General features: G+C 74.4%; 51 protein-coding genes and 1 tRNA gene (2 of these 52 running past the window's edge). 27 read left to right on the top strand and 25 right to left on the bottom strand.

The annotated features are described in order from the left end of the window. Positions 1-86, bottom strand: the 5' end (the start) of a protein-coding gene (locus ACUW6W_RS05935) for a zinc-dependent metalloprotease (protein ID WP_454179938.1). 1,147 nt of this gene lie to the left of the window's left edge; only the first 86 of its 1,233 coding nucleotides appear in the window; its start codon is at positions 84-86; its stop codon lies beyond the left edge, outside the window. A gap of 34 nt (positions 87-120) precedes the next feature. Continuing rightward, entirely contained in the window at positions 121-1,431 is a 1,311-nt protein-coding gene (locus ACUW6W_RS05930) for a D-alanyl-D-alanine carboxypeptidase/D-alanyl-D-alanine-endopeptidase (RefSeq protein ID WP_233490709.1), read from the bottom strand. 220 nt (positions 1,432-1,651) lie between these two features. Between ACUW6W_RS05930 and ACUW6W_RS05925 the strand changes: the two genes are divergently transcribed. After that, positions 1,652-2,239: an inorganic diphosphatase gene (locus ACUW6W_RS05925; protein WP_063189151.1), complete on the top strand. Its 588-nt coding sequence runs from the start codon at positions 1,652-1,654 to the stop codon at positions 2,237-2,239. A gap of 89 nt (positions 2,240-2,328) precedes the next feature. Then, complete coding sequence (locus ACUW6W_RS05920; RefSeq protein WP_036316227.1) at positions 2,329-2,958, top strand: hypothetical protein; 630 nt, start codon at positions 2,329-2,331, stop codon at positions 2,956-2,958. Positions 2,959-2,985: 27 nt separating this feature from the next. Here the strand turns inward: ACUW6W_RS05920 and ACUW6W_RS05915 are convergent, their stop codons facing one another. Together ACUW6W_RS05915 and serS are read right to left on the bottom strand one after the other, a co-directional pair. Next, the gene (locus ACUW6W_RS05915) at positions 2,986-3,795 is read right to left on the bottom strand and encodes an HAD family hydrolase (RefSeq protein WP_044659867.1); all 810 of its coding nucleotides are present in this window, start codon (positions 3,793-3,795) and stop codon (positions 2,986-2,988) included. A gap of 116 nt (positions 3,796-3,911) precedes the next feature. Next, positions 3,912-5,195 (bottom strand): serine--tRNA ligase, encoded by a 1,284-nt coding sequence (gene serS / locus ACUW6W_RS05910; protein WP_044659866.1) that lies wholly within the window; start codon positions 5,193-5,195, stop codon positions 3,912-3,914. A 43-nt stretch (positions 5,196-5,238) separates the two neighbouring features. Between serS and ACUW6W_RS05905 the strand changes: the two genes are divergently transcribed. Then, positions 5,239-6,417: a diacylglycerol/lipid kinase family protein gene (locus ACUW6W_RS05905; protein WP_454179935.1), complete on the top strand. Its 1,179-nt coding sequence runs from the start codon at positions 5,239-5,241 to the stop codon at positions 6,415-6,417. Positions 6,418-6,652: 235 nt separating this feature from the next. Here ACUW6W_RS05905 and pheA read toward each other — a convergent pair whose 3' ends face one another. Beyond that, entirely contained in the window at positions 6,653-7,603 is a 951-nt protein-coding gene (gene pheA, locus ACUW6W_RS05900) for a prephenate dehydratase (RefSeq protein ID WP_036316234.1), read from the bottom strand. Beyond that, entirely contained in the window at positions 7,600-7,926 is a 327-nt protein-coding gene (locus ACUW6W_RS05895) for a rhodanese-like domain-containing protein (RefSeq protein WP_002858251.1), read from the bottom strand. The genes pheA and ACUW6W_RS05895 overlap by 4 nt, the downstream gene beginning before the upstream one ends. 83 nt (positions 7,927-8,009) lie before the next feature. On the opposite strand from ACUW6W_RS05895, the gene ACUW6W_RS05890 reads away from it, so the two are divergent. Beyond that, positions 8,010-9,518 carry an amidase gene (locus tag ACUW6W_RS05890; RefSeq protein WP_144859615.1) on the top strand — a complete coding sequence of 503 codons (1,509 nt, stop codon included), beginning with the start codon at positions 8,010-8,012 and terminating at the stop codon, positions 9,516-9,518. 9 nt (positions 9,519-9,527) lie between these two features. Here ACUW6W_RS05890 and ACUW6W_RS05885 read toward each other — a convergent pair whose 3' ends face one another. The 3 genes from ACUW6W_RS05885 to ACUW6W_RS05875 all read right to left on the bottom strand — a co-directional run bounded on the left by ACUW6W_RS05885 (position 9,528) and on the right by ACUW6W_RS05875 (position 13,433). Next, entirely contained in the window at positions 9,528-10,097 is a 570-nt protein-coding gene (locus tag ACUW6W_RS05885; RefSeq protein ID WP_010079686.1) for a DUF4190 domain-containing protein, read from the bottom strand. Positions 10,098-10,194: 97 nt separating this feature from the next. Next, positions 10,195-12,318 carry a PIG-L family deacetylase gene (locus ACUW6W_RS05880; protein WP_454179932.1) on the bottom strand — a complete coding sequence of 708 codons (2,124 nt, stop codon included), beginning with the start codon at positions 12,316-12,318 and terminating at the stop codon, positions 10,195-10,197. Beyond that, complete coding sequence (locus ACUW6W_RS05875; protein ID WP_078026151.1) at positions 12,315-13,433, bottom strand: acyl-CoA dehydrogenase family protein; 1,119 nt, start codon at positions 13,431-13,433, stop codon at positions 12,315-12,317. Before ACUW6W_RS05875 ends, ACUW6W_RS05880 begins: the two co-directional genes overlap by 4 nt. Positions 13,434-13,594: 161 nt before the next feature. Here ACUW6W_RS05875 and ACUW6W_RS05870 point away from each other — a divergent pair, with 161 nt between their 5' ends. The 3 genes from ACUW6W_RS05870 to ACUW6W_RS05860 all read left to right on the top strand — a co-directional run bounded on the left by ACUW6W_RS05870 (position 13,595) and on the right by ACUW6W_RS05860 (position 17,522). Next, positions 13,595-14,023, top strand: coding sequence for a Fur family transcriptional regulator (locus tag ACUW6W_RS05870; protein WP_119217636.1), 429 nt, complete (start codon positions 13,595-13,597; stop codon positions 14,021-14,023). 67 nt (positions 14,024-14,090) lie between these two features. Beyond that, entirely contained in the window at positions 14,091-15,809 is a 1,719-nt protein-coding gene (gene pgm / locus ACUW6W_RS05865) for a phosphoglucomutase (alpha-D-glucose-1,6-bisphosphate-dependent) (protein WP_454179930.1), read from the top strand. 207 nt (positions 15,810-16,016) lie between these two features. Next, a complete protein-coding gene (locus ACUW6W_RS05860; RefSeq protein WP_454179929.1) occupies positions 16,017-17,522 on the top strand; it encodes an aldehyde dehydrogenase family protein in 1,506 nt (501 codons plus the stop codon). 11 nt (positions 17,523-17,533) lie between these two features. Here ACUW6W_RS05860 and ACUW6W_RS05855 read toward each other — a convergent pair whose 3' ends face one another. Further along, positions 17,534-18,373, bottom strand: coding sequence for a glycerophosphodiester phosphodiesterase (locus ACUW6W_RS05855; RefSeq protein ID WP_454179928.1), 840 nt, complete (start codon positions 18,371-18,373; stop codon positions 17,534-17,536). Positions 18,374-18,504: 131 nt separating this feature from the next. Beyond that, complete coding sequence (locus ACUW6W_RS05850) at positions 18,505-18,963, bottom strand: Lrp/AsnC family transcriptional regulator (protein WP_036316550.1); 459 nt, start codon at positions 18,961-18,963, stop codon at positions 18,505-18,507. Positions 18,964-19,086: 123 nt separating this feature from the next. On the opposite strand from ACUW6W_RS05850, the gene ACUW6W_RS05845 reads away from it, so the two are divergent. The 6 genes from ACUW6W_RS05845 to ACUW6W_RS05820 all read left to right on the top strand — a co-directional run bounded on the left by ACUW6W_RS05845 (position 19,087) and on the right by ACUW6W_RS05820 (position 25,602). After that, complete coding sequence (locus tag ACUW6W_RS05845; RefSeq protein ID WP_454179927.1) at positions 19,087-20,517, top strand: DUF6421 family protein; 1,431 nt, start codon at positions 19,087-19,089, stop codon at positions 20,515-20,517. Positions 20,518-20,520: 3 nt separating this feature from the next. Beyond that, positions 20,521-21,198: an SDR family NAD(P)-dependent oxidoreductase gene (locus tag ACUW6W_RS05840; protein WP_036316546.1), complete on the top strand. Its 678-nt coding sequence runs from the start codon at positions 20,521-20,523 to the stop codon at positions 21,196-21,198. Position 21,199: 1 nt separating this feature from the next. Beyond that, positions 21,200-22,273 carry a threonine aldolase family protein gene (locus ACUW6W_RS05835; RefSeq protein WP_454179924.1) on the top strand — a complete coding sequence of 358 codons (1,074 nt, stop codon included), beginning with the start codon at positions 21,200-21,202 and terminating at the stop codon, positions 22,271-22,273. A gap of 130 nt (positions 22,274-22,403) precedes the next feature. Next, a complete protein-coding gene (locus ACUW6W_RS05830) occupies positions 22,404-23,906 on the top strand; it encodes an amino acid permease (RefSeq protein WP_454179923.1) in 1,503 nt (500 codons plus the stop codon). A gap of 22 nt (positions 23,907-23,928) precedes the next feature. Beyond that, entirely contained in the window at positions 23,929-25,020 is a 1,092-nt protein-coding gene (locus ACUW6W_RS05825; RefSeq protein WP_158184766.1) for a hypothetical protein, read from the top strand. A gap of 33 nt (positions 25,021-25,053) precedes the next feature. Beyond that, complete coding sequence (locus ACUW6W_RS05820; protein WP_069941155.1) at positions 25,054-25,602, top strand: NYN domain-containing protein; 549 nt, start codon at positions 25,054-25,056, stop codon at positions 25,600-25,602. A gap of 21 nt (positions 25,603-25,623) precedes the next feature. Here the strand turns inward: ACUW6W_RS05820 and ACUW6W_RS05815 are convergent, their stop codons facing one another. Beyond that, entirely contained in the window at positions 25,624-26,472 is an 849-nt protein-coding gene (locus ACUW6W_RS05815; protein ID WP_135040620.1) for an HAD family hydrolase, read from the bottom strand. Positions 26,473-26,545: 73 nt separating this feature from the next. Here ACUW6W_RS05815 and ACUW6W_RS05810 point away from each other — a divergent pair, with 73 nt between their 5' ends. Then, positions 26,546-27,622 carry a malate dehydrogenase gene (locus tag ACUW6W_RS05810; protein ID WP_336574632.1) on the top strand — a complete coding sequence of 359 codons (1,077 nt, stop codon included), beginning with the start codon at positions 26,546-26,548 and terminating at the stop codon, positions 27,620-27,622. 103 nt (positions 27,623-27,725) lie between these two features. Here the strand turns inward: ACUW6W_RS05810 and ACUW6W_RS05805 are convergent, their stop codons facing one another. Further along, the gene (locus ACUW6W_RS05805; RefSeq protein WP_010079702.1) at positions 27,726-28,646 is read right to left on the bottom strand and encodes a carbohydrate kinase family protein; all 921 of its coding nucleotides are present in this window, start codon (positions 28,644-28,646) and stop codon (positions 27,726-27,728) included. Between the two features lie 126 nt (positions 28,647-28,772). Between ACUW6W_RS05805 and ACUW6W_RS05800 the strand changes: the two genes are divergently transcribed. Next, a complete protein-coding gene (locus tag ACUW6W_RS05800) occupies positions 28,773-30,110 on the top strand; it encodes a uracil-xanthine permease family protein (RefSeq protein ID WP_230278095.1) in 1,338 nt (445 codons plus the stop codon). Positions 30,111-30,249: 139 nt separating this feature from the next. Here the strand turns inward: ACUW6W_RS05800 and ACUW6W_RS05795 are convergent, their stop codons facing one another. From ACUW6W_RS05795 to ACUW6W_RS05775, 5 genes are all read right to left on the bottom strand, one after another. Then, positions 30,250-31,641, bottom strand: a complete 1,392-nt coding sequence (locus ACUW6W_RS05795) for an aspartate aminotransferase family protein (RefSeq protein ID WP_044659848.1) — start codon at positions 31,639-31,641, stop codon at positions 30,250-30,252. Positions 31,642-31,693: 52 nt separating this feature from the next. Next, on the bottom strand, positions 31,694-32,599 hold the full coding sequence (locus ACUW6W_RS05790; RefSeq protein WP_230278094.1) for a hypothetical protein: 906 nt from the start codon (positions 32,597-32,599) through the stop codon (positions 31,694-31,696). A gap of 83 nt (positions 32,600-32,682) precedes the next feature. Continuing rightward, on the bottom strand, positions 32,683-33,408 hold the full coding sequence (locus tag ACUW6W_RS05785) for a dienelactone hydrolase family protein (RefSeq protein WP_036316518.1): 726 nt from the start codon (positions 33,406-33,408) through the stop codon (positions 32,683-32,685). A gap of 72 nt (positions 33,409-33,480) precedes the next feature. Further along, on the bottom strand, positions 33,481-34,032 hold the full coding sequence (locus ACUW6W_RS05780) for a YceI family protein (protein WP_044659846.1): 552 nt from the start codon (positions 34,030-34,032) through the stop codon (positions 33,481-33,483). A gap of 296 nt (positions 34,033-34,328) precedes the next feature. Then, entirely contained in the window at positions 34,329-35,609 is a 1,281-nt protein-coding gene (locus tag ACUW6W_RS05775) for a Glu/Leu/Phe/Val family dehydrogenase (protein WP_044659845.1), read from the bottom strand. A 344-nt stretch (positions 35,610-35,953) separates the two neighbouring features. Here ACUW6W_RS05775 and ACUW6W_RS05770 point away from each other — a divergent pair, with 344 nt between their 5' ends. Continuing rightward, entirely contained in the window at positions 35,954-36,919 is a 966-nt protein-coding gene (locus ACUW6W_RS05770) for an HpcH/HpaI aldolase/citrate lyase family protein (protein WP_052007077.1), read from the top strand. 111 nt (positions 36,920-37,030) lie between these two features. On the opposite strand, the gene tctA is transcribed toward ACUW6W_RS05770, so the two are convergent. The 3 genes from tctA to ACUW6W_RS05755 are packed head-to-tail and all read right to left on the bottom strand — an operon-like array spanning position 37,031 to position 40,102. Further along, entirely contained in the window at positions 37,031-38,536 is a 1,506-nt protein-coding gene (gene tctA / locus ACUW6W_RS05765) for a tripartite tricarboxylate transporter permease TctA (RefSeq protein ID WP_036316522.1), read from the bottom strand. Position 38,537: 1 nt separating this feature from the next. Next, positions 38,538-39,098, bottom strand: coding sequence for a tripartite tricarboxylate transporter TctB family protein (locus tag ACUW6W_RS05760; RefSeq protein ID WP_036316524.1), 561 nt, complete (start codon positions 39,096-39,098; stop codon positions 38,538-38,540). Further along, entirely contained in the window at positions 39,095-40,102 is a 1,008-nt protein-coding gene (locus ACUW6W_RS05755) for a tripartite tricarboxylate transporter substrate binding protein (protein WP_036316525.1), read from the bottom strand. The genes ACUW6W_RS05760 and ACUW6W_RS05755 overlap by 4 nt, the downstream gene beginning before the upstream one ends. A 176-nt stretch (positions 40,103-40,278) precedes the next feature. Here ACUW6W_RS05755 and ACUW6W_RS05750 point away from each other — a divergent pair, with 176 nt between their 5' ends. Continuing rightward, positions 40,279-40,629 carry a universal stress protein gene (locus tag ACUW6W_RS05750; protein ID WP_002858206.1) on the top strand — a complete coding sequence of 117 codons (351 nt, stop codon included), beginning with the start codon at positions 40,279-40,281 and terminating at the stop codon, positions 40,627-40,629. A gap of 92 nt (positions 40,630-40,721) precedes the next feature. On the opposite strand, the gene ACUW6W_RS05745 is transcribed toward ACUW6W_RS05750, so the two are convergent. Continuing rightward, positions 40,722-40,805: transfer RNA gene (locus tag ACUW6W_RS05745), tRNA-Leu, on the bottom strand. Between the two features lie 250 nt (positions 40,806-41,055). Between ACUW6W_RS05745 and ACUW6W_RS05740 the strand changes: the two genes are divergently transcribed. From ACUW6W_RS05740 to pknB, 7 genes are read left to right on the top strand one after another with little or no spacing between them, the layout of a single operon-like run. After that, positions 41,056-41,973, top strand: coding sequence for an FhaA domain-containing protein (locus ACUW6W_RS05740; RefSeq protein ID WP_144859597.1), 918 nt, complete (start codon positions 41,056-41,058; stop codon positions 41,971-41,973). Then, positions 41,970-42,530 carry an FHA domain-containing protein FhaB/FipA gene (locus ACUW6W_RS05735; RefSeq protein WP_036313377.1) on the top strand — a complete coding sequence of 187 codons (561 nt, stop codon included), beginning with the start codon at positions 41,970-41,972 and terminating at the stop codon, positions 42,528-42,530. The genes ACUW6W_RS05740 and ACUW6W_RS05735 overlap by 4 nt, the downstream gene beginning before the upstream one ends. Positions 42,531-42,533: 3 nt before the next feature. Then, complete coding sequence (locus tag ACUW6W_RS05730; protein ID WP_136939875.1) at positions 42,534-44,249, top strand: PP2C family protein-serine/threonine phosphatase; 1,716 nt, start codon at positions 42,534-42,536, stop codon at positions 44,247-44,249. Then, complete coding sequence (locus ACUW6W_RS05725; protein WP_036314455.1) at positions 44,246-45,670, top strand: FtsW/RodA/SpoVE family cell cycle protein; 1,425 nt, start codon at positions 44,246-44,248, stop codon at positions 45,668-45,670. Before ACUW6W_RS05730 ends, ACUW6W_RS05725 begins: the two co-directional genes overlap by 4 nt. Next, positions 45,667-47,112 (top strand): peptidoglycan D,D-transpeptidase FtsI family protein, encoded by a 1,446-nt coding sequence (locus ACUW6W_RS05720; RefSeq protein WP_036314452.1) that lies wholly within the window; start codon positions 45,667-45,669, stop codon positions 47,110-47,112. Before ACUW6W_RS05725 ends, ACUW6W_RS05720 begins: the two co-directional genes overlap by 4 nt. Then, positions 47,109-49,175 (top strand): protein kinase domain-containing protein, encoded by a 2,067-nt coding sequence (locus ACUW6W_RS05715; protein ID WP_036314450.1) that lies wholly within the window; start codon positions 47,109-47,111, stop codon positions 49,173-49,175. Before ACUW6W_RS05720 ends, ACUW6W_RS05715 begins: the two co-directional genes overlap by 4 nt. Positions 49,176-49,207: 32 nt before the next feature. Continuing rightward, on the top strand, positions 49,208-51,484 hold the full coding sequence (pknB, locus tag ACUW6W_RS05710) for a Stk1 family PASTA domain-containing Ser/Thr kinase (protein WP_036314448.1): 2,277 nt from the start codon (positions 49,208-49,210) through the stop codon (positions 51,482-51,484). A gap of 45 nt (positions 51,485-51,529) precedes the next feature. Here pknB and ACUW6W_RS05705 read toward each other — a convergent pair whose 3' ends face one another. Continuing rightward, positions 51,530-52,183: an anthranilate synthase component II gene (locus ACUW6W_RS05705; protein WP_002858195.1), complete on the bottom strand. Its 654-nt coding sequence runs from the start codon at positions 52,181-52,183 to the stop codon at positions 51,530-51,532. Between the two features lie 159 nt (positions 52,184-52,342). Here ACUW6W_RS05705 and ACUW6W_RS05700 point away from each other — a divergent pair, with 159 nt between their 5' ends. Then, positions 52,343-52,648: a cell division protein CrgA gene (locus tag ACUW6W_RS05700; RefSeq protein WP_036314444.1), complete on the top strand. Its 306-nt coding sequence runs from the start codon at positions 52,343-52,345 to the stop codon at positions 52,646-52,648. A gap of 167 nt (positions 52,649-52,815) precedes the next feature. Here ACUW6W_RS05700 and ACUW6W_RS05695 read toward each other — a convergent pair whose 3' ends face one another. Further along, positions 52,816-53,760 (bottom strand): rhomboid family intramembrane serine protease, encoded by a 945-nt coding sequence (locus ACUW6W_RS05695; RefSeq protein WP_230297379.1) that lies wholly within the window; start codon positions 53,758-53,760, stop codon positions 52,816-52,818. A gap of 11 nt (positions 53,761-53,771) precedes the next feature. Next, positions 53,772-54,302, bottom strand: coding sequence for a peptidylprolyl isomerase (locus ACUW6W_RS05690; protein WP_454179918.1), 531 nt, complete (start codon positions 54,300-54,302; stop codon positions 53,772-53,774). Positions 54,303-54,487: 185 nt separating this feature from the next. On the opposite strand from ACUW6W_RS05690, the gene ACUW6W_RS05685 reads away from it, so the two are divergent. Together ACUW6W_RS05685 and ACUW6W_RS05680 are read left to right on the top strand one after the other, a co-directional pair. Beyond that, positions 54,488-55,723 (top strand): hypothetical protein, encoded by a 1,236-nt coding sequence (locus ACUW6W_RS05685; protein WP_060973758.1) that lies wholly within the window; start codon positions 54,488-54,490, stop codon positions 55,721-55,723. A 209-nt stretch (positions 55,724-55,932) separates the two neighbouring features. Then, a protein-coding gene (locus ACUW6W_RS05680) for an MBL fold metallo-hydrolase (RefSeq protein WP_069941254.1) crosses the window boundary here: on the top strand, positions 55,933-56,061 show its start. 519 nt of this gene lie beyond the right edge of the window; the window shows 129 of its 648 coding nt (coding positions 1-129); its start codon is at positions 55,933-55,935; its stop codon lies off the right edge, out of view.

Raw genomic sequence — 56,061 nt, 5'->3', positions numbered from 1 at the left:
GCGACGGCGGGGCCCGGCTCGGCGGGGGCGCCCGGCTCGGCGTCCGCGGCGGCGCGGGGGCGGTCGGTCGCGTGGTCGTCGCTCATGGGCTCCATCAGATCACAGGCCCCGGACCTCGGATCAGAGCCCGGCGACGGCGCTGACGGCCTCATCGACCGCCGCGCGCGCGGGCTCCAACTTCCACTGCAGATCCGAGCAGATGATGCTGAACGCGAGGACCCGCCCGGACGTCGTGGTGACGGTGCCGGTGAGGGAGACCGTCTGGTCGAGCGTGCCGGTCTTCGCGGCCACGGCCTGCCGCGCGGGGGCATCCGGGAACCGGTCGCCCAGGGTGGAGTCCTCGCCGGGCCGCGGCAGGCCCTCCAGCACGGTGCCCAGGGCGGGTGTGCGGGCCACCCCGGCCACGACGCCGGCCAGCTGGCCCGCGCTGACGCGGTTGTCCGGGGACAGGCCCGAGGAGTCCACGAGCGCCATCCCGGCGGTGTCCACGCCGAGGTCCTCGGCGGTGGCCGTCAGCAGCTGCGTGGCGCCCTCGTGGGTGGCGGGCAGGTCGGCGGCGGGCGCGGCCGTGTGGGCCAGGGCCTCGACCACCTGGTTCTCCGAGTGGGCCAGCAGGTACGCGACCTGCTCCCCCACGGACGCGGACTCCACCGCCGCGACGGGGGCGGCGGCGAGGACCGTGGAGCGCGGCACCTCGGTGGCCGGGATCGTGTCCCGCAGACCCACCTCGAGGTCGGCGCCGGAGGCGGCCACCGCGTCGTCGAGCGCGGCCTGGAAGGTGAGGGCGGCGAACTGCGCCGGGGCCTCGATGCGGTCCTCCCCGGTGCCGGGGACCTCACGGCCGCCGTAGGTGGCCAACGGCTGCACCGGCGCGATGTTGCCGCTCTCCGGGATGTCCGACGTCCAGCGCGGGTTCAGGGCCGTCCGGTCCGTGAAGAGCCGCAGGTCCGTGCTGACCACCACCTGCCCGGTGACGCCGTCCTCGACCAGCCCGGCCACGGTCCGCTCCGCGAGGGTGCGCAGGCCCGCGCGGCCGGAGACGTGCTTCGAGTCCGAGGCGCCCGTGCCCAGCAGCACGTCGCCGCCACCCACGAGCACCAGCTCGGTGGCCGCGCCGTCCGCGGTGGGCTGGGCCACCACGGTGGTCTGCAGAGTCGTCTCAGGACCCAGGGCGGAGACGATGGCCGCGGCGGCGAGCACCTTGAGCGAGGACGCGGGGGCCACGGGCTCGTCCGCGTCCCGCGCGTACAGCACCTCGCCGGTGGCCAGGTCGCGGAACTCAGCGGAGACGGTGCCCGGGGACGTCTCCAGCCCCGGCTCGACGGCGGCCGCCACCTGGGCCGCGGTGGGGCCGGTGGACGGGGACGACGACGTCGGCCCGGCGGTCGTCGACGAGGCGGACGTGCTCGACGGGGCCGGCGGCGCGGTCACGGGCCCGCAGGCGACCAGGACGGCCGCGAGCGCGGCCAGGAGGACGGCGGGGAGCGGGCGGCTCCGGAGGCGTTCCGTGCGTCGATCCCGACGCCCAGCGCGCCCTGTGTCCACCTGTCCCATGCGTCCATCATGACGGGCGCCCCCGGTAGGCTGACGGCAGCACCGCCGGGCGGCGCCGCGCCGCCCGGACACCCCACCCTCTGTGCGAAGGAGAGTCATGGCGCACGACGTCACCATCGAGATCCCCGCGGGCTCCCGCGTGAAGTACGAGTTCGACCACGAGACCGGCCGCCTGCGCCTGGACCGCGTGCTCTTCACCTCCATGCAGTACCCCACGCACTACGGCTACTTCGAGAACACCCTCGGCGAGGACGGCGACCCGCTGGACGCCCTCGTGTACCTGCCGGGCTTCGACCTGGTGCCGGGCTGCGTTGTCGAGGCCCGCCCGATCGGCGTGTTCAACATGACCGACGACGGCGGCGGCGACGCCAAGCTGCTGTGCGTCCCGGCGGACAAGCGCTACGACCACATCACCGAGCTCGAGCACGTGGAGGAGTCCCTCAAGCAGGAGATCGAGCACTTCTTCACCCGCTACAAGGACCTCGAGCCGGGCAAGTGGGTCAAGGCCGAGGGCTGGGAGGGCCGCGCGGCGGCCGAGGCCGAGCTCGAGGCCTCCATCCAGCGCTTCAACGCCGAGGGCGACGAGTCCCCGACCGACGAGCCCCAGGGCCGCGACGTGGACACCGAGGAGGCGCAGCCGGCCACCGAGAAGGGCGAGGAGACGGACGAGCCCCAGGGCCGCTGACCCCCGCACCGCCCCCGCGCGCGACGCCGGCCGCTCACCCCTCGGGGTGGGCGGCCGGCGTCGTCTGCGGGCTGGCAGAATCGACGACCATGTTCGTGCTCACCATCAACCAGCGGGACACCCTCGACGCCGGCGACCGCGTGGACACGTTCCTGCGCGCCCTCCAGGACGTGCCGGGGCTCGGCGACGCCGTCGTGCTCCCGTTCCAGCGCGCCGTGGGCGACGAGCTGATCGGCGCCGTCGAGGACCCGCGCGTCGCCGTGGACGTGGCGCTGCGCGCCCTGCGGCAGCGCCGCTGGAACGTGGGGGTCGGCGTCGGGACGGTGACGCACGCGGACGGTGCGGCGGGCGCGCCCACCTCCGGGGACCTGCACGACGCCGGCGGGCCCGGTCTCGCGGCGGCGCGGCGGGCCGTGGAGGCGGCGGCCGTGTCCACCGCGCGGATCCCGTTGGCCGTGCGCGGCCGGGACGAGGAGGCGGCCGCCGAGGCCGAGGCCGTGCTGCGACTCGTCGGGCAGCTCGTGTGGTCCCGGACCGACGCCGAGTGGGCGGTGCTGGACCTGCTGGTGCCCGGGGTGCGCGGCCAGCAGAAGCCGGCGGCCGCCGCGCTCGGGATCACGGCGCAGGCCGTCTCGCAGGCGGTGCAGCGCTCCTACTGGAACGAGGAGCACGCCTGCCGCCCCGCCGCCGCGCGGCTGCTCACGCTGGCGGGGGGCTGACCCGGCGGCCCGGGCCGGTCGCGCCGCTCAGGCCGCGGCCGGCTCCTCGAGGAGCGAGCGCAGCACCGTGGCGAGCCCGTGCTCGTCCACGTGCCCGGTGACCTCGTCCGCGGCGGCCACGACCTCCTCCACGGCCTGGCCCATGGCCACGCCGCGGCCGGCCCAGCGCAGCATCTCGATGTCGTTGCGGCCGTCGCCCACGGCCACGGTGTCCTCGGGGGCCACCTTCAGCACGGTGCGCAGCGCCTCGAGCCCGGAGGCCTTGGTCACGCCCGCCGCGGCGACGTCGAGCCACGCCGTCCAGCCCACGGAGTAGGTCACGCCGGACAGGCCGATGCCCTCCACCGCGCGACCGAACTCCTCGGCGGAGGAGTCCGTGGAGAACACCACGAGGCGCACGGCCGTGGTGTCCATGAGCTCCTCGAACGTGACGCCCTCCGCGGCCACGCCGAAGGACATGTCCTGGAACCGCTCGGTGGAGCGGAAGGTGCCGTCCGGCAGCTCGAGCGCGTACTTGGCGCTGGGCAGGCGGTGGCGCAGCTGGGTCAGGACCGAGCGCGGGTCGAAGGTGCGCAGGTCCGTGACCTCGTAGCCCTCCTCCAGCTCGGGGTCCAGGCGCAGCGTGACGCCGCCGTTGGAGCACACCATGAAGCCGGCGCCGATCCCCAGGGAGCGGGCCACGGGCAGGGTGGCCGCGCGGGAGCGGCCCGTCGCGATGACCACGTGGTGCCCGGCGTCCAGCACGGCCCGCACGGCCGCGCGCACGGGCTCATGCAGATGGCCGTCATGGTCCACGATCGTTCCGTCCACGTCCAGGCACACGAGCTTCTTCGTCATGACCTCCACCCAACCACACGGCCCGGACACGACGGCGACGCGCGGGTGAACCGCAGGGGCGCCGCAGGGGCAGGCGGGCGAGGCGGCCGACGCCGCCGGGGGACGACGTCGTCCGCTCAGACCAGCTCGAAGCGCTCCATCCCGCCGAGGTAGGGGCGCAGCGCGGCGGGCACGGTGACCGAGCCGTCCGCGTTCTGGTGGTTCTCCAGGATCGCCACGATCCAGCGGGTGGTGGCCAGGGTGCCGTTGAGCGTGGCGACCATGCGGGTGCCGCCCTTGGAGCCGTCCTCCGTGCGGACCCGCTCGCGGATGTTGAGGCGGCGGGCCTGGAACGTGGTGCAGTTCGAGGTGGACGTCAGCTCGCGATAGGTGCCCTGCGTGGGGACCCATGCCTCGCAGTCGAACTTGCGGGCGGCGGAGAGGCCGAGGTCGCCGGCGGCGATGTCGATCACGCGGTACGGCACCTCGATGGCGCCCAGCATCCGCTCCTCCCACGCCAGCAGGCGTTCGTGCTCCGCCTCCGCGTCCTCCTGTGCGGCGTAGATGAACATCTCCAGCTTGTTGAACTGGTGCACGCGGATGATGCCGCGGGTGTCCTTGCCCGCCGAGCCCGCCTCACGCCGGTAGCACGTGGACCAGCCGGCGTACCGGACGGGGGCGCTCACGTCCATGATCTCGTCCGCGTGGTAGCCGGCCAGGGCCACCTCGGAGGTGCCCACGAGATACAGGTCGTCGCGCTCCAGGCGGTAGATCTCGTCGTCGTGCTCGACGTCGAAGCCGGTGCCCTGCATGGTCTCCGGGCGCACCAGGGTGGGCGGGATGACCGGCACGAAGCCGTTCTCCAGGGCCAGGTCCAGGCCCAGCTGCATCAGGGCGAGCTCGAGACGCGCGCCCACGCCCTTGAGGAAGCTGAACCGGGCGCCGGACACCTTCGCGCCGCGCTCCATGTCGATCGCCCCGAGCAGCTCGCCGAGCTCGAGGTGGTCGCGCGGCTCGAAGCCCTCGGCGGCGAAGTCGCGCGGGGTGCCGACCTCCTTGAGGACCACGAAGTCGTCCTCGCCGCCGGCCGGGACGCCGTCGACGATCAGGTTCGGGAAGGCACGCTGCAGCTCCGCGAGGCGGGCCTCGGCCGCGCCGGCGGCCGACTCGGCCTCCTTCACGCGCGCGGCCAGGTCCTTCACCTCGGCCAGCAGGGCCTGCTTCTCCTCGCCCTTCGCCTGGGCGACGCGCTTGCCGAAGGCCTTCTGCTCCGCGCGCAGCTGCTCGAAGCCCGCGATGGACGAACGGCGGGACGCGTCCGCCTCGACCACGCGGTCCACGAGGGACGCGTCCTCCCCGCGGGCCTCCTGGGAGGCGCGGTACTTCTCGGGCTGCTCGATGAGGTCCTTGACGTCGATCACGTGCGCCAGCCTAGCGGGCGGGGCCGACGCCTAGACTCGGGGCATGACTCCCGAGTGGTGGATGGCGCTGGCCGCCCTGGTGCTCCTGGCCGTGCTGGCCGTCGTCGTGGTGGTGCTGGCGGTGCGCCAGGTCCGCCTCGGCGTGCAGCACGAGCGGACGCGTCTCCTGGTGGACGCCCTCGACGCGCGGGTGGGCGGCGTGCAGCGCCGGCTGGAGGAGGTGCCCGGGATCGGCACGGGCCGCCACGAGGTCGCGCTGGTGCTGAACCCCGTCAAGACGCACGCGGACCGGGTGCGGCGCGAGCTCGAGCGGCTCGCGGAGGCGGAGGGCCTCGGCGAGGTGCTCGTGCTCGAGACGAAGGAGGACGACCCCGGCACCGCCATGGCGCGGCAGGCCCTCGACGCCGGCGCCCGGCTCGTGATCGCCGCGGGCGGCGACGGCACGGTCCGCACCGTGGCCGAGCAGCTGGCCGGCACCGACGTCGCCCTCGGCGTGGTGCCGCTGGGCACCGGGAACCTGCTGGCCCGCAACCTGGACCTGCCGATCAACGACGTCGAGCAGTGCCTGCGGATCGCCGTGGGGGGCCGGCAGCGGCGCATCGACACCGTGGACGTCCGCTTCACGCACGAGGACGGGCGCGTCACCCGGCAGACCTTCACCGTGATCGGCGGCGCCGGCTATGACGCGGACATCATGGGCGACACCAAGGACGAGCTGAAGAGCCTGGCCGGCTGGCTGGCCTACAGCGAGGCCGGCATGCGGCACCTGCGCGGCAAGCGGCACGAGGTGACCGTGGCCCTCGACGGCGGTCAGCCCCGCCGGTTCAAGGTGCGCACCGTGATGGTGGCCAACTGCGGGATGCTCACGGGCGGCGTCGAGCTGCTGCCCCAGGCCAAGCTCGACGACGGCCTCCTCGACGTCATGGTCCTCTCGCCCCGGCACGCGCTCGACTGGGCGCGGATCGCCGTGAAGACCGTGACCCGGCACCGCAGCTCCGTCCCCGCGATGCACACGGAGCAGGCCCAGCGCGTGAAGGTCGAGTTCGCCGAGCCGATGCCCTCCCAGCTCGACGGCGACGCCACCGGGGTCATCACCGCCCTCGACGCCCGCGTGCAGCCGGACTCGCTCGTCGTGATGCTCGTGGCCGAGGACGACGCCTCCGTCCGCGACGACGGCGTCTCCGCCGCCGCCCCCGTCCCGGAACCGGCCCCGCACATCTGACCCCCCCCGTCCCCGCTTTCGTTCGGGAAACGGCGGCTTCCCCACCGCTTTCGTTCGGGAAACGGCGGCTTCCCCACCGCTTTCGTTCGGGAAACGGCGGCTTCCCCACCGCTTTCGTTCGGGAAACGGGCGCCTCATCCACCACTTTCGTCAACAAATGTCCCTCGGGGCCGCCGTTTCCCGAACGAAAGTGACCCTGGGCCCGCCGTTTCCCGAACGAAAGTGCTGCACCGCCTCAGCGGGAGCGGAGGGACTCCACCCAGGCGCGGCCGGAGCGATACGCGGCGTCGGTGAACTCGGCCGGCACCCTCGTGGGCACGGGCTCGGCCTGCGCGTACGAGCCCAGGAACCGCAGGTCGGGGTACTCCCGGTACAGGGCCGCGAGCGCATCACCCACGCGGGCCTCCGCCAGGTGCCCCTCGAGGTCGAGGGAGAAGAAGTACCGCCCGATGCCCTCGCCGGTCGGCCGGGACTCGATGCGGGAGAGGTTCACCCCGCGCGTGGTGAACTCGGCCAGGATCTGCCCGAGGGCGCCGGGCCGGTCCTCCGGCAGCGGCACCACCAGCGTGGTCTTGTCCGCTCCCGTGGGCGCGGGCAGGGCCGTCGGCCGGGAGAGCAGCACGAAGCGCGTCACGGCGCCCGGCACGTCCTCGATCCGCTCGGCGAGCACCGGCAACCCGGTCTGCTCGGCCACGAGCGGGGCGCACACGGCGGCGTCGAAGTCGCCCTGGGCCACGAGGCCGGCCCCGGCCGCCGTCGACGGGGCGGGCGTGAAATCCACACCCGGCAGCGCCGTCTCGGCCCAGCCGCGCACCTGCGCCCAGGCGTGGGGGTGCGTGGTCACGCGCCGCACGTCCTCCATCGCGACGCCGGGCCGGCCCACGAGCACGAAGCTGATGGGCACGTGCACCTCCGCGAGGATCTGCAGCGTCTCCCCGAGGGCGATCTCGTCCACGGTGGCGGAGACGCCGCCCTCCACCGAGTTCTCGATGGGGACGACGGCGCGGTCCACCTCCCCCCTGCGCAGCGCCGCCACGGCGCTCAGCACGGAGCCCGCAGACACGAACTCGGCCTCGGCCGGGTCCGCCACCTTGCGCAGGGCGGCCTCGGTGAAGGTGCCGGCCGGGCCGAGGAAGGCGTAGCGCAGGCGCGACGGCGTCGCGTCAGCGGAGCCCGTCCCCGTCACTTGACGGTGGGCTCGGCGTCGCCGTCGGCCTCCATCGGCTTGCCGGCCTCGAGCCACGCGCCGGAGCCGCCGGCCACGTTGATGGCCGAGTAGCCGCGGCCGGTCATGAACTCGGCGGCGCGGGCGGAGCGGCCGCCGGTGCGGCAGATCAGGTAGTAGTCCGTGTCCGGGTCCAGCTCCTCGAGCCGGTCCGGCAGCTGGCCCAGCGGGATGTGCTGGGCGCCGGCGGCGCGGCCCAGGGCCCACTCGTCGTCCTCGCGGACGTCCAGGATGGTTGCATCGGCGGGGATCTCGTTCACATCGACGGTCTCGAAGGCGCTCATGGCTTCAGCGTAGCCACCCGCCCGGACGTCCCAGGAAGGCCCCGCCGTCCATGACCCGGGCCACGCCCGTTAGGCTCGGCCGCATGCAGACCTCCGACGCCGCACCCGCCGCCGACGACGACCGCACCCCCTCCGCCCCCGGCCCGGCCCGGCTCCTGGACCGCTCGGCCGTGCGCCTGCGGGAGGACCTCGCCGCCGGGGCGCTGAGCGCCCGGGAGGTCACGGAGGCGGCCCTCGCCGCGGCCCAGGCCCACGCGGACCTCGGCGCGTTCGCCCTCCTCGACGCCGAGGGCGCCCGGACCCGTGCGGCCGAGCTGGACGCGGCCCACCCGCGCGTCGCACCCCGGGCCGTGCCCGGTCCGCGCACCTCCCCCGCCCCGGACGACGACGGCGCCCCCGCCTCCCTGCACGGCCTTCCGCTGGCGTACAAGGACCTGATCGACGTGCGCGGGATGCCCACGCGGTTCGGCTCCGCCCTGCTGGCCGATGCGCCGCCGGCCGCGCAGGACGACCCGCTCGCGCTCCGCCTGCGCGCGGCCGGCACGGTCACCCTCGGCAAGACGACCGTGCCCGAGTTCGGCCTGGACTCCTACTCGGAGAACCTCGTCACGGCGCCGGCCCGCAACCCCCTGGACCCCACCCGCACCGCGGGTGGCTCCTCGGGTGGGGCCGCGGCCGCCGTCGCCGCGGGGATCCTGCCGTTCGCCCCGGGCTCGGACGGGGGCGGGTCCATCCGCATCCCCGCCGCGGCGTGCGGGCTCGTGGGCCTCAAGCCCGGTCGCGGGGAGCTGCCGATGGACGAGCACGCGGACACGGTCCGCAACCTCACGGTGTCGGGCCCGCTGGCCCACACGGTCGAGGACGCCGCCCTGCTCTACGACGTGATGCTCACCCCCGAGGGCCTGCCCGGCCGGGTGCTGTCGGACCTGCGCCGCACCGTGGAGACCGCCCGGGCCGGGGACGCCGTCGACGTCCGCCGGATCGGCGTCACCACGGCCTCGCCGTTCGCCCCCGACCTGGAGATCTCCCTGGCCCGGCCCGCCGTCACCGCCCTGACGAAGGCCGCCGCCGCCCTGGACGCGGGCGGTCACGCGGTCGAGGACCTCTCCCCCTACTACGGCGAGGACTACCACCGGGACTTCCGCACGGTGTGGACCGCAGGACTGCTCCGGGCGCCGCTGCCGGAGGACGCCGAGGCCCACGTGGGCGCGGTGGCCGCGCACTTCCTGCGCACGGCCCGGGCCGCAGGGCGCGCCGAGCTCGACGACGCCGCCCACCGGCTCGAGGAGTGGGCGCGCGGGGTGCGGGCGCAGTTCGCCGCCGTCGACGTGGTGATGACCCCGGTGCTGGCCACCGCGCCCCCGCCGGTCGGCCACTTCCTGGCGATGGAGCCCGAGGCCAACTACGAGGCGCAGTGCGCGTTCACGCCCTACACCTCGATGGTCAACGTGCTCGGCCTGCCCGCGGTCGCGGTGCCCGTGCTCCGGGACGAGCGGGGCCTGAACTGGTCCGTCCAGCTCATCGGTCGGCCCGGCACGTCCGCGCCCCTGCTCGCCCTGGCCGCACATCTCGAGCTGCTGCTGGCCGGCTGAGCCGGCCGGTCAGGTCGAGGTGTAGTCGCCCAGGGAGATCCCGGCGATCACCAGGATCACGAGGAACACGACGGCGAGCAGCAGCAGGGCGAGGGACACGTAGTTCATCACGAGGCCGGCGATCGCCATGCCGCGGCCGTGGGGCTCGCGCTTGAGGCCGATGTGGCCGAGGACCACGCCCACGATCGGCGGGAGGAGGAACGTGAACCCGCCCACCACGGAGATGATGCCGAGGATCATGGACGCCACCGAGCGGCCGACGCCGTCGGTCTGGCCGGGCTGCAGCGGGGCTCCGAAGCCGTGGCCGGGCGTGCCCTGCCCGTAGCCGTAGGCGGGGACGGTGTTCGCGTCCTGGCCGTAGCCGTACGGCTGCCCGTAGGCGGGGCGGGTCTGCCCCTCCTGCTCGGCGTACGAGGGGGCCCGGTCCCAGGCGGCGCGGTCGGCGTCGCCGGCCGGGGCGTCGGGCCAGCCGGCGGCGGAGGAGCCGGTGCCGGAGGAGCCCGCACCGGCCTCGGACCCGTACCAGCTCGGCCGGGCGGCCTCACGGCGCGGGTCGTGGGAGGCGTGGGGGTCGGTCATGACGGTCCTTCCGGTTCGGGGCGTCGCGGTCCGGTGCCGAGTCTAGGCGGTGCCCCCGGACCCGGCCCGGCCCCGCACCCCTGCTCCACGGCCGGCCTCACCCGGGCCGGCCCACCGCCTTGAGGTACCCGGAGAACCCGCCGGGGGTCCGCCCCTCCAGGCGGGACGAGGTGAGCACGCGGGTGGTGTCGGTGGCGATCACGCGCACCCGGCGGCCCTCACCACCGTCGCGCTCCCCCGCCAGGGCCCGCACGGCCTCGGCCAGGCCGACGTCCTCGTGCTCGGCCACCGGCGGGAATCCGCCCACGGCCTCGTAGAGCGACCACGGCAGCCCCAAGTTCGCCCCGTGCACGTGCGCGTGCCCCTCCTCGTGCCGGTAGCCGCGGAGCCAGGCCTGCCGCAGCGGTCCCTGGCGCACGTCCACCGTGCCCAGCACGAGCGCCTCGTCGCGGCCGGCGGCCACGGTCTGCGCCAGCAGCCAGTCGGCGGGGACGCGGCTGTCCGCGTCGGTGGAGGCGAGCCAGAGGCGCTCGGCGGGCACGTCGGGGAACAGCGCGCGGGCCCGGCGGGCGCCCTCGAGGCGGGCCCGCCCGACGCCGGCCTGCCCGGCGGTCGGCTCCCCCAGTTCGAGGACGTGGATGCGCGGGTCGGCGGCGCGGGCCTCGAGGGCGGCGGCCACCGTGGCGTCGTCGCAGCGGTCCGCGGCGACCACGACCGCGGCCGTGCCCTGCGCGTGGTGCTCCTCCCAGCGGTCCAGGGCGGCGGTGAGGGCCGCGAGCGCGGCCGGCAGCCGCTCCTGTTCGTCCTTGGCGGGCACCACGACGACGGCGTGGGTCGCGGCGGCGGCCCGCACGTGGAGGCTGAGCCGGAAGTCGTCCTCCACGAGCTCGGTGCGCAGCCGCCAGCGCGGGTCCGCGGCGACGCGCGCGTGCACGGCGTCCCCGTCCAGCGGCCAGCCCTCGATGGGGTGGCGCCAGTGGCACAGCAGCAGCTCGCCACCGGGGGCGAGCGCGGCGTCGGCGTCGTCGATCAGCGCGTCGAGCTCCTCGGGCTGCAGGAAGTAGCCGATCTCGGAGGCGATCACGAGGTCCGCGCCGGCGACGTCGGCCGGCCAGTCCGCGGGCAGCACGGCTCGGCGCACCTCGGCGTGCGGCGCGCCGGACAGCCGGGCGGCGGCGCGCTCGACGGCGGTGGGGGACGCCTCGAGGCCGACCACGCGGTCCGCGCGCGCGGCCACGGCTGCGGTGAGCACGCCGATGGACGCGCCCGCCTCCACCACGGTCCCGTAGCGGGGCCGGGGCAGGGCGGCGAGGGTGAGCGCCCGCTTGCGGGCCTCGTAGGACGAGCTGAGGTAGCGCCACGGGTCCTCCTGGGCCCGGTAGAGCCGATCGAAGACGGCGGCGGCCCGGTGGGCGTCGGCGTCGTCGGGGCCGGAGACGCGGTGGGCCTCGAACGGGCGCTCGTGGTGGGCGAGCACGGCGGGGCCCAGGATCGCCTCGTCGCCGGGCGCGGCGGAGAGGGGCCGGACCTGGGAGGCGTGCGCGTCGAGGGCGGCACGGCGGGCGGCACGGTCGTCGTCGGTGAGCGGCAGCCGTCGGTAGCGGCGGGCGGGCAGGTCGGCCGGGTCGGCCCAGTGCCAGAACCAGATGGGGAAGGCGTAGAGCGGCAGGTCGCACTCGCCCGCGACCGCGCCGACGGCCCGGCCCACGGCCTCGTGGTCCGCGTGGCCGTCGCCCGGGTCGTGGGAGGCGAGCACGGCGGGGCCGGGGTGGGCGTCGAGGGCCGCGGCGACGGCGTCGCGCACGGCGTCCTCGTGCTCGGCCACGCCGGAGTCGGGCAGGGCCAGGGACGCCCAGGTCAGCCGGTCCCGCGCCGGGGCGCCGGGGCCCGCGGAGGCGGGCAGGCCGGCGGCGAGGGCGTCGAGGGCGTGCTCCATCTCGTCCCGGCGCAGCCGGACCAGGTCCGCGGGCGTGTGCGTGGGCGACTGCGGGTGGGATGCTTCGCCGGCGGTGGCGACCAGCACGTGCACGCGTGCCCCGCCACGCAGGGCGGAGCGGATCAGGCCGGTGGCGGCGAGGGTCTCGTCATCCGGGTGGGCCACGGTCACGAGCAGCAGCGTCTCCGCGTCCCAGACGGGCAGGCGCAGCTCCGGCAGCTCGCCGACGCCGCCCTCGGCCCAGGCCGCCTCGGACGTGCCGTCGTCGGTGTGGGAGAAGCTCACCACGTCCAGCCGCCGTCGGTCTCGCCGGTCAGGAGCGCGGCGCCCAGCCGGGCGTCGTCGCGGTGTCCGTGGTGCTGGCGCAGGTAGACCTGCAGGTCGGCGACGGCGCGGGCGTGCGCGGCGCTGCCGGTGAGCGGGCCGGGGCCGGTGGCCTGCCCGACGACGTCCATCACCTCGGTGCACAGCTGTGCCACGGTGCCGCGGATCCGGTCGGCCTCGACCATGCCGCGGCCGTGGTCCAGGCGGCCGGCGTCCACGTCGTCGGCGGCACGGGCGAGCAGGGCGGCCATCGCGTGGAGCAGCCGGTCGACGCGGCCGAGCGCGGCCTGGCCGATCTGGTCCGGGCCCGGTCCGCGGCCCTCGGCCTCGGCGGCCGCGCGGGCGGCGGTGGCGTTCCGCAGGGTGCGGGCGATGCCGACGGCGCCGCCGAACCACACCGCCGCCACGCCGATGCCGCCCCACGCGAAGCCGGGCCGGCGCAGGTACCACTCGGCGCCGCCGACGGCGCTGCCGGGGACGGCGTCGAAGGCCAGGCCCACCGTGCGGATCGGGGCGAGGCCGAGCGCGGGCCAGGCCGAGTCGGTCTCGGCCACGCCGGGGTGGGACAGGTCCACGAGCACGGCGCGGCGGGTGCCGTCCGCCTCCCGGCCGGTCACGACGGCGGCCGCGCACCGGTCCGCGAGCGAGCACCACGGCTTCTCGCCGTCGAGCAGCCAGGCGGTGTCGGGGCCGTCCGGGGCGGGGCGCAGGGCCGGGGTGCGGCCGCCGGACTCGGAGGCGTAGACGCCGAGCAGCCCGGCCGGGGCGGGGACGCCGGCCTGGGACAGGATCGAGAGCGCGTCCAGATGGGGCTCGAGCACGCGGGCGGCCGAGAGGTCCTGCGCGGCGACGGAGGCGAGCAGCTCCCACTGCTCCCGGGTGCGCCCCGCGCCGGTCAGCGGCAGGTCGAGCGGGGCGGCGTCCTCGCCGGACGGGGCGCCGGACGCCGCACGGAGCAGCTCGACCATCGCATCGACGTCGCCGTCGCAGGCCGCGGCGGCCGCGAGGAGGGCCTGCTCGGCCGGGCGGTCCACGGCTCCACCCGGGACGAGACGGACGGGCTCGGGCTGGGCCATGGGTGGGGACCTCCTCGTCGACGGCGCCCGGGCCGGTGCGCCCCGGGGTCGAGGATTCACCGTAGTCAGCACGGGGACGGCGGGGAATGGCCGGTGCGCCGGGGGCGAAGCGGCCCGCTCTTTCTTGACATGTTCCAGAGAACCGGATGAGATCGACTGGCATGGAGACCACGACGCGGGACGAGGACGAGCGCACGCTGCTGCGCGGCGTCGGCCTGCGCGTGACCCGGCCCCGCCTGGCGGTGCTGACCGCCCTCGCCGACCACCCCCACGCGGACGCGTCCACCGTGCTGACCGCCGTGCGTCGGGCCCTGCCCGGCACCTCGCACCAGGCCGTCTACGACTGCCTCCACGCGCTCACCGAGGCCGGGCTCGTGCGCTCCCTGCAGCCCGCCGGCTCCCCGGCCCGCTACGAGATCTGCACGGGCGACAACCACCACCACCTCGTGTGCCGCGGCTGCGGCACGGTCGTCGACGTGCCGTGCCGCACCGGCTCCGCCCCGTGCCTCGACGCCCCCGAGGGCCACGGCTTCGCGGTCGACGAGGCCGAGGTCTACTACTGGGGGCTGTGCGCCGGCTGCCGGGAGTGACCGCCGGCGTCGTCCCGCTGGGCCGCGCGTCTTCCCCCGTCCGCCCGCCCGTGCCAAGGTGAGGCACATGACCGAGAACACCGCCGCCCTGCCCGCCGCCGAGCGTCCCGGCACCCCCGCCCTGCCGCAGGACCTCATCGACGTCGACGCCCTCCTGGAGGCGTACCGCACCGGTCACCCGGACGTGACGGACCCGGCGCAGAAGGTCGTGTTCGGCACCTCCGGCCACCGCGGCTCCGCGTTCACGACCTCGTTCAACGACGACCACATCGCCGCCATCACGCAGGCCGTGGTCGAGTACCGCGCGCACCACGGGATCACGGGGCCGGTCCTCGTCGGCAGGGACACGCACGCCCTGTCCGGGCCCGCGCAGGACACCGCCGTCGAGGTGCTGCTCGGCAACGACGTCGAGGTGCTCGTCGACTCCCGCGGCGGCTACACGCCCACCCCCGCCGTGTCCCACGCGATCCTGCACCTGAACGCCGGACGCGAGCTGTCGCCGTCGGGCTTCGCGGTGGACGGGGACAACGCCGGCCTCGTGGACGGCCTCGTGATCACCCCCTCGCACAACCCGCCCGCGGACGGCGGCTTCAAGTACAACCCGCCCCACGGCGGCCCCGCGGACACCGAGGCGACCACGTGGATCGCCGACCGCGCCAACGAGCTGCTCGCCGCCGGGCTGGCGGGCGTGCACCGGGTGGCGAGCGCCGACGTCGGCGGCCACGCGAAGCTGGGCGGCTTCGACTTCCTGGACCGGTACGTGTCCGATCTGCCGCAGGTGATCGACGTGGAGGCGATCCGCGAGGCGGGCGTGCGCATCGGCGCCGACCCCATGGGCGGGGCGTCCGTGGCGTACTGGGGCGAGATCGCCGACCGCCACGGGCTGGATCTGACCGTGGTGAACCCGGAGGTGGACCCGCGGTTCGGGTTCATGACCCTGGACTGGGACGGCAAGATCCGCATGGACTGCTCGTCGCCGAACGCGATGGCCTCGCTGATCGAGCGGATGACCCCGGACGCGGACGGGCAGGCGCCCTTCGACGTGGCCACCGGCAACGACGCCGACGCGGACCGGCACGGGATCGTCACCCCCGACGGCGGGCTGATGAACCCGAACCACTACCTCGCCGTGGCCATCGACTACCTCTACCGCCACCGCGAGCAGTGGCCCCAGAGCGCGGGCGTGGGCAAGACCCTGGTGAGCTCCTCGATGATCGACCGCGTGGCCGGGGATCTGGGCCGCGAGCTCGTGGAGGTGCCGGTGGGCTTCAAGTGGTTCGTGCCGGGACTGCTGACGGGCACCGGCGTGTTCGGCGGCGAGGAGTCCGCGGGCGCGTCCTTCGTGCAGTTCGACGGCAGCCCGTGGTCCACGGACAAGGACGGGCTGCTGCTGTGCCTGCTGGCCGCGGAGATCATCGCCGTGACGGGCCAGTCCCCGTCCGAGCGGTACCGCGACCTCGTGGCCCTGCACGGCGACCCGGCGTACGCGCGCATCGACGCCCCCGCGACCGCCGAGCAGAAGGCGAAGCTGAAGACCCTCTCCCCCGACGACGTCCCCGTGACCGAGCTGGCCGGCGAGACCATCCTCGCGACGCTGACCAACGCCCCGGGCAACGACGCCCCGATCGGCGGGCTCAAGGTGGTCACGCAGCACGCGTGGTTCGCGGCGCGGCCCTCCGGCACCGAGGACGTCTACAAGATCTACGCGGAGTCCTTCCGCGGCCCCGAGCACCTGACGCAGGTGCAGGCGGAGGCGCAGCGGCTGGTGGACGCGGTCATCGGCTGACCCCCGCCCCATCTCCCCTCCCCCCGTCCGCTTTCGTTCGGGAAACGGCGGCGTGTCGCACCGCTTTCGTTCGGGAAATGGCGGGGCGCGCGCGCCGTTTCCCGAACGAAAACGCCGTGGCGCCCGTCGGGGCGGCACCAGCGGCCGGAGGACGACGACGGCGCCCCGCCCTGCCGCCGCACAGGGCCGCTCGGTAGCGTGGCCGGCATGAGCACGCAGCCCCCCGGTCTGACCACCGACTCCCCCGACTCCCCCGCCGACGATCCGGTCCGCGAGCCGTTGCCCACCGAGGCCCTGCCGATCGCGCCGGCCGGGCCCCGACCCGAGGAGCCGCGGGCCGCCGTCGAGCGGCTGCGCGCCGCCGCCCGCTCCCGCGCCGCCCACCCGCGCGCGGTGCGGGTGCGCCAGCTCAAGGGCCTGAAGCGGATGCTGACCGAGCACGCGGACCGGTTCGTCGCGGCGCTCGGCACGGACCTGGGCAAGCCGGCCACCGAGGCGCTGATCACGGAGATCGTCTCGGTGCGCTCCGAGGTGGACCACGCGCTGCTGCACCTGACCGACTGGATGGAGCCGCGGCCCGTGAAGCTGCCGCTGGCCCTGCGGCCCGCGAGCGCGGAGGTCAGGCCGCGGCCCAAGGGTCTCGTGCTGGTCATCGGCGCGTGGAACTACCCGGTGCAGCTCGCGCTCGCCCCGGTCGTGGGTGCGCTGGCGGCCGGCAACACGGTGGTGCTCAGCCCGTCGGAGAAGGCCCCGGCCACGGCGGCGGCGCTGCGGGAGCTGGTGCCGCAGTACCTGGACTCCGCGCTGGTCTCCGTGGTGGCGGGCGGCAAGGAGTGCAACACCGCGCTGCTGGCGGAGCCGTGGGACCACATCCTCTACACCGGCGGGGAGCGCGTGGGCCGGATCGTCTACGAGGCGGCGGCGAAGACCCTCTCCCCCGTGACGCTCGAGCTGGGCGGCAAGTCGCCGGCGGTGGTGACGCCGTCGCGGAACACGGGAGCGATGGCCCGCCGCATCGCATGGGCGAAGTTCACCAACGCGGGCCAGACGTGCGTGGCCCCGGACTACGTGCTGGCCGTCGGCGAGGCCGCGCTGCGCCAGGTGACCGCCGAGCTCCCCGCAACCCTGCGCGAGTTCTACGGCGACGACCCCCGCGCGTCGAAGGACTACGGCCGGCTCATCTCCGCCGAGCACGCGGAGCGGCTGCAGGAGATGCTCCAGGCGGACCTCGACGCCGGCGCCGAGCTGCTCGTCGGCGGCGACGTGGACGTGGCGGGGCGGTACATGGCGCCCACCGTGGTGACGGGCGTCACGCCGGACGGCGCGCTCATGCAGGAGGAGCTGTTCGGCCCGATCCTGCCCGTGCTGACCGTGGACACCTTCCAGGACGCCCTGGACTTCATCGCGGAGCGCCCGCACCCGCTGGCCGCCTACCTCTTCACGGACCGGCCGAGCTACCACCGCGCGTTCGACGACCAGGTACAGGCCGGCGGCCTCGGCTACGACGTCGGCCTGCTGCACGCCGGCATCGCGACGCTGCCGTTCGGCGGGATCGGCGCGTCCGGGATGGGCGCGTACCACGGCATCCACGGGTTCGAGACGTTCTCCCACCTGCGCCCGTCCATCACGAAGTCGGACCAGGTGGACACGCTCAAGACCGCGTACCCGCCGTACGGGCGGATGAAGCGGGCGCTGCTGCCGAAGATGCTCTGAGGGGGCGGGGATCAGCGCTGCGGCCAGAAGCCGCGTCGGGTGTAGACCTCCGCGAGGACGTCGGCGCGGTCGGTCATGACGCCATCGACGCCGAGGTCGAGCAGGCGCTCGATCTCCGCGGGCTCGTCCACGACCCACACGTGCACCGGCAGGCCCGCCGCGTGGCAGCGGCGCACGAAGTCGGCGGTGGCCACGGGCACGCGGCCGTGCCGGACGGGCACCTGCACGCAGTCGACGTCGAGGGCGCACCGGCGCAGCCAGCGGGTCAGTCCCAGCGGGCCCAGCGTCACGAGCGCCGCGATGGCGGCCGCCCCGCCCGACGTCGCCACCCGCTCCGGCCCGTACGCCCGCTCGGGGTGGCCGAGGCGGGCGAGGGCGCGCCGGAAGAGGCGGCGCCGCGAGTCGTGGAACGACGCGACGAGCACGCGGTCCCAGGCGCCGTGCTCGGCGAGGATGCGGGCCAGGGCCGGGGCCGACGCGCGGTCCTTGAGGTCCACGTTGAGGCGGGCCTCGGGGAGCGCCGTGAGCAGCTCGGTGAAGCGCAGCAGCGGCTCCCCGCCGACCGTGACGTCCGCCAGCCGCTCCCACGTGTGGTCGCGCAGCCGGCCACGGCCCGTGCTGACACGGTCCAGGGCCTCGTCGTGGAACACGACGAGCTCGCCGTCCGCCGTGGTGCGCACGTCCAGCTCGAGGTAGGTGAACCCGGCGGCGTGGGCGTCCACGAACGCGGCCAGGGAGTTCTCCCGGTCGACGGCGGCGCCCCGGTGCGCGAACCCCAGCGGGTGGCCGCGACGGGCGGGGACGGAGTCGGTGAGGTAGGCGGGGGCGGGACGGGGCGAGGTCGGACGCACGGGATCACCGTAGCGGGGACGGACGGCCGAGTGCCCGCTGCCGCAGCCGGGAACGCGAGAGGTCGGAATGAGCGTCAGACCCGCCCTCATTCCGAGCACTCACGTGACAGGTGGGGCCGACGCGCCCGCCCTCAGTCCTCCGCCGGCAACTCCAGCATGGGGCGGTGCTCGTAGAAGGTCTGCAGCACCACGGTGGTCCGGGTGGACACCGACGCCGTCTGGCGGATCTCCGTCACGAGGGCCTCGAGCTCGCGTGGCGAGCCCACGCGCACGAAGAGCATGTACGCGGCGTCGCCGGCCACGGAGTGGCACGCCTCGATCGCCGCGATGGACTCGAGGAGCTCGGGGGCGTCGTCGGGCTGGCGCGGGTCCAGCGGGCTGATCTCGATGAACGCGGAGAGCGGCCTGCCCACGGCCTCGGGGTCGAGCAGCGCGCGGTAGCCCGTGATCACGCCCGTGCTCTCGAGCCGACGCAGGCGCGCCTGCACGGCGGAGGTCGAGAGGCCGACCCGCTCGGAGAGCTGGGCGAGCGTGGCGCGCGGGTCATGGGAGACGGCGGCCGCGAGCCGCGCGTCGACAGGGTCGTCCATGCGCCGCACGCTATCAGCCGGCCCCGGCCGCCGGGTTGACAGCCCCGTGCGCTGATGGAAACCTTCCGGCAAGTGATCCATATCACCGGATACTTTCCGGCGCTTCGACCTCAGGAGGGTTTCATGTCCACCACTCTGCAGCCCGCCCGGACCGACGTCGTCGTCCCGGAGACCCCGTCCGACGCGCGCACCGTCGAGACCCACCCGGCCTGGCTCCGCCTCAAGGCCGCCGCCACCGCCCTGCAGCCCCTGCAGGTCAAGGACGGCTCCATCCCGGACCCGGCGGACCACGCCGCCGCGCGCGAGCACGTGGAGACCATCGTCGCCGCCGTCGAGGAGCTCGCCCCGCTCTTCCCGCACGACGCCGCCTACCTCGCCGCCCTGCCCCGCGACTTCGCCCGCTGGGCCGACGGCGGCTTCGCCGAGCCCGACTTCCTGGACTCCCTCATCGCCTTCCAGCCGCAGGAGCACCGCGTCGACGGCGTCCGGCACCTCGTGGTCTTCCCGATGTACACGCAGAACGGCTCCCCCGACCGGCACGTGGAGGCCCTCGTCGTCGAGACCATCTGGCCCGAGTTCATCGCCGAGCTCGAGGCCGGCGACTACGGCAACCGCCTCTTCGTCTCCCTGCGCCTGATCGACTTCACCCCCGGCTACGACACGAACTCGGCCGTCCTCTTCCCCGAGACCGTGGCCATGCGCGAGATCCCCACCTTCACGTGGGGCGCCATCTTCCAGGACCGCGAGGCCGCCCGCTTCCGCCGGGTCGTCACCGCCGCCGCCGAGATCACCCAGCTCGAGCTCCCGGCCGAGCTCGCCGAACTGCTCTCCTGCCAGGAGCTCGCCGAGGGCACCTTCGTGATGTGGGACCTCATCCACGACCGCACGCACATGCGCGGCGATCTGCCCTTCGACCCGTTCATGATCAAGCAGCGCATGCCCTTCTTCCTCTACACGCTCGAGGAGATGCGCTGCGACATGACCGCCTTCCGCGAGTGCGTAGCGATCGAGCGCCGCCTCACGGCGCGCGCCGCCGCCGGTGAGCAGCTCACCGCGCTCGAGGAGCAGACCCGCCGCCACGCCGGGCTCGTGCAGCACGCCGTCCTCTTCGACCGCGTCTTCCGCTTCGCCCTCACCGGCTCCCGCGTCCGCAACTACGACGGCCTCGGCGGCCAGCTGCTCTTCGCCTGGCTGCACCGCAAGGACGTGATCCAGTGGCGCGACGTCGAGCTCAGCGTGGACTGGGACCGGCTCGCCAACGCCGTCGTCGAGCTGGGCGACGCCATCGACACGCTCTACTGGGAGTCCATCGACCGCCCCAAGACCGTGCACTGGCTCCAGGCCTACGAGCTCGTCGCCTCCGTGGTCACCCCGCACCCGGCCTCCGTGTGGGCGCAGGGCCTGCCGCGCGAGGTGCTCGCCGGCCCACCCAAGGGCTACACCGACCTCGTGCTCGACGACGAGTTCCCGCTGTCCATGTTCTTCGAGGCCCTCGAGAAGAAGATGCGCGGCGTCATCGAGTCCACCGCCGGGATCCGCGGCACGGACGCCTGACCCGTGGCCGCCCTGACCGACCGCGCCGTCCTGATCGCGGGCGCCACGAGCGCCTCGGGCCGGGCCGCCGCCCGCACCCTCCTCGACGCCGGCGCGCACGTCGTCGCGACCGGGCGCGACGCCGCGAAGCTCGCCCCCCTCGCCGAACTCGGCGCCGAGACCGCGGCCCTGGACCTCACGGACGAGACCGCCGTCCGCGGCCTCGTCGAGGACCTGCACGCCCGCGGCACCCGGATCGACGGCCTGCTCCACCTGGTGGGCGGCTGGCGCGGCGGCGGGGGCCTCGCCGGCCAGACCGAGGAGGACTACCGCGCCCTCGAGGCCTCGTTCACGGCGCTGCGGCACGTGAGCCGGGCCCTCGACGACGACCTGCGGGCCTCGTCCGCCGGTCGCCTCGCGATCGTCTCGTCCACGGCGGTGACCCGGCCGCTCGCCGGCGGCGCGAACTACGCCGCGGTGAAGGCGGCGAGCGAGGCATGGACCCGCGCGGTCGCGCAGGGCTGGGCCAAGGCCGCCCGGGACGCGGAGGCGCCGCTGCGCTCGGCGGCCGTCGTGTTCCGCGTGAAGTCCCTCGCCGGGCTCGAGGAACGGCTGGCCGAGGAGTACGCGCGACTGTGGAAGGCTGAGGCGGGCGCGCTGAACGACGCCGTCCTCACGCTCCAGGAGAAGGGAACGGACTGACATGCAGAGGATCCACGATCCGCAGGAGCGGGGCTTCGCCTCGGACAACTACTCCGGCGTCCACCCGGAGGTGCTCGCGGCGATCGCCGAGGCCAACGGGGGCCACCAGGTCGCCTACGGCGAGGACGTGTACACGGCGCGTCTTCAGGAGGTCGTGGCCCAGCACTTCGGCAAGGACGCCACCGCGTGGCCGATGTTCAACGGGACCGGGGCGAACGTCGTCGGGCTCCAGGCCATGCTGCCCCGCTGGGGCGCGGTGATCTGCGCGGACACCGCGCACATCCACGTGGACGAGGGCGGCGCGCCCGAGAAGTCCGCCGGCATCAAGCTGCTGCCCGTGGCCACCGACGACGGCAAGCTCACCCCCGAGCTGATCGCCGCCGAGGCCTGGGGCTGGGGTGACGAGCACCGCGCCCAGCCCCTGGTCGTCTACCTCACCCAGTCCACCGAGCTCGGCACGGTCTACACCCCGGACGAGGTCAAGGCCATCACGGACTACGCCCACGAGCACGGGATGCGCGTCTACATGGACGGCGCCCGCATCGCCAATGCCGCGGCCTCCCTGGGCCTGCCGCTGCGCGCCTTCACCACCGACGTCGGCGTGGACGTGCTCTCCCTCGGCGGCACCAAGAACGGGGCGCTGCTGGCCGAGGCCGTCGTCGTGCTCGACCCGGACGCCGCGGACGGCCTCGTGTACCTGCGCAAGAACCAGATGCAGCTGGCCTCGAAGATGCGCTTCATCTCGGCGCAGCTGCTCGCCCTGTTCGACGGCGACCTGTACCTGCGCTCCGCCCGCCACGCCAACGCCATGGCCGCCCGGCTGCGCGCCGGCATCGAGGCGGGGGTCGCCGACGGCTCGCTGGCCGGCGTCGAGTTCACGCAGGCCACGGACGCCAACGCCGTGTTCGCCGTCCTGCCCGAGGGCGTGGCCGACCGGCTGCGCACCCGCTTCCGGTTCTACGACTGGGACGCGGCGCGCCGCGAGGTGCGGTGGGTGTGCGGCTTCGACACGACCGAGGAGGACGTGGACGCGTTCACGGCCGCACTGCGCGCCGAACTCGTCCCCGCCGCCTGACGACCGCACCCGGCCGGCGGGGACCACCCGCCGGCCCGAGCATCCGGGATACCCTTCTACCACCGTGCAGCAGGGTGGGACGCCGCGGCGTTCGACGCGCGTCCGACCGCTCCTCCACCGAAAGGCCACCGTGGACACCAGCGCACCCCGGACGTCCCCGTCGACGCCGCCCGCCTCCGCCGCCCACATCACCCCCGAGGGCGGCTCCCTGCGGCGCACCCTCAAATCCCGGCACCTGACGATGATCGCGATGGGCGGCGCCATCGGCACGGGCCTGTTCGTGGCCTCGGGCAACACCATCGCGACCGCCGGCCCCGGTGGCGCCCTTGCGGCCTACGTGGCCATCGGCTTCATGGTGTTCCTGCTGATGCAGTCGCTCGGTGAGATGTCCACGTACCTGCCGGTCTCCGGCGCGTTCGAGGAGTACTCGACCCGCTTCGTGAGCCCCTCGTTCGGCTTCGCCATCGGCTGGAACTACTGGTACAACTGGGCGATCACGGTGGCCGCCGAGCTCGTCGCGGCGGCCCTGATCATGCGGTACTGGCTCCCGGACGTGCCCTCGTGGATCTGGTCCGCGACCTTCCTCGCGCTGCTCTTCGGCCTCAACGCCCTCTCCACGCGCGCCTACGGCGAGAGCGAGTTCTGGTTCTCGCTCATCAAGGTCGCCACCGTGGTGATCTTCCTGGTGCTCGGCGTCCTGATGATCGTCGGCATCCTCGGCGGCTCCTCCCCCGGCTTCCACAACTGGACCGACGGCGAGGCCCCCTTCGTGGGCGGCGGCGCCGGCATCCTGGCGATCTTCATGGTGGCCGGCTTCTCCTTCCAGGGCACCGAGCTGGTCGGCGTGGCCGCGGGCGAGGCCGAGGACCCGGAGAAGAACGTGCCCAAGGCGATCCGCACCGTGTTCGTGCGCATCCTGCTCTTCTACGTCGGCGCGATCACCGTCGTCGGCTTCCTCATCCCCTACACCAGCCCCCACCTGCTGGGCAGCGACGTCGAGGACATCTCGATCTCCCCGTTCACGCTCGTCTTCGAGAACGCGGGCGTGCTCGCCGCCGCCTCCGTGATGAACGCCGTGATCCTCACGGCCATCCTCTCCGCGGGCAACTCGGGCCTGTACGCCTCCACCCGCATGCTCTGGGCCCTGGCCGACTCCGGCAAGGCCCCGCGCTTCCTGGCGAAGGTGAACCGGCGCGGCGTGCCCATGAACGCCCTCTACGCCACCACCGCGGTGGGCGCGGCGTGCTTCCTGACCACGTTCATCGGGGACGGCGCCGCCTACGTGTGGCTCGTCTCCGCCTCGGGCCTGGCCGGGTTCATCGTGTGGATGGGCATCGCCTGGAGCCACTACCGGTTCCGGCGGGCCTACGTCGCGCAGGGCCACGACTCGAAGGACCTGCCCTACCGCGCCTTCCTGTTCCCCCTGGGCCCGATCGTGGCGCTGGTCATGTGCGCCGTCGTGATCCTCGGGCAGAACTACCAGGCGTTCATGGGCGACGTGGACCTCGTGGCCGTGGCCACCGCCTACATCGGCCTGCCCCTGTTCCTCGCGCTGTGGCTCGGCCACAAGCTCGTCACCGGCTCGAAGCCGGTCCGCTACGAGGACGCCGACCTCACCCGCGTCCTGGACTGAGTCCCCCACCTCGGAGGTCGCCGTGCCCGCCCCCTCCTCCCACGCTCCCGCCGCCACCCACACCGCCCGGGGCCGCCTGGTCTGGGTGGACGTCGCGCGCGGCCTGGCCCTGGTCGCGATGATGGTCGCCCACACGGCGCCCGCCGGCGGCCCGGGTGGGGTGCTCCACCTCTCCGAGCACCTCACCGCGCCCCTGTTCGCGGCGCTCGTGGGCGTGGGCGCGCGCCTCGAGGTGGAGTGGCTGGGCCGTGGCCGGGCCGTGCCCCGCGCGCTTGTGCGGGCGGCCGCCCTGTTCGGGGCGGCGTGGCTGACCGGGCTCTTCGGGGCGGCCGTCGTGAACGTGCTGGCGCACCTGGCTGTGCTCACGGTGCTCATGGCACTGCTGGCCGCCCTCCCCCTCGCCGCGCACCTCGTGCTCGCCGTCCTGGCCGGCGGAGGCGGCCTCCTGCTCGCCGCCACACCGACGGCCGACGTCGTCGACCGGCTCCTCCCCGCCGCGCAGGCGCTCGGGCTGAGCCGCGCGACGCTGACCCCGTGGGTCTCCGCGTTCCTCACGGACGGCCCGTACCGTCTCCCCCTGTTCCTCGCGTGGGCGCTGCTGGGGGCGGTGCTGGTCGCCACCGTCCACGGCACGACGACGGCGGCCCCGGCCCGGCGCGCACGGCTCACGGGGCTCGCCTGGGCGGCCGGGGGGATCGCGCTGGCCGGCGTCGTGCTCGCCCTGTCCCGGACGCAGACCGGCGCCGCCCCCGTGCCCTACACGGCGACCCCCGCGGAGGCCCTGCTGGACACGGGCCTGGTGCTCGCCGTCCTCGGTGCGTGCGCGGCCCTGGCGCCGCGGCGGGCCGGGCTGCTGGCCGTGCCCGGCGCGATGACGCTGTCCGTGTACGTGGCGCACCTGTGGTACCTCGGCTGGGTGCGGCGGCTCGGACCCGGGCCGTGGCGCAGCGCCACCGGCGCGGACGACACGTGGTTCAACCTGGCCGTGCTGGTCGTCGGCGCGCTGCTGCTGCCGCTGCTGTGGCGGGCCGTCGTGCGCGTCGGCCCGTTCCGCGCGGGGCCGCTCGAGGGCGTCGTCCGCCTGCTGACGGCCCCGTTCGACCGCGCGCGCTGACCGACGTCCATCCCAGCGGGTAGCCTCAAGAGCGTGAGCGAGCGAACCACCTACCTGCTGATCGACGGCGAGAACATCGACGCCACCCTCGGCACGTCCATCCTGCAGCGGCGCCCCCAGCCCGACGAGCGGCCACGCTGGAAGCGCCTGCTCGGCTACCTCGAGGACCGCTGGGACCAGCCGGTCAAGGGCCTGTTCTTCCTCGCCATCGACGGCGAGATCCCCATCCCGTTCGTCCAGGCGCTCACCGCCCTCGGCTTCCAGCCGATCATGCTGCGCGGCGAGGGCAAGGTCGTGGACATCGGCATCCAGCGCACCGCGGAGGCGCTGCTGGGCCGGGAGGACGACGTCGTCCTCGTCAGCCACGACTCCGACTTCGCCCCCCAGCTCACCGACCTCGCGGCCACGCCGGGCCGACGCACCGGGATCATGGGCTTCGAGGAGTTCCTCTCCCACGAGCTGCGCCGCATCCCCGGGGTCGAGTTCTTCGACCTCGAGCACACGGTGGGCGCGTTCGACTCGTCCCTGCCGCGCCTGCGCGTGATCGACGTCGAGGCGTTCGACCCGTACGAGTTCCTCTGACCGCCGGGGCCGGCCCGCGGCTCAGTCCGCGGGCAGCTCCAGCAGGCGTTCGACGGTGGCGGCCACCCCGTCGTCGTCGCACGCCCCGACCACGCCGTCCGCCGCGGCCAGCAGCGACGGGTGGCCCGAGGCCACGGCCAGGCCGAGACCGGCCCACTGGAGCATCTCCAGGTCGTTGGGCATGTCCCCGAACGCGACGACGTCGGCCGGCGCGACCCCCCGGCTCGCGGCGAACTCGGCGAGGGTCGCCGCCTTGTGCACGCCGGGCGCGGACATCTCCACGAGCGCGATGCCGGGCGCGGAGTGCGTGGCGCTCACGAGCTCGTCCAGCTCGGCGCGGGCCGCGGCGAGGAAGGCGTCCGGGGACAGGGTGTCCGAGCGGGCCAGCAGCTTCACGACGCCCAGCCGACCCGGCAGCGCGGCCTCGAGCGTGGCCGCCGCGTGGACCTCGGCCCGGAACTCCGCGCGCTCGGAGAACGCGTGCTCCCAGAAGAAGCCCTCGAGGGTCTCGGCACCGAAGGACACGGTGCGGTCCAGCGCGCGCAGCCGGTCCGTGGCGGTCCACACGGCCTCGACGGGCATGGGGTGGGCGATCAGGACGTCGTCCGTGGCGGTGTCCACGACGACGGCGCCGTTGGAGCAGATCACCGGGCCGACGGGACCCAGCTGCGCGCTCAGCGGGCCGAGCCAGCGGAGGGGACGGCCGGTCACGAACACCACCTCGACGCCGGCGTCGTGGGCCTCGCGCAGCGCCGCGATGGTGCGCGGGCTCAGGCGCCCCGACCGCGTGTGCCGGTACCCGATGATGGTGCCGTCCAGGTCCGTCGCGATCATCCGCGGACGGCGCGAGGGCAGGGGCAGGGCGGGCATGCGCCCAGTCTAGGCCGGGGCCGTGCGGCGGGCCGGGGTGTCCTCCGCGGGCGAGCGGGGGCACGATGGGGGCGTGGACACCGCACAGCAGACCACCGCACAGGACACCGCCCCGGACCCCGCGTCGACGACGCCCCGCACGGTCACCGTCACCGGCGCCGCCGGCAACATCGGCTACGCGCTGCTCTTCCGCATCGCCGCCGGCGGGATGCTCGGCCCGGACACCCCGGTCCGGCTGCGCCTGCTCGAGATCCCGGCCGCCCTGGGCGCCGCGGAGGGCACCGCCATGGAGCTCGCCGACGCGGCCTTCCCGCTGCTGGCCGACGTGGAGGTCACGGAGGACCCGGCCCGCGCCTTCGACGGGGTGCAGCACGCGCTGCTCGTCGGCGCACGGCCGCGCACGAAGGGCATGGAGCGCGGCGACCTGCTCGAGGCGAACGGCGGGATCTTCGGGCCGCAGGGCCGGGCGATCAACGACCACGCGGCGCAGGACGTGCGGGTCGTCGTCGTCGGGAACCCGGCCAACACCAACGCGCTGATCGCCGCCGCGCACGCCCCGGACGTGCCGGCCGAGCGCTTCACGGCGCTGACCCGGCTGGACCACAACCGGGCCGTGGCGCAGCTGGCGGCGCGGGCCGGCGTCGCGGTGACGGACGTGTCCGGCGTGACGATCTGGGGCAACCACTCCGCCACCCAGTTCCCGGACCTCACCCACGCCCGCGTGCGGGTGGACGGGACGTGGCGGCCGGCGCTCGAGGTGGTGGACCCGGTGTGGGCGGGCGAGGAGTTCGTGCCGCGCGTGGCGAGGCGGGGCGCGGAGATCATCGAGGTGCGCGGGGCGAGCTCGGCGGCGTCGGCGGCGTCCGCGGCGATCGATCACATGCGCGACTGGACCCTCGGCACCGGTGTGGACGCGGACGGTGCGCCGCGCCGGACGTCGGCCGCGGTGGTCTCGGACGGCTCCTACGGGGTGCCGGAGGGGCTGATCAGCTCGTTCCCCGTGACCTCCGACGGCGGCACCGCGTGGCGGATCGTGCCGGGGCTGGAGCCGGACGAGTCCGTGCTGCCGGGTGAGGGCGGGCGGCTGGCCGCGACCGTCGCCGAGCTGGAGGCCGAGCGCGACGCCGTGCGAGGGCTGGGCCTGCTCTGAGGCGGCCGGGATCGTCTGCGTCTCTGACCCTTCTGGGGGCGTCCCCGCCCGCCGGAAGGGTCGGATGCGCAACAGATTCGTGCGGGGACGGGAGGGCGTGGGGTCAGTCCGCCAGCTCGGCCCGCGTGGGCGGGTCCGCCCCCGGGCGGGAGGCCGTGATCGCCGACGCGCGGGAGGCGTAGATCAGCACCGACTCGACGTCGGCCGGGTCCATCGCGTGCAGGCGGCCGCGGTTCGCGGCGCCGAGCAGGGAGCGGTCGTCGAGGGCGGCGAGCAGGGCGGCGGTGAACGAGTCGCCGGCGCCCACGGTGTCCGCGACGTCCACGGGCACGATCGGGCGCTCCACCACGCCGTGCGCGGTGACGGCCACGATGTCCTCGGCGCCGCGGGTCATCACCACGAACGCCGGGCCCATCTGCTGCCACGCCTGCAGCGACTCGCGCAGCGGGCGGTCCGGGTACAGCCACGCGATGTCCTCGTCCGAGGCGTGCACCACGTCCGCCAGCCGCACGGACTCCTCCGCGCGGGCGCGGGCGAACGCCCGGTCCGGCACGATCGTGGGCCGCACGTTGGGGTCGTAGCTGATGGTCGTGACCGCGGAGATCCGCTCGAGCAGGGCCATCACCTCGGCGTCGCCGGGGGCGAGCATGGTGGCGATGGAGCCGGCATGCATGTGGTGCAGCGGGCCGCCGGCGGCGTCGTCGAAGTCCCGGGCGAGCGCGGCGGCGGGCGGCAGCGTCCAGTCCAGCTCGAACTCATAGCTGGCGGCGCCCGTGGGGTCCAGGCGGGCGGTGGCCACGGAGGTGGCGGCGGCATCCGGCTCGAGCAGGCAGCGCACGCCGTTCTCCCGCAGGTGCGAGGCGATCATGTCCCCGTGCGCATCGCGGCCGAGGCGGCCGGCGAACAGGACGGGCCGCTCCAGCCGACTCAGGCCCACGGCCACGTTCAGGGGGCTGCCCCCGACGTGCACGCGGGGGGTCGCGGTGTCCGAGACCACGACGTCGACGAGCGCCTCTCCGATCACACCACAGTACTGAGCCACGCGCCCCACGGTACCCTAATCACCGGCGCGGAACCGGGGCTGTGCTCAGGCTTCCAGGCCCCCGAGAAACGCCCGACACCCCCATCCCCGACCCCTCGGCAGGCGGCCATGTCCCCCACCCCCACCCGGCCCTCGCGCGGCCCCGGCTGGCGCCTCCACGGCGACGGCCGCACCATCACCCCGGGCACCGTCGTCGCCCCGGACGAGCGGCTGAGCTGGCCCCGGACCGTGGGCATCGGCGTGCAGCACGTGATGGCCATGTTCGGCGCCACCGTGCTCGTGCCCGCCCTGACCGGCATGCCCGCGACGACGGCGCTGCTCTTCTCCGGCCTGGGCACCCTGCTCTTCCTGGTCATCACGGGCAACCGCCTGCCCTCGTACCTGGGCAGCTCGTTCGCGTTCATCGCACCCCTGACGGCCGCCGCCGCGATCGGCGGCACGGGGGCCGCGCTCGGCGGCATCCTGGTGACGGGCCTGCTGCTCACGGTGATCGGCGCGATCGTGCACCGCGCCGGCACCGGGTGGATCCACGCGCTCATGCCGCCGGCGGTGATGGGCACGATCGTGGCCCTGATCGGCCTCAACCTCGCCGGCGCCACGACGACGGCCATGCAGGAGGTGCCGGTCACCACGTTCGGCACGGCCCTGGCGGTGGTGCTCACGGCCGTGACGTTCCGGGGGCTCCTGGGCCGCCTGTCCATCCTCGTGGGCATCGTGGTGGGCTACGTGCTGGCCCTCGCGCAGGGCCAGGTGGACTTCGCCGCCGTCGGGGAGGCCGCCTGGATCGGGCTGCCGCCCTTCCACGGCCCGGAGCTGCGCTGGGACCTGCTGCCCCTGTTCCTGCCCGTCGTGCTCGTGCTGGTCGCGGAGAACATCGGCCATGTCAGGACCGTCGGGCTGATGACCAGGCGCGACCTGGACCCGCTCACCGGCCGTGCCCTGATCGCGGACGGCCTGTCCACCATGCTCTCCGGCGCGGGCGGCGGCGTCGGCACCACCACGTATGCGGAGAACATCGGCGTGATGGCCAGCTCGCGCGTCTACTCGACGGCGGCGTACTGGGTGGCCGGCCTGACCGCGATCGCCCTCGCGTTCCTGCCGAAGTTCGGGGCCGCCGTCGCCACCATCCCGGCCGGGGTGGCCGGCGGCGCGGGCATCATCCTCTACGGGATGATCGGCATGATGGGCGTGCGCATCTGGGTGCAGAACCGCGTGGACTTCTCCAACACCGTGAACCTCATGACGGCGGGTGCGGGCCTGATCATCGCGATCGCCGACCCCCAGCTCGTGGTCGGCGGGCTCGTGTTCGGCGGCATCACGCTCGGCACGGTCGCCGCCCTGGTGGTGTACCACCTCATGACGGCGATCGCCCGCGCCCGCGGCACCGAGCCGGTGCCCGAGGACGAGGAGCAGTTCGAGGCCTCGGAGGCCGGCCGGCTCGGCTGACCCCGATCCCGCGCCACGCGCACTTTCGGTCGTGAGATAGGGCCAATCTCACGACCGAAAGCGCTGAGAACCCCCCTTTCACGTTCGAAAACGCTGGGCGGGGGCGGGCAGGGCGAGGCGGGGCGGGGGGCGGGCCCCGTCAGCCGGCCGCGACCTCCTCGTCGGCGAGGGCGAGGACCTGGTCGAGCACGTCGAGGCCGAAGCGCAGGTCCTCGTCCGAGATGTTCAGCGGCGGGCACAGGTGGAACCGGTTCTCGGCCATGAACAGCAGCAGCCCGCGGTCCTTCGCCTCGGCCATCATCCGCCCCATCACGGGCGCCACCTGACCGAGCGGGGCCAGCCGCTCCCGGGTCTGCCGGTCCTTCACCAGCTCGACGGCCCAGAACGCGCCGGCGCCGCGCACCTCGCCCACGCTCGGGTGGGCCGCAGCGATCTCGGCCAGGCGCGGCCCGATGATCTGATCGCCGATGCGCTTCGCATGGGCGACCATGCCCTCCTCCTCCATCGCGGTGATCGCGGCGACGGCGGCCGCGCACGCGAGGGGGTGGCCCGAGTAGGTCAGGCCGCCGGGGTAGGGCGTGGTCGCGAAGCTCTCGTAGACGTCGTCGCTCATGGCGACGCCGCCCAACGGCACATACCCGGAGTTGACCCCCTTGGCGAACGTGACGATGTCCGGGGTGACGCCCGTCAGCTGGTGGCCGAACCACTCGCCCACGCGGCCGAAGCCGACCATGACCTCGTCGATGATCAGCAGGATCCCGTGCTCACGGCACAGCTCCTTGACGCCGGCCATGTAGCCGGGCGGCGGCAGGAAGATGCCCGCGGTGCCGGGGACGGCCTCGAGGATCACGGCGGCCACGGTGGAGGGGCCCTCGAGCTCGATCACGTCGCGCAGGTGGGCCAGCGCGCGCTCGGCCTCCTGCTCGTCGCTCTCCGAGCCGAACGCGGAGCGGTACGTGTACGCGGGCTGGAAGTGCACGACGCCGTCGGACGCCGAGTCCGAGCCCACGCGCCGCAGGGAGCCGGTCAGGTTCGCCGTCAGGCGCGTGGCGCCGTGGTACGAGAGGTACGCGGAGAGCACCTTGTGCCGGCCCGTGTGCAGGCGTGCCATCCGCACCGCGTGCTCGTTGGCCTCCGCGCCCGCGTTCGTGAAGAACACGTGGTTGATGGACTCCGGCAGCCGCTCCGTGATCAGCCGGGCCGCCTCGGACCGGGCGTCGTTGACGTGCTGCGGGGCCACGGTGGCGAGCGTCTCGGCCTGCTCCCGGATCGCGGCCACGATCTTCGGGTGGCGGTGGCCGACGTTCGTGAAGACGAGCTGCCCGCTGAAGTCGACCATGGGCCGACCCTCGCCGTCCCACACCCACGACCCCTCGGCGTCGAGGATGGTCATGGGTGTGAGGTCGCGCTGCGCGCTCCACGAGTGGAACACGTGCGCGCGGTCGAGCTCGTGGGCGCGGCGGCCGCGCTCGATGGCCTCGTCGCTGATCCGGGGATCCCGGCGGCCGACGTGCTGCTGATGCTCGGACATGCGCCCTCCTTGAGTGTGATGCGGGTCATTCCGAGCATAGGCAGGCCCGCCCTCAGCGCGAGCTGGCGCCCCGCCGCCCGCGCGCCACCCCCACGAACGCCTGCACGAGCTCCGAGTCGGCCGCCTTGAGCCAGGCCAGGGCGACGTCCCAGCCGGGGTGCCGGGCCTCGTCGTCGCCCTGGCCCGCGGGATCCGCCCCGTCGACGACGGCGGCGCCCGCCTCCGCCTCGGCCCGCGCCTGCTCGTCCGCGAGCGCGGACCGCGTGGCGGCGGCCTCGCGGTCGGCGCGGGACAGGCCCACGGTGTCGTCGAGGGTGGAGGCCAGCGGCAGCACGATCACGTCCTTGCGGCCGAACATGCGGGCCACGGACATCGGCAGCACGACGTGGCCGGCGCCAGCCGGGGCGATCTCCAGGGCCATCCGCTCGCCCGCGCCGGGCGGCTCGGCGGCGTCCATCGGCTCTGCGCTGGGGGCCGGGGCGAAGCGGGCGGGGTCCAGCTCCTCGTCCGGGTCGAGCTCGGCGGGCGGCACGGGGCCGTCCGCGTCCACGTCCCAGGCGGCGAGCAGGTGGTCCTTGCCCACGCACACCACCGGCAGCTCGGAGTACACGCCCACGAGGTGCACGTGGCCCGGGTCGACGCCGCCGGCGCGCAGGAACTCCTCGGCGGACACGTCGCGTCGGCGCCGCACATAGCCCAGCTGCGGCAGGAAGTGGCGGGGCTGACCGGCGTCGTCGTGGGCGAGGTGGGCCAGCTGGGCGGCGTCGTCGTGGTTGACGAGCTGCACCGTGCGCTGGCGCGTGGTGAACCGCTCCACCCACGTGGACGGCGTGGCCCCGGGGATGGTGGCCAGGAAGAGGGTCTCCGGCGGGACGGGCAGGTCGGCCGGCGGCGCGGGCGCGGGACGACGCCGGCCCTCGCCCCCGGCGCGGCCCGCGGGCTTCACGCCCTTGGCCACGCCACGCCCGCCGGAGCGGGTGGACCGGGCGGGGCCGCCCCTGCTCGCGCGGGACTTCCCGCCCCGGCCGCCACGGGAGCCGCTCAGCGGACCTTCTCCTTCAGGAAGGAGACCGCGCGGTCCCAGGCGAGGGCGGCGGCCTCGGGCCGGTAGTTGCCCTGGGGGTTCTCGTCGTTGTGGAAGGCGTGCGGGGCGTCGTAGTAGAAGTACTCGACGTCGGCCCCGGACTCCTCGCGGATCTGCTGCTCCTGCCTCCGCGCGTCCTCGACGGGGAAGGAGTCGTCCTGCTCGGCGTAGTGGCCCTGGACGGCGGCGGTGACGCCGGAGAAGTCACCGGGCACGCCCTGGCCCACGCCGTAGAAGGGCACGGCGGCGGAGACCTTGTCCCCCTGCTGGGCCGCGAGGGCGAGCACGAAGCCGCCGCCCATGCAGAAGCCGATCGCGCCCACGGTCTGCGAGGTCACCTCGTCCCGGGCCAGGAGCCAGTCGACGGCACCGGCGAGCTGGCGGGCGCCCTCCTCGGCGGGCAGGTTCTGCATCATCTCGCCGGCCTCGTCGCCGTCGTGGGCGATCCAGCCTCCGTAGAGGTCGGGGGCGAGCGCGACGAAGCCGAGGTCGGCGAGGCGGTCGCACACATCCTTGATGTGGTCCACCAGGCCCCACCACTCCTGGATCACGATCACGCCGGGGCCCTTCCCGGAGGCGGGCAGCGCGAGGTAGCCGTGGCCCGTCCGGTCGCCGTCCTGGCCGGCGTCCTTGGTGGGCAGGTCGAACGTGACGTTCTGGTGCGGGGTCTTCGAAGCCATCATGGGCCCCACCCTATGAGGAGACCGGGCCCCTCATCGAGGGACCCGGTCTCGACGCGCGAGGTCGACTCAGGCTCAGGCCTGGGCGTCGGCCTCGGACAGCACGAAGGCGGCGCCGATCTCGAGCTTCACCTTGTCCGAGACCAGGACGCCGCCGGCCTCGGTGGCGGCGTTCCAGGTCAGACCGAAGTCCTTGCGGGAGATCTCGCCGGTGGCCTCGAAGCCCACGCGGGTCGCGCCGAAGGGATCCTTGTCCTGGCCGCCGAACTCGGCCTCAAGCTCCACGGTCCGGGTGACGCCGTGCAGCGTCAGCTCCCCGACCAGGGTGAACTCCTCGGGCTCGCCGCGGACCTCGGTGGAGCGGAAGGTCATGGTGGGGAACTGCTCCACGTCGAAGAAATCGGCGGAGCGCAGGTGGCCGTCGCGGCCCTCGTTCTTGGTGCTGATGGAGGCGACGTCGACGGTCACGTCCACGGAGGACTGGGCGAACTGCTCGGCGATGACGAGCTGGCCCTCCACGGCGTGGAAGGTGCCGCGCACCTTGGAGATGCCCGCGTGGCGGACGACGAAGTCGACGTCCGAGTGGGCGGCGTCGAGATTCCAGGTTCCGGTGGTAATGGCGTTCATGGGGTGCTCCTTCTGAAGCGGGTCTGTCTGGTGTGTCCGGGGTGGGCCGCCGCGGCGGCGATGGCTCCTGGGCCTCCGAACTTGTTTCAAATTCAAACATCATCCGGGCAGGCCGTCCACGCTTGATCGTCAAAATTCGAAATAGAGACGGAGGTCACGGTCCGGGGGCACATCAGGCCGCGTCCGCCCACGACGACGGCCCGGAACCTCCGGGGTTCCGGGCCGTCGGCCCGCGGTCGGGCAGCGGGGCCGCGCTCGGGCGGCCGGACGGGGTCAGGCGGCGGGGCCGCCCCCCGTCACGGGTAGAGGCCGCGGGTGCGGTGGGCCTCGGCCACGCGCTGGACAGCGGTCAGGGTGGCGGCCTCGCGCAGGCTCACGCGGCGGCTCTCGGAGGTGGCCAGCACCGCCTTCCATGCGGCGACCATGCGCCGCTTCAGGCGCTCGTCCACCTCCTCGCGGCTCCACCAGTAGGCCTGGTTCGCCTGGACCCACTCGAAGTAGGAGACGATCACGCCGCCGGCGTTGGCCAGGATGTCCGGGACGACCAGGACGCCCTTCTCCTCGAGGATGCGGTCGGCCTCGCCCGTGGTGGGGCCGTTGGCGCCCTCCACGACCAGCCGGGCGCGCACGCGCGGGGCGTTCTCCTCGGTCAGCACGGACTGCACGGCGGCCGGGACCACGAGGTCCACGTCCATCTCGAGCAGCTCGTCCGCGTCCATGGGCGCGGTGCCGGGGGTGTCCTTCACGGAGCCGGTGTCCCAGAGCTGCCTCTGCAGGGCGTCGTAGTGCAGGCCCTCGTCGTCGCGCACGGCGCCGTACTGGTCCGACACGGCCACGACCTTCACTCCGGCCGCCTCGAGCAGCTCGACCGTGCCGGCGCCGACCTTGCCGAAGCCCTGGACCGCGGCCGTCGCCCGCGACGGCTCGATGCCGAGGTGCTCGAGCGCGGCGAGCGCCACGTAGACCACGCCCGCCGAGGTGGCGGAGGCGCGGCCCAGCGAGCCGCCGAGCGAGACGGGCTTGCCGGTGACCACGCCGAGCGTGGTGTGGCCGACGTTCACCGAGTAGGTGTCCATCATCCAGGCCATGGTCTGCTCGTCCGTGCCCACGTCCGGGGCGGGGATGTCCACCTCGGGGCCGATGATCGGCTGGATCTCGGAGGTGTAGCGACGGGTGACGCGCTCGAGCTCGGCCTTCGAGTACTGGCGCGGGTCGATGGTCACCCCGCCCTTGGCGCCGCCGTAGGGCACGTCCAGCAGGGCGCACTTCCAGGTCATCCACATGGCCAGTGCGCGGACCTCGTCCAGGTCCACGTCCAGGCTGAAGCGCACGCCGCCCTTGGCCGGGCCGCGGGAGAAGTTGTGCTGCACGCGGTAGCCGCGGAGCACCTCGGTGGAGCCGTCGTCGCGGCGCAGGGGGATGGAGACGGCCATCTCGCGGCGGGGGGCGGCGAGCATCTGGTGCAGGCCCTCGTCGTAGCCGAGCGTCTTCACGGCGGCGGAGAGCTGGGCCAGGGCGTTGTCGAGCGGGGAGGACGGGGCCGTCACGGCCTCGTCCTCGGCGGGGATCCTCGTCATTGAGCGTCCTCGTGGTCCGGTGGGAAGGGATGTGTCGCGGCCCGACCGACGCGCGGAGGGCCGCGCCCCATTGCGCGGCCGACGCCGTCCGGACCGCGATGAACGCTACGCGCTCCCCCCGCACCCGTCACCCCTTCTGAGCCGAGATCCACGCCCACCCGGGTGACGTCGGACACGGTGGCGTGTACTGTGCTGTGGACGCGCCGCACACCCGCGGCGCCCTTCGGCGTCGAACCGACGCCGCTCGCTCAGGGCCCACCTGGTCCGTCCCCCGGCCGTCCGCCGCGCGAGGCACCCCGCCCGCGACGTCGGCCCGACGCCCCAGCCCCGTGAAGGAGCCCCTCATGACCGTGACCCTGCCCGCCGCGATCACCCCCTCCCCCGCGTTCCAGCCCGTGCCCGGCCAGCGCATCGACCCGGAGCTCGCCCGCTCCTGGCTGCTGGTCAACGCCGCCCAGCCCGAACGGTTCCAGCCCGCCGAGGACTCGGCCGCGGACATCGTCATCCTCGACATCGAGGACGCCGTGGCCCCCAAGGACAAGGACCAGGCCCGCGGGGACGCCGTCGCCTGGCTGACCTCCGGGCACACCGGCTGGGTGCGGCTCAACGGCTACGGCTCGCGGTGGTGGGAGCAGGACGTCGAGGCGCTCGCCGCGGCCCTGCCCGCGCACCTGGGCGGGCCGGTCTCCGAGGGCGGCCTGGCCGGCGTCGTGCTGGCGATGGTGGAGTCCACGGACCACGTGAACGAGACCGCCCGACGGCTGCCCGGCGTGCCCGTCGTGGCGCTCGTGGAGACGGCGCGCGGGCTGCAGCGGATCGACTCGATCGCCGCCGCGAAGGGCACGTTCCGGCTGGCCTTCGGGATCGGCGACTTCCGCCGCGACACCGGCCTGGGCGAGTCGCCGATGGCGCTGGCGTACACGCGGTCCCAGTTCACGATCGCGGCGCGGGCCACGGGGCTGCCGGGCGCGATCGACGGGCCGACCGTGGGCTCCACCGGCGTGAAGCTCGCCGAGGCGACGGCGGTGACCGCGGAGTTCGGCATGACCGGCAAGCTGTGCCTCGCGCCGGAGCAGTGCGCGGCCGTGAACGAGGGGCTCAGCCCGTCCCAGGAGGAGCTGGCGTGGGCCCACGAGTTCCTTGCGGACTTCGAGGCCGACGGCGGCGAGATCCGCAACGGCTCCGACCTGCCCCGCAAGGCGCGTGCGGAGAAGATCCTCGGGCTGGCCACCGCGTTCGGGGTGCACTCCACGCGGTACCCGGACCAGGACAACGCGATCACAGCGCCGTCGGACACGTACCACTACTGAGCGGGGCCGCCGCCCACCAGAAACGCGGGTTGAGTTGTCACGGGTGCGGAGGCCGCACACCGGTGACAACTCAACCCGCGTTGCCTCGGGGGGCGCGGATCCGGCCTCCGCTCACACGTCCTGGCGCGTCCGGCGCACGACGGCGGCCCGCACGGAGAACGCCAGCACGATCGCCAGGATCCCGTAGATCACCCACGTGATGGGGGTGGAGACGAGCACGGCCGGGTCGCCGACCGAGCTGAGCAGGGCGTCGCGCAGGCTGGTCTCCGCGAGCGGGCCGAGCACCATGCCGATCATCAGCGGCGCCAGCGGGTAGCCGTACCGCCGCATCAGGAAGCCCAGCACGCCGATCCCCAGGAGCATCAGCAGGTCGAACACCGCGCCCGTGGTGGCGTAGATGCCCAGCCCGCAGAACAGCGTGATCCCCGCGTAGAGGTAGTGCTTCGGGATCAGCAGGAGCTTGGCCCACAGCTGCGCGAACGGCAGGTTGATCGCCAGCAGCACGATCATCGCGATGAAGAAGCTCGCCAGCAGCGCCCACACGAGGTCCGGGCTGCGGTCGAACAGCAGGGGGCCGGGCTGCAGCCCGTACTGGCGGAACGCCGCCAGCATGATGGCCGCCGTCGCGGAGACGGGCAGGCCGAGCGTGAGCAGGGCACCCATCGCCATGCCGGTGGTCGAGTTGCCCGCGGCCTCCGGGGCCGCCAGCCCGCGGATCGCGCCGCGGCCGAACTGCGGATGCGCCCGGCGCCGGTCCAGGCGCCGCTCGGCCGAGTACGCCAGGAACGTCGGCACCTCGGAGCCGCCCACCGGCACGATACCGAACGGCAGGCCGATCGCCGTGCCGCGCAGCCACGCCGGGGCGGCCTCGCGGAACTCGGCGCCCGAGAGCCACGGCCGGCCGGTGCGGCGGATGCGCAGGTCCTCGTGCTCGCGGCGCACCCGGGAGGCCACGTGGAACACCTCGCCGAGCGCGAGGATCGCCACCGTGACGGTCACCAGCGGGATGCCGTCGAACAGCTGCGGCGAGCCCATCGTGAAGCGCTCGGTGCCGGTCACCGCATCGATCCCGACGACGGCGATGCCCAGTCCCAGCACCAGAGAGGCCAGGCCGCGCAGCACCGAGTCGGCGACCACCGAGGAGGTGGCCACGAACGCGAAGAGCGCGAGCGCGAAGTACTCCGCGGGGCCGAATCTCGTGGAGAACTCCGCCAGCACGGGGGCGAGGAACACGACGCACACCGAGGCCACCATGCCGCCGATGAAGGCGCCGAGCGCCGCCGTCGCCAGGGCCTGGGCCGCCCGGCCGTCCTGGGCCATGCGGTGGCCCTCGAACGTGGAAGCGATGGCCGAGGCCTGGCCGGGGGTGTTCATGAGGATGGCCATGGTGGAGTCGCCGAAGAGGCCGCCGAAGTACACGCCGGAGAACATGATGAACGCCGCGGTGGGCTCGAGGGCGAAGGTCATGGGCAGCAGCAGGGCCACGGCCATCGAGGAGCCGAGCCCGGGCATCACGCCGACCGCGGTGCCGAGCAGACAGCCCAGCACCACCCAGAGCAGGTTCATGGGGGTGAGGGCTCCGGCGAAGCCCTCCATGAGGAGTCCGAGGGTCTCCATGTCAGAAGCCACCTCCCAGGATGCCCGAGGGCAGGGTCAGGCCCAGGGCCACCGCGAAGCCGAGGTAGGCCAGCGAGGAGACGAACAGGGCGACGAGGATGTCGAACACGGGGTGCGGGGCGCCGAACGCGCGCGTGACGCACCAGAACAGCAGCGCCCCGGCGAGGATCCACCCCAGCCAGGGCAGCAGGACGGCGAACGCGAGGAAGCCGAGGAAGCACCAGGCCAGCGCGCCGAAGTCCGAGTGGAACAGGGTCAGCGGACCGGCCGCCTGGCCGACCTCGCCGTCCGCGTCGGCCTGACCCTCGGGGGACTGGCGTACGCGCACGACCTCCACCGCGAGCGCGGCGGCGATCACGAGACCCGCGACCGCGAGGATCAGCGGGAAGAAGTCCGGGCCGGGGAAGTCGGCGCCCTCGGTGTCCATGGCCAGGGATCCCAGCAGCAGGTAGAGGCTGAACGCGGCCAGCACGGCCGGCATGACGAGTCCGGAGAGCCCGGCGGCGCGCCCCCAGCGGGAGGGGGCGTCGGCGGCGGGGGGGACGGTGGATGCGTGGCTCACTTGATCTCCTCCGTCAGCGTGCCGATGCGCTCCTTCTCGGCGGCGATGAACTCCTCGAGTTCGGTGCCGGAGAGGGGCACGGGATTCCAGTAGTTGCGCTGCACCGCCTCCTTCCATTCGGGGGTGTCGACCGCCTCGGCGATGAGGGCCTCGAGCTCGGTGCGCTCCTCCGCGGAGACGCCCGGGGGCACGAACAGGGCGCGCCAGTTGGTGAGCGTGACGTCGTAGCCCTGGGAGCGCAGGGTCGGGATCTCCTCGACGCCGGCCAGCGGCTCGGCCGCCACCACGCCGAGGGCGCGCAGTCGGCCGGCCTCGACCTGCGGGTAGATGTCCGCGAAGCCGCCGGCGGAGGCCTGGGCGGTGCCGTTGAGCAGGGCCTGGATGGCCTCGCCGCCGCCGTCGGACGGGATGTAGGTGGTGTCCGCGACCGGCACGCCGGCCGTGCGGGCGATGTCCGCCATGACGAGCTGGTCGAAGGAGCCGCCGCCGGTCCACGCCACGTGGGCGGGGTCGGCGCGCCAGGCGCTCACCAGGTCGTCCATGCTCTGGTACGGCGAGTCCGCCGGGACCACCACGAGGCTGTATTCCTCGACGACGCGGCTGACCGCGGTGACCTGGGAGAGCTCGGGGCCGGTGCCACGGGCCGCGTGGGCGGCGATCTGGCCGGTGCCGCCCACCATGAGGTTGTTCGCGTCCTCGAGCGTGGTCAGCTGGCCGAGGGCGATGTTGCCGCCGGCACCGGGGATGTTGACCACCTGGACGTTGTTCACCAGCCCGTTGACGCGCATGGTCTGCTGCAGCTCGCGCTGGAACGAGTCCCAGCCGCCGCCGGCGGCCGCGGGGGCGATGAGGGTCAGGTTGGTGCGGATGTCGTTCCCTCCCGAGGCCGAGCGGATGGAGAAGGCGGAGGCCGCGAGCACGGTGAGCACCGCGATCACGCTGAAGACGATCCGGCCGATCCCCGTGCGTCGGCGCGGGGGGCCGTCGGGGGAGGTGGAGGACATGGCGGTTCCTAACAGAGACACCCCGCCGCCAGGGAGTGGCGCCGGGGACAGGTGCGAGTGGTGGAGGTCACGGTAACAGCGCGGCGGGGCGGCGTCCGCTCTTCGTCCGCAGAGTGACCGACGACAACCGGTCCGGGTGGTGACGGGGACCGCGCCCATGACGCACAGTGGTCCCCATGACGATCATCAGCACCGGAACCAGCACCCCCGAGAGCGCCGCGGCCTGGCGGGCCGCCCTGGCCGAGGCGGCCCTGCGCGGAGAGGACGTGGTCTGGTTCTCCCTCGATGGGACCGAGCCGGACGAGGCGGAGTCGCGCGAGGCCGGCGTCGCCGTGTCCGTGGCGCACGCCCAGGAGCGCGGCCGGGACGCCGTCGGCGACCTGCTCGAGCACGCCGAGCGCGTGGGTGCGAGCCGGATCGTGGTGGGCGTGAAGCACCGCTCCCCCGTGGGCAAGCTGCTGCTGGGATCGGCCGCGCAGCAGATCATCCTGGAGGCCCGCGTCCCGGTGGTGTGCGTCAAGCCGTGAGGGCCGGCGTCGGGCGGGCGGCCCTGCGCCCGGATCAGCCCGGGAACGCCGAAGGCCCCGGAACCGTGTGGTTCCGGGGCCTTCGTCCTCGGTGCGCGAGGGGGGACTTGAACCCCCACGTCCTTGCGAACACTGGCACCTGAAGCCAGCGCGTCTACCAATTCCGCCACTCGCGCGAGTGGCTTCCCGCTCTCAGCCCCGGACATCCGGCGACCGTCACAGGCAGCGAGGAATACTCTAACCCCCGCCCGCCCGGGCATGCAAATCGGCCCCGACGCCCGCCCCCGCGTCCCCGCCACGCCCGCGGCTCTCCCCCTCCGGCGCCTCGCCCACCCGCGCTCCACCCCGCAGAATGCCGCTGTTCTCGGCGGTCTCCCAGCCCGGCCCGTAGTATCGGGACGGACAACTGTGGAAAGGAGCCCCGTCGTGGGACTTCTGGACAACCTCGAACGCGGCCTCGAGCGGGTCGTGCGCTCGGCCTTCTCGGCCGGCGGTCCGCGGGCGGTCAAGCCGGTGGAGATCGCCTCGGCCCTGCGGCAGGCGATGGACGACGAGTCTCTCGCCCTGTCGGAGGGCCACACGGTCGCGCCCAACAGCTACGTGGTCCACTTCTCCCCCGCCGACTTCGAGCGCGCCCGCTCGTGGGGGTCCACCCTCGCCAGCGAGCTGTGCGACGAGGTCATCCGCCACGCCGACTCCCAGGGCTATGCGCTGCCCGGCACGGTCCGGGTCGCCTTCCACCCGGACGCGGACGTGCGCGCCGGGGACCTGCGCGTGGTCACCCGCCTGGACGACGGCTCGCTCACCGCCCCGGCCCCCCACGACGACGGCGCCTCGCCCGCCACCGCCCACGGCCCGGGAGCCTCGGCCGCGGCGCCGGACCGGCTGGTCGAGGACCTGCCGGCGGCCGCGCCCCGCAAGCCCTCCCCCGCCCCGCGCGTCGGGCCCCGTCCGGCGCCCCGCCGGGCCGCCGCCCCGACCGCGCCCGCCGCCCCCGCCCACGCCGACCAGCCGACCGTCGTGATGGGCCGCCCCGTGACCGGGCCCGCCGGCCCGGCCCTCGAGCTGGACGGCCGCATGCTCCCCCTGGACGGGGACGACCTGATCCTCGGCCGCTCGGCCGAGCGTGCCGACCTCGTGATCCCGGACTCCTCGGTGTCCCGCGAGCACCTGCGCCTGCTCACCGTCGGCTCCACGGTCACGCTCCTGGACCTGGGCAGCCGCAACGGCGTGCTCGTCAACGGCCGCCGCGTGGACGGCTCCGTCACCCTGCGCGACGGGGACGTGGTGACCGTCGGCCAGACCGAGCTGCTGTTCTTCGGCGGGACGGGGGGCCGCGCATGAGCGAGCTCGCCGTCGCCGTGCTCCGCATGGGCCTGCTGCTGGCCCTGTGGGTGCTGATCATCTCCATCGTCATGGCGCAGGGCCGCGACCTCGTGGTCGGCCGGCGCAACAAGACGCGCCTCCAGCAGGCCCAGCGCGACGCCGGCCTGGTCACCGCGGCGCCCGCGGCCGGGGACGCCGGGGCGGGCTCGTCCGCGGTCGACCGACCCGCGCCCGCGTCGACGCCGGCCCCCGCCGCGTCCGCGCCGACGACGCCGGCCCCGCGGCTGTCCCGGACCCTGCGGGTGGTCGAGGGCCCGAAGGCCGGGCAGACCATCGCCCTGGAGGGCCGTCCCCTGCTGATGGGCCGCGCCCAGGACGCCGACCTGGTGCTCGTGGACGACTACGCCTCCGGCCGCCACGCCCGGCTGTTCCCGCAGGGCACCCGCTGGTTCCTCGAGGACCTCGGCTCCACGAACGGCACCTACGTGAACGGCGCCCCCGTCACCCGCGCGCTGCCCGTGGGCCCCGGCACGGCCATCCGCATCGGCAAGACCGTCATGGAGCTCGAGGCCTGACCCATGACCCTCGTCCTCCGCTACGCCGCCCGCTCCGACGTCGGCCGCGTCCGTGCCAAGAACGACGACTCCGCCTACGTGGGCCGTCATCTGGCCGTGCTCGCGGACGGCATGGGCGGGCACGTGGGCGGCGACGTGGCAAGCGCGTCCACGGTGCTGGATCTGGCCCCGCTGGATGCGGTGGGCTACGAGGACCCGGCCACGGTGCTGCCGGACGAGATCCAGAACGCCAACCTGATCCTCAACGAGCTGGTGCACGCCAACCCCAAGCTCGCCGGCATGGGCACCACGTGCACCGCCGGCCTGCTCGCGGGGACCACGCTGCACATCGCGCACATCGGCGACTCCCGTGCCTACCGGCTCGCGGACGGCGAGTTCTCCCAGGTCACCACGGACCACACGTTCGTGCAGAAGCTCGTCGACGAGGGGCGCCTCGAGGCCGGGGAGGCCCCGTTCCACCCGAACAAGAACGTGCTCATGCGCGTGCTCGGCGACGTGGACGCCTCCCCCGAGCTGGACGTGTTCGAGGTGCCCGTCGCCCCCGGAGAACGGTGGCTGTTCTGCTCGGACGGCCTCACGGACGTGGTCCCCCCCGAGAAGATCCACGAGGTGCTGCGGGACTCGGAGGCTCTCAACCAGGCCGTCGACACCCTCGTGGACCTCACCCTCAAGGGCGGCGCCCCGGACAACGTCACCGTGGTGGCGTTCGAGATCGCGGAGGGCACGGCGGAGGAGCTGGCCCCCGTCCCGGACGTCCACCTGTCCGAGCAGGCCCTCGCCGCCGCCCACCCGCCCGAGGTCGGCCCGGTCTCCGGCCTGCTGCTGCGCGAGGACCTGGACGCACGGCCTCACCTGCTCGTCGGCGCGGCCTCCAACGCCGTGAAGACCGATCGCATCCCCGTGGTCACCCGCAGCTCCACGCGCCGCCGTGCCGCCGCCCTGCTCGGCGAGACGCCCGTGCCGGAGAACCGTCCCCGGCGCACCGCGGCCGTCCTCACGGACGGGCCGGATCCCGCCGCCGCCCCGCGCCCGGACGCCTCCGTCCCGCCCGCCGCGCCGAGCGGCACCGCTGCCGCCGCCGGCTCCTCCTCCGCCGCCACACCGGCCGCCACCGCTGCCGACCACCCGTCCGACGAGGCCGCCGAGCCGATGACCACGGCCCCCACCCCGGCCCCGGCGACCGCCGGGCCCGCCGGCGGCCCCGAGGACGGGGCCGCGCGTCGGCGGCGTGGAAAGGACGACCGCCCGGTGCAGTACCGCCGCGGCTGGTTCATCCCCGTGTTCACCACGCTGCTCGCCCTCACCCTCGCGGCCGTGGCCGTGTGGGGCTACCTGTGGACCCAGACGCAGTACTACGTGGGGGCCAACGACGGCCGGATCGCCGTGTTCAAGGGCGTCTCCCAGCGGCTGGGCCCGCTCGAGCTGTCCCACGTGGACCGCCAGACCGACCTCCCGGTGGACGCGCTGCCCGCGTACGCACGCGACCGCGTGAACGCCGGCATGCCCGCCCGGGACGTGGACCACGCGGAGCAGATCGTCGCCGAGCTGCGCGACTCGCTGCACCCGAACGCCCCCGCCCCCGCCGGTGAGCCCTCCGAGCGGGCCCGGCCGAGCACGACGCCGTCGTCGTCCTCCGCCCGCCCCTCGGACGCGTCCGGCTCCACCGCGCCGACGAGCCCGGCGTCGTCCCCGAGCGCGACGGGAGGTGAGGCCCCGTGACCGAGGTGATCTCCCCCGCACGCCCGCGCCGGAACATCGAACTGGTCCTGCTGCTGGCCGCCCTGGCCATCGCCCTGGGGGCGGACCTGCTGGGCATGATCGGCACGGACGCCCCGCTGGACTCCACCGCCTGGGTGCCGCTGGGCGTCTTCGGCGCCGCCACCCTCGTGCTGCACGTGGTCCTGCGGCTGCGGGCCCCCTACGCGGACCCGTTCATGCTGCCGATCACCGCCCTGCTCAACGGGCTGGGCCTGGCCATGATCCACCGGCTGAGCCAGGACGCCGCGATGGCCAACCCCACCTCGCAGCTCGTGTGGTCCGTCCTGGCCGTCCTGGTGGCCTCCGCCCTGGTGTTCCTGGTGCGCGACCACCGGGTGCTGCGGCGCTGGCCCTACCTGTTCCTCGCCGCGTCCGGCGTGCTGCTGCTCCTGCCGCTCGTGCCCGGGCTGGGCCTGAGCATGTACGGGGCGCGGATCTGGATCGACGTCGGATTCGGCACCTTCCAGCCCGGCGAGATCGCCAAGATCACGCTGGCCATCTTCTTCGCCGGCTACCTCTCCGCGAACCGCGACCTGATCCTGCTGGCCGGCCGCCGTGTGGGCCCGGTGACCTTCCCCCGAGCCCGGGACCTCGGCCCGTTGCTGGCCGGCTGGCTCCTGGCGCTCGGCGTGCTCGTGTTCCAGCGCGACCTGGGCTCGGCCCTGCTGTTCTTCGGCATGTTCATGGCGATGCTCTACATCGCCACGTCCCGCGCCTCCTGGATCCTCCTCGGCCTGGGCCTGATCGCCTTCGGCGCGGCGCTGGCGTTCCTGTTCATGCCGCACGTGACCGCCAGGTTCGAGATCTGGCTGAGGGCCTTCGACCCCGAGATCTACCATCGCGACTTCGGCGGCTCCTACCAGGTGGTCCAGGGTCTGTTCGCGATGGCCTCGGGCGGGCTGATGGGCACCGGCCTGGGCGCGGGCAACCCCACCCAGGTGCCGCTGTCCTTCTCGGACATGATCCTCACGGCCATCGGCGAGGAGCTCGGCTTCGTGGGCCTGGCCGCCGTGCTCGTCCTGTACCTCCTGCTCGTCACCCGCATGATGCGCGCCGCCCTCGGCGTGCGCGACGCGTTCGGCAAGGTGCTCGCCTCCGGCCTGGCCTTCACCATGGCGTGGCAGGTGTTCGTGGTGATGGGCGGCGTGACCCTCGTGCTGCCGCTCACCGGCCTCACGACGCCGTTCCTCGCCGCCGGCGGCTCCTCGCTGCTGGCCAACTGGATCATCGTGGGGCTCGTGCTGCGCATCTCGAACGCCGCCCGCCGGCCCGTGGTCGTGGACGGGATGGTCAACGCGTCCGGGCCCGGCGCCGGCCACCTCGACCCCGGCACGGCGCTCCCGGCGGCCGCCGTGCCCCCGGGAGGAGGTGAGGAGCGGTGAACGAGGCGATCCGACGCACGTGGACCGTCATGGCGGCCATGCTCCTCGTGCTCGCGCTGGCTGCGTCCGTCATCCAGGTGCTGGCCGCTGACCAGCTCAAGACGCACGCCCTGAACTCTCGGCAGATGTTCCTGGAGTTCGGCGCCCCGCGCGGGCCGATCCTCGTGGACGGCGAGCCGATCGCCGAGTCCGTCCCCTCCGGCGACGCGTACCACTACCAGCGCGTCTACCACGAGACCGAGCTGTACGCCCCGCTCACGGGCTTCTATTCGCTCACCTACGGCACCGACGGGCTGGAGGCGGCCATGAACGAGCAGCTCTCCGGCACCCCCACGTCCCAGTTCGTGGACCGCGCCATGGAGATCATCACGGGTGCCACGCCCGAGGGCGACCAGGTGGAGCTGACGATCGACCCCGAGCTGCAGCGTCTGGCGTACGACGCGCTCCCGGACGGCGTGCGCGCCTCCGCCGTGGTCACGGACCCGACGACGGGCGAGATCCTGGCCATGGCGTCGAAGCCGGGCTTCGACTCCAACGCGCTCTCCTCACACAGCCCGGCCGAGGCGCAGTCGGCCATGGCCGCGATCGACCAGATCCCCGGCGCCAGCGCATACCGCAACCGCGCCGCGGAGCAGCTCGTGTCCCCCGGCTCCACGTTCAAGCTGATCGACGCGGTGGCCATGCTCGAGTCCGGTGACTACACCCCGGGCGGGACGGTGGACATCCCCGCCGCGTGGACGCTGCCCGGCACGACCACGGAGCTGCCCAACTACGACGGCTCACCGTGCAACACCGTGGGGCGTCAGACCCTCACGTGGGCGCTGGCGCAGTCCTGCAACACGCCGTTCGCCATGGCCGCCGTCGAGCTGGGCCAAGACCGGATCCGGGAGGTCGCCGAGCGGTTCGGCTTCAACGACTCCTTCGACTACCCGTTGCCCGTGACCGGCTCCGTGTTCCCCTCCGACCTGGACGACGCCACGCTGGCGCAGTCCTCGATCGGCCAGCGGGACGTGCAGGCCACCGCGCTGCAGATGGCCATGGTGGCCGCCGGCATCGCGAACGACGGCGTGGTCATGGAGCCGCAGCTGATCAAGGCGGTCCGCCGTTCGGACCTCACCACGGTGCAGGAGTTCAGCCCCCGTGAGCGCGGCCGGGCCACGACCCCCGAGGTGGCCGGGCAGGTCTCGGACATGATGGTCTCGGCGGTGGAGGACGGCATCCTGGGATCCGTGCAGTCGGACACGGTGCGGATCGCGGCGAAGTCGGGCACGGCCGAGGTCGGGGACACGGGCAACGTGCACTCCTGGATCACCGGCTTCGACGCGAGCGAGAACCCCCGGGCGGCCGTGACGATCGTGGTGGAGGACGAGCCGCCGGGGGTTGGACATCAGACAGTCGTCAGTGGCATGAAGGCAATCATGGAAGCGGTGGTCACGGAATGAGGCCGACATCGGGCATCACCCTCGGCGGCAGGTACCAGTTGACCGATCGCATCGCGATCGGCGGCATGGGCGAGGTGTGGAAGGCGCGGGACAAGGTCCTGGGCCGGATCACCGCCGTGAAGATCCTCAAGGAGGAGTACACGGGTGACCCCAACTTCCTGCGCCGCTTCCGGGCGGAGGCCCAGCACACCGCGCTGCTGAACCACCCCGGCGTCGCCAACGTCTACGACTACGGCGAGGAGAAGGGCTCCGCCTACCTCGTCATGGAGCTCGTGCCGGGCCAGCCGCTGTCCTCCATCCTCGAGAAGGAGAAGGTGCTCTCCCCCGAGCGGACCCTGCGGATCATCGCGCAGACGGCGGCCGCGCTCTCGGCGGCCCACGCCCAGGGGCTCGTGCACCGCGACGTCAAGCCCGGCAACCTCATGATCACGCCCACCGGCCGGGTGAAGGTGACGGACTTCGGCATCGCGCGCCTGGCGGACCAGGTCCCCCTCACGGCCACCGGCCAGGTGATGGGCACCGCCCAGTACCTCGCGCCCGAGCAGGCCACGGGGCAGCAGGCCACCGGCTCCTCCGATCTCTACTCGCTGGGCATCATCGGCTACGAGGCCCTCGCCGGGCATCGCCCGTTCACGGGCGAGTCCCAGATCGCGATCGCCCTCGCCCAGGTCAACGACACGCCGCCGCCCCTGCCGGACACCGTCCCGGCCCCGGTGCGCGCCCTGATCATGTGCATGCTCTCGAAGGACCCCCGGGAGCGGCCCTCGGACGCGGCCGCGCTCTCGGACGCCGCCGACGCGCTGCGGCGCAAGGACACCCGCGGCGCCGTGGAGGCCGTGCCCGCCCTGGCCGTCTTCCTCGAGGAGCAGGGCGTGACCGACCCCTCGGGCGCCGAGACCGCTCCCCTGGACTACGACGGCATGCGCACCACCCATCCGCGCGCCGAGGGCACCCGGGCGGACGGCTCCCCCGCCACCGCGGCGCTGCCGGTGACCACGGCCCAGCCCCGCACCGACGACGCCGCCCGCGGCACCGGCGCCGCCGGTGCGGCGGCCGTGGGCGCGGCCGGTGCGTTCGGCGCCGCCGCGAGCGCTCGCACGCGCGACCACGAGATCGCCGCCGTGCGCGACCAGCAGACCCGCCCGGGCGACGTCGTGGACCCGGGCCCGCCCGCCGGGGGAGGATCCGCGCCCGCCCGCCGGCGACGCGCCAACCGCTGGCCGCTGTGGGCGCTGCTCGGGCTCGTGGTGTTCGCCCTGCTGGGGGCGCTGCTGTGGCCGCTGCTCACGGGTGACCGCGGCGTCGGCGGCTCAGCGCCGGCGACCTCGCAGGAGGAGTCGTCCGTGCACGTGGACCCGGAGGCGTACAAGGGTCGCCCCGTGAGCGAGGTGCGCACCGAGCTCGAGGGCCTCGGCCTGGCGGTGCGCGAGGAGGACCGCGACGCGCAGAGCCCGCAGGGCACCGTCGAGGAGATCAACCCGGTGGGGGCGCTGCGGCGCGGTGAGACCGTCACGCTGGCCGTCTCCACCGGGGAGGGCGTCATCCCGGAGGGCCTCGTGGGCCAACCCGTGGAGAGCGCGATCCAGACGCTGCGCGACCGCGGCTTCACCGTGGACCGGGTGGACGACCCGTCCGCCGACGGCGCCGACGGCGAGGTGGTGCGCGTGGTGCCCGGCGAGGGCGAGCGTCACCGCTACGACACGCACGTGCAGCTGATCGTGGCCACCGGCGGGTCCGACGCCGCGCCGACCCGCGAGGCGTCCCAGCCCGCCTCGGAGCCGGAGCCCAGCGCGTCGGAGGAGCCGAGCACCGAGCCGAGCAGCGAGCCGAGCCCGTCGGCCTCGGACGAGCCCCGCCCGTCCCCCACCGCCGAATCCCCGACGGCCACCGCCGACCCGGAGCCCATGCCGGAGCCGTCCGAGGAGCCGACGACGCCCACGGGGGATCCGACGACGGAGTCCTCCGGGGAGTCCACGGCACCGACGGGCGAGCCCACCACCGACCCGTCCGCTGACGCGCGTGGTGCGGAGGCCTCGTCCGCCGACGCCACGCCCTCCGCTTGAGCGGCGGGCGGGACGGGCACGCGGACGTGTCTGTGGATGAGCAGAGGATCCTGAACGGGCGGTACCGGATCGGTGAGCTGATCGGGCGCGGCGGCATGGCGGACGTCTTCCGCGGCGAGGACCTGCGGCTACACCGCCCGGTGGCGGTCAAGCTGATGCGCCGGGACCTGGCGCGCGATCCGCACTTCCAGGCACGCTTCCGCAAGGAGGCACGCTCGGCGGCCTCCCTGAACCACCCCTCGATCGTCTCCGTGTACGACACGGGCGAGGTCTCTCTCGAGGACGGCCTCCATCCGGTGGACTGCCCGTTCCTGGTGATGGAGCTCGTCTCCGGCCGGACGCTGCGGGAGATCCTGCACGCCGAGGGCGCCGTGGGCACGGACCGTGCCGTGGCCTGGACCCGGGGCGTGCTGGAAGCGCTCGAGCACGCGCATGAGGAGGGCATCGTCCACCGCGACGTGAAGCCCGCGAACGTCATGGTCACGGAGACGGGCGCCGTCAAGGTGATGGACTTCGGGATCGCCCATGCGCTGGCCGACACCTCCGCCACCACGTCGCAGACCCAGGCCGTGGTGGGCACGGCCCTCTACCTGGCCCCGGAGCAGGCGACGGGCCGCATCGTGGACGGCCGCGCCGACCTCTACGCGGCCGGCTGCCTGCTGTTCGAGCTGCTCACGGGCCGACCCCCCTTCACGGGTGACACGCCGCTGGCCGTGGCCTATCAACACGTGCGCGAGGAGCCGCCGGCGCCCTCCGACGTCGACCCCGACCTGCCGCCCGCGTTCGACCCCGTGGTGCTGCGCGCCCTGCGCAAGGATCCGGAGGACCGGTTCCCCACGGGCGCCGCGTTCCTCGCGGCCCTCGAGGAGGCCGCCGCGGATCCGCACGCCGGCCCCGGCCGTCACACCCCGCCGCTCGATGCCGTCCCTCCCGCCCTCGTCGGCGCGGTGCTGGGCTCTGCGGCCGCGGAGCACGGGGCCGACGACGCCGACGTGCCGACGGCCGCGGTCCCGCTGACCCGGCCGACGCCCTCCATCCCGGCCGAGCCGGACGCCGCACACCCCCAGGCGGCGAACCATGCCGTCGCGGGTGCGGGACTGCCCGGCGCCGCCTCCGCCGCGCAGCTGGCCGCCGCCGCCGCCATGGACGGCCCCCGCCCGGTGACGGCCGGCCAGCCGGTGACGCCCGGTGCGGTCGCGACGCCCCGGCCCGAACCGCCCGGGGACACGCCGGCGTCGGCGACGGCCACACCCCGTCGCGTGCGCCGGCGCCTCCGCCGGCGCACGCTCCTGGCGGCCGGCGCGGTCCTGGTGGCGCTGGTCCTGGTCCTGGCGCCGTGGCTCGCGGCGGCCCTGCGCACCACCGTGGAGGTGCCCACGGTGGTGGGGCTGCAGCAGGATGAGGCGGTCGCGGCGCTCGAGGACGCAGGCCTGGTGGCCGTCGTCTCGTCCGCGTACATGGCCGACGCCCCGGACGGGACCGTCACCCAGAGCGACCCGCCGACGGGCACGGAGGTGCCCCGCGGGGCCGAGGTGCGGATCCGGGTGTCCCGCGGCGAGGAGGGCATCGCGCTGCCCGACTCCCTGCACGGGCTGTCCGAGGACGCGGCCCGCCGCGAGCTGGAACGGTTGGGCCTGCGCGTCTCCTCCGTGCAGTACCAGGACGACGGCCGACTCGAGCGCGGGCTGCTCGCCCGCACCGACCCCGCGATGGGCACCCACGTGCCGCCCGGCTCCTCCGTGGTGCTGCACCTGTCCAGCGGCATGGTCGCCGTGCCGGACGTGGTGGGGATGAGCGCTCCGGACGCGCGGCGTCAGCTGGCGCTGAGCGCCCCCGAGCTGCGCGTGCGGATCCAGGACGAGGACGGCGCGACCACCGACACCGGCACGGTCGTGGCCCAGGATCCGCCCGCCGGCGTCCGCGTGGACAACCGTTCCTCCCTGACCCTGACCGCTTCCTCGTGGATCGCGCCCACGGCCGAGCCCTCCGAGCCGGCCCCGCCATCCAGCGAGGCGCCCGAGCCCACGCCGTCGGCGTCCGCGCCACCGAGCCCCCCGCCGACGGAGAGCCCCGAGCCCTCCGAGAGCGCGGAGCCGTCACCCTCGCCGTCCGCCTCGGCCACGCCCAGCCCCGAGCCGACGACGACCGAGACGCCGTGGCCGACGCAGAGCCCGTCACCGACGTCGGCGGCCCCGTCGGAGCCGACCGGGCAGCCGCCGAGCACGTCGCCCACCGCGACGCCGGTGGACCCGCTGCCGACGCTGACGCCGGACCCCGAGCCCTCGATCGACCCGCCGCCGTCCACCTGAGCGGCCGGGGCGCCGTCCGACCCGCGAACCGGGCCCCGGGACCGGTCAGTCCTGGCGGACGAGGGGCGAGAGCCGGCCGCCGCGCTCGGCGGCCCCGGAGAGCCCCACGGACTCGAGCCAGTTGCCGAGCATCCGGTAGCCGCCCTCGGTGAGCACGGACTCAGGGTGGAACTGCACGCCCCACAGGGGCGCGGTGCGGTGGGCCAGTCCCATCACGACGCCGTCCTCGGTCTCGGCGGTGATCTCCAGGACCGCCTCGTCCACGGTGGGCCGCACGGCGGCCAGCGAGTGGTAGCGGGTGGCGGTGAACGGCGAGGGGACGCCCTCGAACATGGGGTGCTCGCCGTGGCGGACCAGGGACGTCTTGCCGTGCATGAGGGACTCCGCGTGCGTCACGGTGGCGCCGAACGCCTCCGCGATGGCCTGGTGCCCCAGGCACACCCCGAAGAGCGGGCGGCCGCCGTCGGCGGCGGAGCGGATGAGGTCGAGGGAGACACCGGCGTCGGCGGGCGCGCCCGGCCCGGGCGAGATGAGCACGGCCGTGTGCTCGGCCGCGAGCTCGAGGGCGCGGGCGGGGGTGACCTCGTCGTTGCGGATCACGGTGGTGCGGGCCCCGAGCTGCTCGAGGTAGCCCACCAGGGTGTAGACGAAGCTGTCGTAGTTGTCGACGACGAGGACGGAGACCTCGGGGCTCTGCACGGGGGCGCTCTTTCCTCCCCGCCGCGTGGGAGCGGGGTGCATAGACTGGCCGGGCACGTCGCTGACCCCGGTCCTGGGCAGGTCAGCAGGATACCGTCCCCGCCCCGGTCCCCGCCGGTGGGGGCGCCCACCACCCCCCCCCACCCGAGGAGAAGATCCGTGGCAGCACCCGCCGGCAAGCGCAAGGACTCGGCCCGTCGGAAGCGCGAGGAGCTCGAGGCCGCGCGCCGCAGCCGCTCCGCCGTGCGGACGGAGCTCGGGGACGTGGACCCGGGTCCGAAGCCCCTCTCCCCCGGGTACAAGGCCGTGATGTTCGGCCTGCTGATCCTCGGCCTGCTCTGGATCATCGTCTACTACCTGACCCAGGGCCTCTTCCCGATCGTGCAGATCGGCGGCTGGAACATCCTCGTGGGCTTCGGCCTCGCGCTCGTCGGGTTCCTGATGATGTCCCGCTGGAGCGAATGACACGCGTGTAGTTCTCCACAGTGGTGGACAACCCTGTGGATGAGGGATCCGCACGATCCGGCCCGGAGACGAGTTGTCCCCGGAGTTGTCCACAGGTGTGGACACCCCTGTGGGAAGAAGTGCACACCCGCCTGTGGAGAACTCCGGGGACGGTCGGGGACGACGGCCTAGCCGAGCAGGCCTGCCACCGTGACCCGGGCGGCGCCGAGCACCGTGAGCGCCGCCAGCGCCGCCGCCACGACCACGAGGCCGGCTGCCTGGGCGCCCACGGACGGCACGCGCGCGCGGCCGGGCCGCAGCCCGCCGGCCAGGGAGAACACGACGGCGACGACCGCGCCCGTCAGCAGCCCACCCACGTGCACCTGCCAGGCCACCCCGGGCAGCAGGAACGAGAAGACGAGGTTCAGGCCGATCAGCACGGCGATCGAGCGCACCTGCCCGCCCCGCACCCGGGTGAGCAGGAACAGAGCCGCGAACATGCCGTACACGGCGCCGGACGCCCCGACGACGGGCTGCAGCGGGTCCGAGACCCACAGCGCGAACACCGCACCGCCCACGGCGGAGAGCACGTAGAGGGCGAGGAACCGCCACCAGCCCAGCGCGGGCTCGAGCACGCGCCCGATCACCCACAGCGCGAGCATGTTCAGCAGCAGGTGCGTGGGGCCGGAGACGTCGTGCACGAGCGCGTAGGAGGCCATCCGCCACGGCTCCATGCCGTACGGGGACGTGTAGAGCCCGGCGTACCAGAGCGCCTCGGTCACGCCGGACGCCTGATCCCGGGTCATCCACTGCGCCGCGTAGACCACCACCGTGACCGCCAGCAGGATCCAGGTGACGGGCGAGGCGGCGAAGCCCGTCCGCCGTCGGGCCGGGACCGACGCGGCGGCGCCGGCGGCGGGGGCCGCCGTCGGACCGGGGCCGGCCACGACGCCGGACGCACAGTCCACGCAGACCGGTCCGGCCGTGGAGCCGGGACGCTGGCAGTCGAGGCACGCGGGGCGCCGGCAGACGGCGCAGCGCACATACGCCGCACGGCCCGGATGCCGCGGGCACACCGGGGGTGTGCCGTCCGCGGAGTCCGGGCCGTGCGGGTCAGAGGGGGTGGTGCTCACCGAGGGGCTGCTCAGGCCTCGGTGATGTCGATGGACTCGATGACGACGTCCTCGAGCGGGCGGTCACGGGGATCGGTGGCGACGGCGTTGAGCTCGTCCACGACCTTCTGGGAGGCCTCGTCCTTCACCTCGCCGAAGATGGTGTGCTTGCCGTTGAGCCAGCCGGTGGGCACGGAGGTGATGAAGAACTGCGAGCCGTTGGTGCCGGGGCCGGCGTTGGCCATGGCCAGCAGGTAGGGACGGTCGAACTGCAGCTCGGGGTGGATCTCGTCGCCGAACTGGTAGCCGGGGCCGCCGATGCCCATGCCGAGCGGGTCGCCGCCCTGGATCATGAAGTCCTTGATGATGCGGTGGAACACGGTGCCGGAGTACAGCGGGGCGCCGTTGTTCTTCTCACCGGTCTGCGGGTGGGTCCACTCCTGCTCGCCGGTGGCGAGGCCCACGAAGTTCTTCACGGTCTTCGGGGCGTGGTTGCCGAACAGCTCGACGACGATGTCGCCGTGGTTCGTGTGGATGGTCGCGGTGTGCGTCTTGTTCGCCATGCGCCCCATTGTTCCATCCGCGGCGGCGGGCCGTCCGGATCCCGCCGTCCGGGGGCGGGTCTTCCGCGATCGGCGTACGCACTCCCGGCGTGCCGGGACCCGTGCCACGGCGGGGGTCGGCCACTAGGCTGGGCCTCGAGGACCACCGCGTTCAACGACCATCCAGAACTCACGGGAGGCATCACATGGCTCGCACGACCCTGCACGACGAGATCCAGCACGACGGCGGCGCGAACGCGTTCGTCGCACGCCAGGCGGAGAACCTGCGCCACTGGGCCGCCCCGAAGGTGGAGTCCACCCGCGCCTGGAGCGAGGTGGCCGCGGCCTACGGGCTGATCGGCGGCTCCGCCGCGGCCGAGGAGGGCCGCCGCAAGGCCCAGGACGCCAAGAAGGAGTACGGCCCCGTGGTCGAGCGCGGGGCGCGGAAGGCCGGCGAGGCCGTCGCGCACCAGTACGGGCTGCTGGCCCCCGCCGTCGCCAAGGGCGTGGACACCGTCCAGGACTTCCTCGAGCACCTGCAGGCCCAGGCGCAGGACGCCGGCCACGAGGTGCAGCAGCAGTTCGCCGCGGCGCGCAAGGACGCTGAGAAGGCCGCGAAGAAGGGCCGCCGTCGTGGGGGCCGCAAGGCCAAGCAGCTGCGCCGGGACGGCCGCCAGGCCGCCAAGGGCCTGCGCAAGGACGCGAAGAAGGCCGCCAAGGGCGCCCGCAAGGACGCGCAGCGGTCCGCCGCCCTGTTCAGCGACCGCGCCGGCCAGGCCAAGGACGCCGCCGCCGCGGGCGGCCTGACCCTCGCCGGCCTCCTCGCCACGGGTCTGTCCGCGCTGCAGGAGCAGGGCGGGAAGGTGGCCCCGCAGGTGCAGGCCCGCCTGGCCGACGCCGGCGACTACGCCCAGCGCCGCAAGGAGGAGGTCCTCCCCGTGGCCGCCGCCCGCCTGGCCGACGGCGCCGCGCACGCCCGCAAGACCGCCCACGACGTCGAGGTCCCGGACGCCCTGGAGCAGGCCCTGATCAAGCTCACCGGGGACAAGGCGATCGTGAAGCGCCTGCGCCAGGGCGCCGAGCAGTACGCCGGCGCCGCCGAGAAGGACCTGAACCGTGCCGCCGGTCGCCGGGCCTCCCGCTCGGGCGGCCGCGCCTGGATCGTCGCGGGCATGGCGGCCGCCGCCGCCGGCGCCGGCTACGCCCTGTGGCGCCTGACCAAGCCGGTGCAGGATCCGTGGACCGCCCCGGTCCCGGGCCCGATCACCGCGAACATCCCGGTGGTGGAGGCCAACAACCCCTATGCCCAGCAGCAGAAGGTCGTGGCCGAGGCCGGCTCGGCCGCGGCGGGCCAGGGCGTGCGGGTGGACACCGCCACCCCGGACCCGGTGGCCGCCGCCAACGCGAAGGTGCTGGGCGTCCAGCCCGGGCAGCAGCGCTGACCCGCTCCCCCTCGCCCTGAGCGGACGACGCCCGGCCCGCGCCCCCTCGGTCCTGCCGAGGATGCGCGGGCCGGCGCGCGTCCGGGCGCAGGTCGGGGCGGGAGCCGGTGGGTCGCCGTCGAACGGGGCGCGGGCCTTGTCCGCCGCCGGGAGCACGCGGGAGGCTGGGACCGCCCGGGATCCCGACGCCGGGCGGAGGAGTGATCCGCATGAGCACGACCCTGACCCTCTTCGGCCACTCGGCCGTCCGTCTCGAGAAGGCCGGCCGACGCCTCGCGTTCGACCCCGGCGCGTTCAGCGACGCGGCGGTCCTGGACGGCGCGGACGCCGTCCTCGTG

The organism is Micrococcus sp. 093350064-1 (genome assembly GCF_053627955.1).
The sequence above is the reverse complement of the archived record's forward strand: the minus strand, read 5'-3'. Positions and strand labels throughout refer to the sequence as shown.

Excerpts from the sequence above, each read along its gene's own strand:
- ACUW6W_RS05795 (WP_044659848.1), bottom strand. The coding sequence starts at position 31,641 with ATGTCCGAGCATCAGCAGCACGTCGGCCGCCGGGATCCCCGGATCAGC.
- ACUW6W_RS05875 (WP_078026151.1), bottom strand. The coding sequence starts at position 13,433 with ATGGCCCAGCCCGAGCCCGTCCGTCTCGTCCCGGGTGGAGCCGTGGAC.
- ACUW6W_RS05870 (WP_119217636.1), top strand. The coding sequence starts at position 13,595 with ATGGAGACCACGACGCGGGACGAGGACGAGCGCACGCTGCTGCGCGGC.
- ACUW6W_RS05850 (WP_036316550.1), bottom strand. The coding sequence starts at position 18,963 with ATGGACGACCCTGTCGACGCGCGGCTCGCGGCCGCCGTCTCCCATGAC.
- ACUW6W_RS05685 (WP_060973758.1), top strand. The coding sequence starts at position 54,488 with ATGGCTCGCACGACCCTGCACGACGAGATCCAGCACGACGGCGGCGCG.
- ACUW6W_RS05885 (WP_010079686.1), bottom strand. The coding sequence starts at position 10,097 with ATGACCGACCCCCACGCCTCCCACGACCCGCGCCGTGAGGCCGCCCGG.
- ACUW6W_RS05735 (WP_036313377.1), top strand. The coding sequence starts at position 41,970 with ATGAGCGAGCTCGCCGTCGCCGTGCTCCGCATGGGCCTGCTGCTGGCC.
- ACUW6W_RS05755 (WP_036316525.1), bottom strand. The coding sequence starts at position 40,102 with ATGTCCTCCACCTCCCCCGACGGCCCCCCGCGCCGACGCACGGGGATC.
- ACUW6W_RS05835 (WP_454179924.1), top strand. The coding sequence starts at position 21,200 with ATGCAGAGGATCCACGATCCGCAGGAGCGGGGCTTCGCCTCGGACAAC.
- pgm (WP_454179930.1), top strand. The coding sequence starts at position 14,091 with ATGACCGAGAACACCGCCGCCCTGCCCGCCGCCGAGCGTCCCGGCACC.
- ACUW6W_RS05890 (WP_144859615.1), top strand. The coding sequence starts at position 8,010 with ATGCAGACCTCCGACGCCGCACCCGCCGCCGACGACGACCGCACCCCC.
- ACUW6W_RS05775 (WP_044659845.1), bottom strand. The coding sequence starts at position 35,609 with ATGACGAGGATCCCCGCCGAGGACGAGGCCGTGACGGCCCCGTCCTCC.
- ACUW6W_RS05785 (WP_036316518.1), bottom strand. The coding sequence starts at position 33,408 with ATGATGGCTTCGAAGACCCCGCACCAGAACGTCACGTTCGACCTGCCC.
- tctA (WP_036316522.1), bottom strand. The coding sequence starts at position 38,536 with ATGGAGACCCTCGGACTCCTCATGGAGGGCTTCGCCGGAGCCCTCACC.
- ACUW6W_RS05925 (WP_063189151.1), top strand. The coding sequence starts at position 1,652 with ATGGCGCACGACGTCACCATCGAGATCCCCGCGGGCTCCCGCGTGAAG.
- ACUW6W_RS05690 (WP_454179918.1), bottom strand. The coding sequence starts at position 54,302 with ATGGCGAACAAGACGCACACCGCGACCATCCACACGAACCACGGCGAC.
- ACUW6W_RS05860 (WP_454179929.1), top strand. The coding sequence starts at position 16,017 with ATGAGCACGCAGCCCCCCGGTCTGACCACCGACTCCCCCGACTCCCCC.
- ACUW6W_RS05715 (WP_036314450.1), top strand. The coding sequence starts at position 47,109 with ATGAGGCCGACATCGGGCATCACCCTCGGCGGCAGGTACCAGTTGACC.
- ACUW6W_RS05920 (WP_036316227.1), top strand. The coding sequence starts at position 2,329 with ATGTTCGTGCTCACCATCAACCAGCGGGACACCCTCGACGCCGGCGAC.
- ACUW6W_RS05845 (WP_454179927.1), top strand. The coding sequence starts at position 19,087 with ATGTCCACCACTCTGCAGCCCGCCCGGACCGACGTCGTCGTCCCGGAG.
- ACUW6W_RS05815 (WP_135040620.1), bottom strand. The coding sequence starts at position 26,472 with ATGCCCGCCCTGCCCCTGCCCTCGCGCCGTCCGCGGATGATCGCGACG.
- ACUW6W_RS05730 (WP_136939875.1), top strand. The coding sequence starts at position 42,534 with ATGACCCTCGTCCTCCGCTACGCCGCCCGCTCCGACGTCGGCCGCGTC.
- ACUW6W_RS05780 (WP_044659846.1), bottom strand. The coding sequence starts at position 34,032 with ATGAACGCCATTACCACCGGAACCTGGAATCTCGACGCCGCCCACTCG.
- ACUW6W_RS05905 (WP_454179935.1), top strand. The coding sequence starts at position 5,239 with ATGACTCCCGAGTGGTGGATGGCGCTGGCCGCCCTGGTGCTCCTGGCC.
- ACUW6W_RS05750 (WP_002858206.1), top strand. The coding sequence starts at position 40,279 with ATGACGATCATCAGCACCGGAACCAGCACCCCCGAGAGCGCCGCGGCC.
- ACUW6W_RS05800 (WP_230278095.1), top strand. The coding sequence starts at position 28,773 with ATGTCCCCCACCCCCACCCGGCCCTCGCGCGGCCCCGGCTGGCGCCTC.
- ACUW6W_RS05770 (WP_052007077.1), top strand. The coding sequence starts at position 35,954 with ATGACCGTGACCCTGCCCGCCGCGATCACCCCCTCCCCCGCGTTCCAG.
- ACUW6W_RS05895 (WP_002858251.1), bottom strand. The coding sequence starts at position 7,926 with ATGAGCGCCTTCGAGACCGTCGATGTGAACGAGATCCCCGCCGATGCA.
- ACUW6W_RS05915 (WP_044659867.1), bottom strand. The coding sequence starts at position 3,795 with ATGACGAAGAAGCTCGTGTGCCTGGACGTGGACGGAACGATCGTGGAC.